The organism is Leclercia sp. LSNIH8 (assembly GCF_002920195.1).
Classification (GTDB): Bacteria; Pseudomonadota; Gammaproteobacteria; order Enterobacterales; family Enterobacteriaceae; genus Enterobacter.
In genome coordinates this window covers 57672-115069 of the sequence record NZ_PQJY01000004.1, presented here as the reverse complement: position 1 = coordinate 115069, position 57398 = coordinate 57672, and the positions used below count along the sequence as shown (strand labels likewise).

The following is a 57398-nucleotide window of genomic DNA, read 5'->3' as shown; positions in this document are numbered from 1 at the left end:
GGACGACTACTCGCTGGGCGAAGCGATTCAGGCCATTACCGATACGGAAAAACGTCTCAGCTTCCCGACCGATATCCAGACCCACTTCCAGGGCAGTACACTCGCCTTCCAGGCGGCGCTCGGGAGCACCATCTGGCTGATCGTGGCCGCGGTGGTGGCGATGTACATCGTGCTGGGGGTGCTGTATGAGAGCTTTATTCACCCCATCACCATCCTCTCGACCCTGCCCACCGCGGGCGTGGGTGCGTTGCTGGCGCTGATGCTGGCGGGCAGCGAGCTGGATGTGATTGCGATCATCGGCATTATCCTGTTGATCGGCATCGTCAAGAAGAACGCCATCATGATGATCGACTTTGCCCTCGCCGCCGAGCGCGAGCAGGGCATGCCGCCGCGGGAGGCAATCTATCAGGCCTGTCTGCTGCGTTTTCGTCCGATCCTGATGACCACCCTCGCCGCGCTGCTTGGTGCCCTGCCGCTGATGCTCAGCACCGGGGTCGGGGCCGAACTGCGCCGTCCGTTAGGGATTGGCATGGTGGGCGGTCTGCTGGTGAGCCAGGTGTTAACCCTGTTTACCACGCCGGTGATCTACCTGCTCTTTGACCGCCTGGCCCTGTGGAGCAAAAGCCGTTTCCCGAAACGTGAAGAAGAGGAGGCGTAAGTGAAGTTTTTCGCCCTCTTCATTTACCGCCCGGTGGCGACGATTTTAATCTCTATCGCCATCACCCTCTGCGGCGTGCTCGGCTTCCGGCTGCTGCCGGTGGCCCCGCTGCCGCAGGTGGATTTCCCGGTGATCATGGTCAGCGCCTCGCTCCCCGGTGCCTCCCCGGAGACGATGGCCTCGTCGGTGGCTACGCCACTGGAGCGCTCGCTGGGGCGCATTGCCGGGGTCAACGAGATGACCTCCAGCAGCTCCCTCGGCAGCACGCGCATCATTCTGGAATTTAACTTTAACCGCGACATCAACGGCGCGGCGCGCGACGTGCAGGCGGCGATCAACGCCGCGCAAAGCCTGCTCCCGAGCGGCATGCCGAGCCGTCCGACCTACCGCAAAGCCAACCCGTCCGATGCGCCGATTATGATCCTGACGCTCACCTCGGACACCTACTCCCAGGGGCAGCTGTACGACTTCGCCTCCACCCAGCTGGCGCAGACCATCGCCCAGATTGAGGGCGTGGGCGATGTGGACGTTGGCGGCAGCTCCCTTCCCGCGGTGCGCGTGGGGCTCAACCCGCAGGCGCTGTTTAACCAGGGCGTCTCGCTGGACGACGTACGCAGCGCCATCAGCAACGCCAACGTGCGCAGGCCGCAAGGGTCGGTGGAGGATGGCAGCCGTCGCTGGCAGATCCAGACCAACGACGAACTGAAGACCGCGGCGGAATATCAGCCCTTAATCATCCACTACAATAACGGCGCGGCGGTGCGCTTAAGCGACGTGGCGAGCATCACCGACTCGGTGCAGGACGTGCGCAACGCCGGGATGACCAACGCTAAGCCCGCCATTTTGCTGATGATCCGCAAACTACCGGAAGCCAACATCATCGAGACGGTGAACAGCATTCGCGCCCGTCTGCCGGAGCTGCAGGAGACCATTCCGGCGGCCATCGATCTGCAGATTGCCCAGGATCGCTCCCCCACCATTCGCGCCTCGCTGGAGGAAGTAGAGCAAACGCTGATTATCTCGGTGGCGCTGGTGATCCTGGTGGTATTTCTCTTCCTGCGCTCCGGGCGCGCCACGCTGATCCCGGCGGTGGCGGTCCCGGTGTCGCTGATTGGCACCTTCGCCGCCATGTACCTGTGCGGCTTTAGCCTCAACAATTTGTCCCTGATGGCCCTGACCATCGCCACCGGCTTTGTAGTGGATGACGCCATCGTGGTGCTGGAGAACATCTCCCGCCACCTCGAAGCGGGGATGAAGCCGCTGCAGGCGGCGTTGCAAGGCTCGCGTGAGGTGGGCTTTACGGTGCTCTCCATGAGCCTCTCCCTGGTGGCGGTATTCCTGCCCCTGCTGTTGATGGACGGACTGCCGGGGCGTCTGTTACGGGAGTTTGCGGTCACGCTGTCGGTGGCGATCGGTATATCGCTGCTGGTGTCGCTGACGCTCACGCCGATGATGTGCGGCTGGATGCTGAAACGCAGCCCACCGACGTCGCAGCCGCGCAAACGGGGCTTTGGCCGGATGCTGATGGCGTTGCAGTCGGGCTACGGTAAATCGCTGCAGTGGGTGCTGAACCACACCCGGATCGTCGGGCTGGTGCTGATCGGCACCATCGCCCTCAACGTCTGGATGTATATCACCATTCCGAAAACTTTCTTCCCGGAGCAGGACACCGGGGTGCTGATGGGCGGCATCCAGGCCGACCAAAGCATCTCCTTCCAGGCGATGCGTGGCAAGTTGCAGGATTTCATGAAGATCATCCGTGAAGACAAAGCCGTGGATAACGTCACCGGCTTTACCGGCGGCTCGCGGGTCAACAGCGGGATGATGTTTATTACCCTCAAGCCCCGCGAGGAGCGTAATGAAACCGCGCAGCAGGTGATCGACCGCCTCAGGGGCGCGCTTTCGAAAGAGCCGGGAGCGAATATGTTCCTGGTGGCGGTGCAGGATATCCGCGTGGGCGGGCGTCAGTCGAATGCCAGCTATCAGTACACCCTGCTGTCGGACGATCTGGCGGCCCTCAGAGAGTGGGAGCCGAAGATCCGCAAGGCGCTGGCGGCGCTGCCGGAGTTGGCGGACGTTAACTCCGACCAGCAGGACAACGGCGCGGAGATGGCCCTGACCTATGACCGCGAAACCATGTCGCGGCTGGGCATTGATGTTAGCGCCGCCAACAGCCTGCTGAATAACGCCTTCGGCCAACGGCAGATCTCGACCATCTATCAGCCGATGAACCAGTACAAGGTGGTGATGGAGGTCGATCCCCGCTATACCCAGGATATCAGCGCCCTGGGTAAGATGTTTGTGATTAATAACGACGGCAAGGCGATTCCGCTCTCCTACTTTGCCCGCTGGCAGCCTTCGAACGCGCCGCTGTCGGTCAACCATCAGGGGCTGTCGGCGGCCTCGACCGTGTCGTTTAACCTGCCAACCGGCAAATCCCTCTCGGAAGCCAGCGACGCCATCAACCGCGCCATGACCCAGCTTGGCGTGCCGTCCACCGTACGCGGCAGCTTTGCCGGCACCGCCCAGGTGTTCCAGGAGACCATGAACTCGCAGGTGATCCTGATTCTGGCGGCCATCGCCACGGTCTATATCGTGCTTGGGGTGCTCTATGAGAGCTACGTCCATCCGCTGACTATTCTCTCCACCCTCCCCTCGGCGGGCGTAGGCGCGTTGCTGGCGCTGGAGCTGTTTGGCGCCCCGTTCAGCCTGATTGCGTTGATCGGTATTATGCTGTTAATCGGCATCGTGAAGAAAAACGCCATCATGATGGTCGACTTTGCCCTGGAGGCGCAGCGCAACGGCAACATGACGCCGCAGGAGGCGATCTTCCAGGCCTGCCTGCTGCGTTTTCGCCCGATTATGATGACCACCCTGGCAGCGCTGTTCGGCGCTCTGCCGCTGGTGATCTCCAGCGGGGATGGCGCGGAGCTGCGCCAGCCGCTGGGGATCACCATTGTCGGCGGGCTGGTGATGAGCCAGCTGCTGACGCTCTATACCACCCCGGTGGTCTATCTGTTCTTTGATCGCTTACGGGTGCGTTTTTCACGTAAACAGAAAGAGACGGTAAACGGCTAATGACGGATCTCCCCGCTAACGTTCGCTGGCAGCTATGGATTGTCGCCTTCGGCTTCTTTATGCAGTCGCTGGATACGACGATCGTCAACACTGCCCTCCCCTCCATGGCGAAAAGCCTGGGGGAGAGCCCGCTGCATATGCATATGGTGATTGTCGCCTACGTGCTGACGGTGGCCGTGATGCTGCCCGCCAGCGGCTGGCTGGCGGACAAAGTGGGGGTGCGCAATATCTTCTTTACCGCCATCGTGCTCTTTACCGCAGGCTCCCTGTTCTGCGCCCGGGCGGAGACGCTCAACGAGCTGGTGATGGCCCGGGTGCTACAGGGCGTCGGCGGCGCGATGATGGTGCCGGTGGGCAGGCTGACGGTGATGAAGATCGTCCCGCGCGAGCAGTACATGGCGGCGATGACCTTCGTCACCCTCCCCGGCCAGGTGGGGCCGCTGCTGGGCCCGGCCCTTGGCGGGGTGCTGGTGGAGTATGCCTCCTGGCACTGGATCTTTCTCATCAACCTGCCGGTGGGCATTATCGGGGCGATTGCCACCCTGATGTTGATGCCGAACTACAAAATGCAGACCCGACGTTTCGATCTGGGGGGCTTTTTCCTGCTGGCGGCGGGGATGGCGACCCTGACCCTGGCGCTGGACGGGCAAAAGGGGCTGGGGATCTCCTCCCTGGCCCTCGCCGGGCTGGTGACCATCGGCGTGCTGTCGATTCTCTGGTATCTGTGGCACGCCCGGGGCAACGACCGGGCGTTATTCAGCCTGACGCTTTTTCAGAACACCACCTACCGGCTGGGGCTGCTCGGCAGCCTGGCCGGACGCATCGGCAGTGGGATGCTGCCATTTATGACTCCGGTCTTCTTACAGATCGGCCTCGGCTTTTCGCCGTTCCACGCCGGGCTGATGATGATCCCGATGGTGCTCGGCAGCATGGGGATGAAGCGCATTGTCGTGCAGGTGGTCAACTACTTCGGTTATCGCCGGGTACTGGTCGCCTCCACGCTGGGGCTGGCGCTGGTGAGCCTGCTGTTTATGGGCGTTGCGCTGCTGGGCTGGTACTACATTCTGCCGCTGGTGCTGTTCTGCCAGGGGATGATCAACTCTATCCGCTTCTCCTCCATGAACACCCTGACGCTGAAAGATCTGCCCGATGAGCAGGCGAGCAGCGGCAACAGCCTGCTGTCGATGATCATGCAGCTGTCGATGAGCGTGGGCGTGACGATTGCCGGGCTGCTGCTGGGCATGTACGGGCAGCATCAGCTCACCGCCGACAGCGCCGTCGTCCATCAGGTGTTCCTCTATACCTACCTGAGCATGGCGTTGATTATCGCCCTGCCGGCCTTTATTTTCGCCCGGGTTCCGGATGATACCAGCAAGAATGTCGTCATCAGGCGGCGCAAAAGGAGTGAACGATGAAGTTCTGGCGACCGGGTATCACCGGCAAGCTATTTCTGGCTATTTTCGCCACCTGTATGGTCCTGCTGATCACCATGCACTGGGCGGTGCGGGTCAGCTTTGAGCGCGGCTTTATTGACTACATCAAACACGGTAACGAGCAGCGTCTGCAGGGCCTGAGCGATGCCCTGGCCGAGCAGTACGCCCTGCACGGCAACTGGCGTTTTTTACGCAACAATGACCGCTTTGTCTTTCAGATCCTGCGCTCGCTGGAGCACGACACTGACGACGATCGCCCCGGTCCCGGCATGCCGCCCCACGGCTGGCGTACCCAGTTCTGGGTGATCGACCAGGAGATGCGGGTGCTGGTCGGCCCGCGGGCTCCGGTGCCGCCGGACGGCACGAAGCGGGCCATCACCGTCAACGGCGCGGCCGTCGGCTGGGTGATCGCCTCCCCGGTCGAGCGGCTGACGCGCAATACCGACATCAATTTTGATCGACAGCAGCGTCAGACCAGCTGGCTGATAGTGGCGCTTTCCACCCTGCTGGCGGCGCTGGCGACCTTCCCGCTGGCGCGCGGCCTGCTGGCCCCGGTTAAACGGCTGGTGGACGGTACCCACCAGCTGGCTGCGGGGAATTTTTCCACCCGCGTCGATACCCGCAGCCAGGACGAGCTGGGCAAGCTGGCTCAGGACTTTAACCAGCTCGCCAGTACGCTTGAGAAGAACCAGCAGATGCGCCGGGATTTTATGGCTGATATCTCCCACGAGCTGCGTACCCCGCTGGCGGTGCTGCGCGGCGAACTGGAGGCGATTCAGGATGGCGTACGCAAGTTCACGCCTGAGTCCGTCGCCTCTTTACAGGCGGAAGTGGGCACCCTCACTAAACTGGTAGAGGATCTGCATCAGCTGTCGATGTCCGACGAAGGAGCGCTGGCCTACCAGAAAGCGCCGGTGGATGTGATCAACATTCTGGAAGTCGCCAGCGGCGCCTTCCGGGAACGCTTTGCCAGCCGCGACCTGCGCATTGAGCTTTCGCTGCCGGAGAACGCGGTGGTGTTTGGCGATCGCGACCGGCTGATGCAACTGTTCAACAACCTGCTGGAAAACAGCCTGCGCTATACCGATGCGGGCGGCGCGCTGCGTATTTCCGGCAAATGTGAAGATCACCGCTTTGCGCTGACCTTCGCCGACACCGCGCCCGGCGTCTCTGACGACCAGCTCAACAAGCTGTTTGAACGTTTTTATCGCACCGAAGGTTCCCGCAACCGCGCCAGCGGCGGCTCCGGGCTGGGGCTGGCGATCTGCGTGAACATCGTTGAAGCCCACGGCGGCACCCTCCGCGCCGCCCATTCGCCTTTTGGCGGGGTTAGCATTACAGTAGAGCTACCGCTGGAACGCGATTTATCGAGAGAAGTATGACTGAATTACCCATTGACGAAAACACACTCCGCATCCTGATTGTGGAGGATGAGCCTAAACTTGGGCAGTTATTAATCGACTATCTGCGGGCGGCGAGCTATGCCCCGTCGCTTATCAGCCACGGCGATCAGGTCCTGCCATATGTACGCCAGACCCCACCGGATTTGATCCTGCTCGACCTGATGCTGCCAGGCACCGACGGCCTGACCCTGTGCCGCGAAATCCGCCGCTTCTCTGAAGTGCCGATTGTCATGGTGACCGCCAAAATCGAAGAGATTGACCGCCTGCTGGGGCTGGAGATTGGCGCGGATGATTACATCTGCAAGCCCTACAGCCCGCGCGAAGTGGTGGCCCGGGTGAAAACCATTCTGCGCCGCTGCAAACCGCAGCGCGAGCTGCAGGCGCTGGATGCCGAAAGCCCGTTAATCATCGACGAAGGCCGTTTCCAGGCCAGCTGGCGCAGCAAGCTGCTGGATCTGACGCCCGCCGAGTTTCGCCTGCTGAAAACCCTGTCGCACGAGCCGGGCAAAGTGTTCTCCCGCGAGCAGCTACTGAACCACCTGTACGATGACTACCGGGTGGTGACCGACCGCACCATCGACAGCCATATCAAAAATCTGCGCCGCAAGCTCGAAGCGCTGGATGCCGACCAGTCATTTATTCGCGCAGTGTATGGCGTGGGTTATCGCTGGGAAGCGGATGCGTGCCGGATTGGCGGATGAAGGGGAAAAATGTTACCCGCTGCGGCGGGTAATGGCATCAGACAGCCTCAGCTGCCCCATGTGCCGTAATGATATAACCCTGCTTTTGCCAGTGCTCCAGCTGCTGGCGCTGTGCGTCCGATAAGGTTTTACCCGCCCAGACGAGGATATGTTGTCCGGGGAAGAACTCCGGGTGAGGTAACTCAAGAGGTTCAGCAAAGACGTTGATGCGCCAACCCCGTTGCGAAAGGCGCCACGCCTCCAGCCACAAACGGGTACGATCCTCCACACCCCAGCCAATCAGTAACGCATCCCTGCCCGCTTTGGTGCGCGATTCGGTCAGGCTGCTCACCGCCTGCTCAATCAGGATACCGTCCAACAGGCTGCCCATGGCGCGCGCGGTGGCGTGATCAAGACTGAGCGTTTCCCGCACGGGGATAAACACATGATCGACCAACGCATCTACTGAGTGGTGCTGACAAAATACCGCGATCTGCGCGCGTGATTTTGCCGGGCTGACCTGGCGCAGCGTGCCAATCATCTCTTCCTGCAGAACACGCCAGTCTCCCGGCTCGGCGGGTTTATCCCCATCAAGGAGGGCTTTGACCTTACCAACCGGTACGCCACGTTCAATCCAGCGCTTGATCTCCTCAATGCGCTGTAGATCGTCATCATCAAATTGACGATGTCCGCCTTCACTGCGCTGCGGTTTGAGCAGGCCATACCGGCGCTGCCATGCCCGCAGGGTGACGGGGTTGATGCCGCAGCGTTCTGCGACATCGCCTATACTGTAAAAGGCCATCGCTTCCTCATACATGATCGATATATTCATTGTTCAAGGTAACGAATCTTACCGGGCTGTACAACTCGTTATATTGTACAACAGAATTGTATCATTGCCCGGTGAAGGCTAGCGCTAAATCTCCTCGCGCGGCTCAGGCCACGAAACTGGCGGGATGCCGGCCAGTTCAGGGTGAGCAAACAGATGCCCCTGGAACTGCGAAACGCCGGCAGATTCGAGCCACATCCACTCTTCTGGCAGCTCAACACCCACCGCGGAGATCAATATTTCCAAAGCTGTACAACATTTGATAATCGCGAGCACGATCGCCTGCCGTGGACCACTCTTGTGCACGTCGCGGATCAGGTCCCGGTTGATCTTAATCCGGTCTGGCTGAAACTGCGCCAGCAGCAACAGGCCGGCAAACCCTCCACCGAAGTGGTCGATCGCCACGCCGATGCCCGCCGCTTTTAATTCACGCACCGCACCGGTAAACGCATCCAGACGGGAGATGACTTCATGCTCGGTGAACTCCACCACAATCTGCTCGGGCACCAGCCCGTGAGCCTCTATCTCCTGAATGAGATAGCTGACAGCGTTGGGGATATTGACCAACGTCATCGGTAAAAGGTTCACTGACAGGCTCTGTTCCCCCAGCCCCAGTGCGCTTGCCATCGCAAAGGCGACGCTTTTGCTTTTAAGGTCAGCTTCGTAGATGGCATCTTCCTCCAGCCCCGCAAACCAGTGCTGGGCAGAGCCCCCTTCCGGGGTGCGGACCAGGGCTTCAAGGGAGACAATTTCACGAGCCAGCGGATCGATAATCGGCTGGAACGCGAAGTTGCACGAGTCACTGTAACGCCCCGACAGAGCACGTACGCTGGGCGCCACAGTGTCCGGGACAAAGACCCAGTGATCCCCTGACGGTAGCTCAAAGTAGTTCTCTTTCTCACTCTCTTCGACGAAGGTTCTGAAGAAGTGCAGCGCCCTGTCGTTATAGGTCATCTGGTACTTTGTGGTGCCCTTATCCAGGACGTTTTGCAGCACCTCGTGGCGGTCATAGTGCCGTAAATCAAACAGTTCCATGCCGTATTTACCGAAACGTCGGGCGGGGGAGTAATCGCACAACAGTTCCACCACGTTGTGGTGACGCGGATCCTCACAAATCGCGCCGTAAATAGCTCTTACATTCTCCTCAGGTCCTTCGAGCAGCTGAAAAAAGAGCTTGCCAGTAAACAGAAGAATCCCGCTAACGCCGGCTTCTCTGTTTTTTACATTTGCTGCAACAACCATGTCTTCCAGCATAGTAACCGGTACGTCGTCACGAAGGTGACTACGGTAAATGATGGTAGTGAGCATAGGGTTTCCAATAAGAGGAGGTGAATGAATGTCCACAGTATCAGATGGTTGGCTTTACGTCTTATAAGCCTGCCCGGACGGAGCGGTATCCGTCACCTGTACCCGCCATAACGCCGTTAATGGTCGGAAATGTACAACGTTTTAAGCTTATTTTACAAAATAAATTCTATGCAACGCATTGAATATTAATACTTAGCACATAATGATCAAAATATATTTGTTAACTTGTACAATTAGTATGTACAGTATTTACAACTTAACAAGATATTAACCTCTTTAATGCAGCGGATTTCAGGAGTGACATATGCGCGAGAACGGGTACACACCGAACACAGCCAATGCCATTGCCCATTATTTTAACAAAGCAAATCAACCTTCCCAGCAGGAGACGCTCGGACAGATTGTGGTGGAAATTTTACGGGAAGGAAAAATCCTTAATCGAAAAGCGATTTGCACCCGCCTGCTTTATCGAATGGAACAAGCATCGGATCGCGAAGAGGAGAGTCGCTATCAGACTCTGGTTGGCCTGCTGTTTGATCGTTAAGCGATACGTTACAGCGGCTAATTACCCTGTTTTTTGAGTCAGTTTTTTCTTTGAGACAGATTTTTTATACTGTCGCTACAGACTGACTTTATGCCGCATCTCTTCCTGCAGGAAGATGCGGCGACAGAGACGTAGTTATGAACAGAAGTGACCATGAACGACTGACTGATGAACTTATTGGTGAAGCCACCTTTTCTCTACTGAAAGATAACGGCCCCATCAGCATGAAGCTATTGCTGGAGAGGCTACAGCAGATGTTATCGGTAGAGCAGGACGGGCAGCGTCGGCACGTTCTTTCCCAAATCATTTTGGAAATTTCCAACGATGGGAAGGATAGTACCCGGCGTAATACCAAAAGTGAGCGGCAGGATTGGGATACGAATGGTCGACACAGCAGCAGCAATGTGTATCCCCTGTTTGGCAATAGCCCGCAAGCCAACAGGAATAAGCATTAACTGCACCACTTACTTATTAACTGAACCGGTGTGACACTATGAGCCAGGCTATGCTCCAGACAACTGACTTTTATGAAGAACTGCCCAATGCTGCATTGTCCAACTACTTTCGCAGCGCTGGCGCTATGCTGGCCGAAGAGTGGGCGTTGCTTCAGACTGTGACAGGCGCCATTCTGGATGCGAAGGAACCGCTGACTAACAAAGCGATTATTTTACGTTTGATCCGCGAAATCGAATCTACGCGCGATGTTGTCCGCGCCGATATCATTCGTAAGACCCTGGAAATTATTGTCGATCACACCCAGGACGACCTCTGATTACCCACGCCTGAGCCAAACACCGACGGTACTGTCCTGCCGTCGGCGTTTACTCACTCAATGGTTTACCTCCCCTTCCCGCAGCGCTACAATGCCCGCCCTTAATGTATGGGATCTCCTCCCGGCGCCCACCTGGTGTGCGCATCTGACCTGTCATCAGAACGAGAACTAACATGTTTAAACCGGAACTCCTCTCCCCGGCGGGAACGCTGAAAAATATGCGTTACGCCTTCGCCTACGGCGCCGATGCCGTTTATGCGGGCCAGCCGCGCTACTCCCTGCGCGTGCGTAATAATGAATTCAACCACGAGAACCTGCAGCTCGGCATCAACGAAGCCCACGCGCAGGGTAAAAAATTCTACGTGGTGGTTAACATCGCGCCGCATAACGCCAAGCTGAAAACCTTTATCCGTGACCTGAAACCGGTGGTGGAGATGGGGCCAGACGCGCTGATTATGTCGGACCCGGGTTTAATCATGCTGGTGCGGGAGCACTTCCCGGAGATGGACATTCATCTCTCTGTACAGGCCAACGCCGTGAACTGGGCGACGGTGAAATTCTGGAAGCAGATGGGGCTGACCCGCGTGATTTTGTCCCGCGAGCTGTCGCTGGAAGAGATTGAAGAGATCCGCACCCAGGTGCCGGACATGGAGCTGGAAATTTTCGTGCATGGCGCTCTGTGCATGGCCTACTCCGGCCGCTGCCTGCTCTCTGGTTATATCAACAAGCGCGACCCGAACCAGGGCACCTGCACCAACGCCTGCCGCTGGGAATATAAAGTCCAGGAAGGTAAGCAGGATGAGGTAGGCAATATTGTGCATAAGCATGAGCCTATTCCGGTACAGAATATTGAGCCGACGCTGGGTATCGGGGCGCCAACCGACAGCGTGTTTATGATCGAAGAGGCCCAGCGCCCGGGTGAATATATGACCGCGTTCGAAGACGAGCACGGTACTTACATCATGAACTCTAAAGATCTGCGTGCCATCGCCCACGTTGAGCGCCTGACCCAGATGGGAGTGCACTCCCTGAAAATCGAAGGCCGCACCAAGTCCTATTACTACTGTGCGCGTACCGCTCAGGTCTATCGCCAGGCGATCGACGACGCGGCTGCAGGCAAACCGTTCGACAGCACCCTGCTGCAAACGCTAGAAGGGCTGGCGCACCGTGGCTATACCGAAGGTTTTCTGCGTCGCCATACCCATGACGACTACCAGAACTATGAATATGGCCACTCGGTTTCCGAACGCCAGCAGTTTGTCGGCGAGTTCACCGGTGAGCGCAAGGGCAACCTCGCGGCGGTGGCGGTCAAAAATAAGTTTCTGGTGGGCAACAGCCTGGAGTTGATGACCCCGCAGGGCAATATTAACTTCACCCTGGAACATATGGTGAATGGCAAAGGCGAGTCGGTCTCCGTAGCGCCAGGAGACGGTCATACCGTCTGGCTGCCTGTTCCGGAAGAGATTGCCCTGGATTACGCGTTGCTGATGCGTAATTTTGACGGCGAGAATACTCAGGCGCCGCACGCGAAATAATGAAAACGGGTTATTTTTTGGTATGAGATGATTCTTAGAATTCGATCACATACCGCTGCGTTTGATGAGGGTATTATTACCAACGCTGAAAAACATAACCCATAAATGCTAGCTGTACCAGGAACCACCTCCTTAGCCTGAGTAATCTCCCTTACGCAGGCTAATTTTTTGTCTGAAATCCTCCTTCCCCTTTCCTGACGCCTCTTCGCCCTGCAAAAAACACTAATGTAAATTTATTTCAGTCTATAACCAAAAGTACGTGAATTTATAAATATATTAAAGTTAGGTTATATATTCACGCAGCCAATGCTATTCTTCTTTCGAATGAAATTTCACTTAAGGAGCAAGGAGGCAATATATGTACTGGGTGGTTGAAAACAGGATGGTTTGCCCTCGTACTGGAACAATTTTTATACACGTACTTACCGTTAAAAACCTCAGGCTGATAATTTGGTATAAAGGAGATTACTTTATCAGCATCGGATCCGTTCTTGTCACAAGTCCCTTCGGTATCGCCGTTGACGGCAAACTCAGAACACTACACATCCTTCGAACATTTCCCTATACACCTTCGTTCTGGTCATCATTTCTTGAGAATTCAGGCTGCCCTGGCAATGAAGAGGGGCTGATTACCCGCTGTGCACATCGTCAGAAATGTGTTTTTGCTTTATGCCCGTATGGTGCGATAACTGCCTGACCAGGCCTGCACGAGTGGCGTTCACTTTGGCTCGCCACTCATTTAATTTTCGCCTTTCGTCCTCTTCTTACCCGCTTTTCCCCGCGCTGCGATACACTTCTGGAAGATCAGCACAGGAGCAACGTGGATGGCGACCTATCCGGCAAGTTTATTAATTCTGAACGGCAAAGGGACAGGCAACGATCTGTTGCGCGAAGCCGTGACGCTTCTTCGTGAAGAAGGGGTGGTGATCCATGTTCGCGTAACATGGGAGAAAGGTGATGCAGCTCGTTATATCAAGGAAGCCTGCGACCTCGGTGTGGAGACCGTCATTGCAGGCGGCGGCGACGGCACCATAAACGAAGTGGCGACGGCGCTGATTGACCTGCCCGCCACGCAGCGTCCGGCGCTGGGCATTTTACCCCTCGGCACCGCCAACGATTTTGCCACCAGCGCCGGGATCCCGGAGGCGCTCGATAAGGCCCTGCAGTTGGCTATCGCCGGAAAAGCCACGGCGGTGGATATCGCCCGGGTCAACGACGAAACCTGCTTTATCAATATGGCGACGGGCGGTTTTGGCACTCGCATCACCAGCGAAACCCCGGAAAAACTCAAAGCTGCGCTGGGCGGTGTGTCGTACCTGCTCCACGGTCTGGCGCGGTTAGATACTTTGAAACCCGATCAATGTGAAATCCGCGGCGAAAACTTTCACTGGCAGGGTAACGCCCTGGTGATTGGCATCGGCAATGGCCGTCAGGCGGGCGGCGGCCAGCAGCTTTGCCCGGAGGCGCTAATCAACGACGGGCTGCTCGGGGTGCGTATCATTACCGGGGATGAACTGCTGCCTGCCCTGCTCACTACCCTGACCAAAGCGGAAGATAGCCCGCATCTGGTGGATGGCGAGTCGGCGTGGTTCGAAATCCAGGCGCCGCACGGCATGACCTTTAACCTGGATGGCGAACCGCTGAGCGGCGACCATTTCCACATCGCCCTTTTGCCTGGGGCGATCCAGTGCCGGTTGCCGCCGGATTGTCCGCTTCTGCGCTGATTTGCCCGGCGGCGCTGCGCTTGTGCGGGCCTACAGGTTTTGTAGGCCGGGTAAGGCGAAGCCGCCCCCCGGCAACAGCCCGCACTATACACACTAATAGACCGCCACCTCCCGGGCCATCTCGCGGGAGTACTGCTGGCTGGCGTTAACCAGCATCCGGGTGTAATCAGTTTTGGCCTGCCCCGCCACCAGGTCGTCCACCGTCAACGTTTCCAGGATTTTCCCGTACTGCATCACCGCCACCTTCTGGCAAAGATGGGCGATCACCCCCAGGTCGTGGGTCACCATCAGGTAGGTGAGCTTCGACTCGCGCTGCAGCTCCGCCAGCAGGTTTAAAATCTCCGCCTGCACCGAGACATCCAGCGCTGAGGTAGGTTCATCCAGCAACAGCACCTGCGGCTCCAGGATCAACGCCCGGGCGATGGCCACGCGCTGACGCTGGCCGCCGGAGAGCTGGTGCGGGTAGCGGTCACGGAAGGCGCGGTTGAGGCCAACTTTATCCAGCAAGCCGTGAATACGCCGGTCCCGGTCGTTGATGCCGTGGATTTGCAGCGGCTCCTCCAGAATATCGCCGATGGTATGCCGGGGATGCAGCGAACCGTACGGGTCCTGAAACACCATCTGTACCAGCCGACAGCGCTGGGGGCTGATGCGCCGCTCCAGCGCCTGGCCGTTAATCGCCAGCGCCCCCTCCCAGTGGGTGAACAATCCGGCCAGGCACTTCAGCACGGTGGTTTTTCCGGAGCCCGACTCCCCCACCAGGCCGTAAATCTCCCCTGGCTGCACGTTAATATTGACGTCATACAGTACCTGGTTGCGTTTCTCGCCTTCGCCGAACGCCAGATTCAGGTTTTTTACCTCGATCATCTTCGCTCCTTATTCGGTCAGCCAGCTGGCCTGGCGCTGCAACACCGGCAGCACCGGACGGCGGTGATTCATCTCCGGCAGGGCATTGATTAACCCCTGCGTATAGGGGTGCTGCGCGTTGTGCAGGTCGCAGGCGGCGATGGACTCCACCACCCGCCCGGCGTACATCACCAGCACCCGGTCGCAGAAGCTGCGCACCAGGTTGATGTCGTGACTGATAAAGATCAGCCCCAGCCCGCGGGACTGGACTAAATCGTCCAGCAGCCCCAGCACCTGCAGCCGCACCGAGACGTCCAGCGCCGAGGTCGGTTCATCGGCGATCACCAGCTCCGGGTCGGTGATCAGCATCATGGCGATCATGATGCGCTGCCCCTGCCCGCCGGAGAGCTCATGCGGATAGAGCTGATAGACCCGCTCCGGCTGGCGAATGCGCACCACGTCGAGCATCTCCAGCACTTTGGCTTTCGCCTCGGCCTTGCGTCCCGGATGGTGGGTCAGCCAGGCCTCGGCAATCTGATCCCCGACGCAGACCACCGGATTCAGGGAGTACTTCGGATCCTGCATGATCATCGAAATACGCTTGCCGCGAATACCGCGCATCTGCGCCTCGCTGACGCTGCGTAAATCGACATCGCCAAACTGCATCCGGGTGGCGGTGATCTGCGCCTTTGCCGGGTGCAGACGCAGCAGCGCCCGCCCGACGGTGGATTTCCCCGAGCCCGACTCACCGACAATCGCCAGCTTCTCGCGCCCGAGCTGAAAGGAGACGCCGCGCACCGCGTTGGTGACCGCGCGTCCGTTGATAAAGTCGACGTGCAGATCGCGCACATCGAGCAGCGGCACATCAGTTGCTGCGAGGATCGAGGATGTCACGTAAGCCATCTCCTAAGAAGTTGAACGCCAGGCTGTTAATCAGGATCGCCAGCCCCGGAATAGTCACCACCCACCAGCACTCCATCATGTAGGTACGGCCACTGGAGATCATCGCCCCCCACTCCGGCTCCGGCGGCTGTGCGCCAAGGCCGAGGAAGCCCAGCCCGGCGGCGGTCAGGATGATCCCGGCCATGTTCATGGTGATACGGATAATCACCGACGGCAGGCACAGCGGCACGATATGGCGCCACAGCACCCGCACCGGGGAGGCCCCCTGCAGACGCACGGCGGAGATAAAGTCGGCCTGGCGTAACGACAGGGTTTCAGCGCGGGCCAGACGGGCAATCGGCGGCCAGGCGGTGAGCGTAATGGCGATCACCACATGTTCCAGCCCCGGGCCGAGGGCTGCGACAAATGCCAGCGCCAGCACCAGGCTCGGGAAGGAGATAAAGATATCGGTGACGCGCATCAGCACTGCATCCACCTTGCCGCCAAAGTAACCGGCAGTAACCCCCAACAGCAGCCCCAGCGGGCCGACGGTGACCGACACCAGCAGTACGATATAGAGCGTGATCCGCGAGCCGTAGACCAGGCGGCTGAAGATATCCCGGCCAAACTCGTCGGTGCCGAACCAGTGCTGCGCGTTCGGCGCCACCAGGGCGTTATTGAGATCCTGCACCAGCGGGTTGTAAGGGGCGATCCAGGGCGCGAAGGCCGCGACGATCAACAGCAGCAGAATAATGCCGCCGCCAATGGCCGTCAGCGGGTTACGCGCCATCTGCCCGGCAAAGCCGAAGGTACGGCGGGCCATCCGCGCCAGGCGCTGGCGTCCTTCGCTGCGGGAAGCGCGCAGCGGTGTATCCAGAGAAACGGTCATGATTTCGTCCTCGGGTCAAAGAGTTGATACAGCATGTCGGAGAGCAGGTTGAGCATCACGAAGATCATCCCCACCAGCAGCACGCAGCCCATTACCGCATTCATATCCCCCAGCAGCAGGCTGCCGGTGAGATAGGAGCCAAAGCCCGGCCAGGAGAAGACGGTTTCGATCAGCACCGCTCCTTCCAGCAGCGAGCCGTAGGCCAGCGCCACCACCGTCAGCAGCTGCACCAGGATGTTGCGAAACGCGTGGTTCCAGATCACCTGCCGCTCGGTCAGGCCCTTCACCCGGGCGGTGATGATGAATTCCTGCGACAGCTGGGCCAGCATAAAGCTGCGGGTCATGCGGCTAATGTAAGCCAGGGAGTGGAAGCCCAGCAGCGAGGCAGGAAGCACCAGGTGGTTAATGGCGTTCCAGAAGACCGCGCTGTTACCCACCAGCAGGGCATCGATGGTCATCAGTCCGGTGCGACGTGGCACCAGGCCATCCAGCCCTAAATCCAGCCGTCCAGCGCCCCCTACCCAGCCAAGCCAGGCGTAGAACAGCAGCAGCCCCATCATCCCCACCCAGAAGATTGGCGTGGAGTACCCGGCCAGGCTGATGATGCGTACCACATAATCCGAAACGCTGTTACGGCGCGCGGCGGCCAGCACCCCCAGCGGGATCCCTAAACCGGCACCGACAATAATCGCCATCGTCGCCAGCTCCAGGGTGGCCGGGAAGACGCGCAGAATGTCATCCAGCACCGGTTTGCCGGTCAGCAGGGCATTGCCAAGATCGCCGTGAAGCAGGTTGTTCAGGTAGATCCCGAACTGGGTCAGCAGGGATTTATCAAAGCCCAGCTGCTGATAGACCTGCTGATAGGTGCTGTGGTCGGCATCCGGGCCGACAATCGCCAGCACCGGATCGACCGGCATGACGCGGCCAATGAAAAAGGTCAGCACCAGCAGGCCGAACAGGGTCACCAGCACCTGGGTCAGGCGTTTTGAGAAACGCCGGGTGCGGGAGCCTGGGGCGAGGATCGCAACACTCATTTGTCACCTCCGGTTTTGTAGACTTCCCGCAGGAAGGTGGTGGCGGAGGGATGCGACTGGAAGTTTTTCACCTCGTTACGCACCACCACCGAATCGACCATCTGGGAGAGCGGGATCAGCGCCGGGATCAGCTGGTCGTAACGCACCTGAATCTGCTGGTAGTCGGCGATCTGTTTTTGCGGATCGCGCTCCAGTAGCGCTTTATCGATCATCTCGTTCAGCGTTTTGTCGTAAAAACTGGTGCGCCAGCCCTGGAAGTTGGTTAACCGGGCTGCATCGCTGTTGTCCGGGTTATAGACCAGCGCGCGCAGGCTGGAGTGCGGATGCGGTTCCACGCCGCTGCCGCCACGCCCCACCAGCATGTCGAACTTACGCTCGCGCATCGCGCCGTAGATCTGATTCCCGGTGCCGGTAATGATTTTGGCGTTGATGCCCGCCTGCATCAGGGTGGACTGTACGGCGATGGCGATATTGAGGAACGGCTGATCCGCCAGCACCCGCAGGGTGGTGTCAAAACCTTCCGGATAGCCCGCCTCCGCCAGCAGCTTTTTGGCGCGCGGAATATCGAGTTTGTAGCCCGGATCCGGCAGCGTCGACGGCATTCCCGCTTTGATGGGCCGCTGGTGCAGCACGCCGTAGCCCGGCATCAGCGCCTTGTTAATACCTTGATAGTCAATGAGATAGCGCACCGCCTCGCGCACTTTCGGGTTAGCGAAGTGTTTCTCCTTCATGCTCATCGCCACGTAGTAGACCGTGCCCTTCTGCACGGCTTCGACGGTGAGCTGCGGATCCTTGCGCAGGGCGTTGATGTCAGCCACCGCCATGTTGCTGGCGATATCCAGATCGCCTTTCTCCACCATCAGGCGCAGGGTCTGCGACTCCTGGAAGTGGCGCAGCACCACGCGGTTCATCTTCGGCTCTTCACGCCAGTAGTGCGGATTGCGCTGCATGCGCAGCACATCTTTTGCCTGCCAGGTCTCCAGCATAAACGGCCCGGAACCGGCTTCGTTGGTGGTGAGCCAGCGGTTGCCCCAGTCGTTGTTCACCTCGTGGCTGAGCACCGTTTTACGATCCAGCACGCCAAGGTTGCCCAGCGCGCCGAGGGAGTAGATCACCAGCTGCGGGTCGTTGGCCTTCGGCAGGGTGAGCTGCACGGTGTAGTCATCCAGCGCTTTCACCTGCTGGTCGATGTTCTTCTTACTGAAACCGTAAGATTTCCATACCGAGGCCTGAGCAAGGTTGAGGTGCAGCAGGCGGCGCATGGACCACACCACGTCTTCGGCGGTCAGCGGGTTACCGGAGTGGAAGGTGACGTTATCGCGCAGGTGGAAGGTCAGGGTTTTGCCGTCCGGCGAGATATCCCAGGATTTCGCCAGCGCCGGTTTGACGTTGGTGAGCGTGTCAGGATCCAGTTCCACCAGCGAATCGTAGAGATTGACCACAATGCCGACCACTTCGTTACCGGTCATCGCGGCCGGATCGAGGGTCAGCAGGTTGTTCATGTTCATACCGATGATGAGCTGATCGGGCGGCGTTTTCGCGTACGCCGCACCGCTCCCCATCATCAGCGAGAGCGCGAGTAAACACGCCCTCGTGAGGGAGTTTTTGATCATCTGTGTATACCGTTTGTAGGGTAGAAGTTTTATTTATCAGTCGTGGCTGACGGTATTGGCTTCGATATACGCAAAATTAATCTCTTCGCCCAGTCCCGGGCGCGTCGGCAGGCTGACCATGCCGTTTTCATCCATTGGGTCGATCAGGCTGTGCAGGTACGCAGCTGGCTCATCGTAATCGAGGAACGGGTGCAGCAGTCCGCGCTCGTACCAGCGGCAGTTCTTGATCGCGCCAATCACCGCCAGGCTCGCCGCGCCGTTGCCATGCACTTCGCAGTCCATACCAAACGATTCGGCCAGGTTGGCCACTTTCAGGGTTGGCGAAATGCCACCGACCCCGTTGGCACCGGCGCGCAGGATGTCGCACGCCCCCGCCTTCACCCAGTCGGCGCGGCTGTGGTGCTTACCGCCCAGGCTTTCCGGCCCGATAATCGGAATGGAGAGGTTTTCCGCCAGCCAGGCATAGGAGGCCATGCTCTCCTCTTCCATCGGCTCTTCAAACCAGGCGAAATTCAGTTTTTCCAGCTCCTTACCGATCCACAGCGCTTCCGCGCGGCTGTACCAGTGGTAGCCGTCGATCATCAGGTCGATATCCGGCCCGACCGCTTCACGTACCGCGGCGCAGGCTTTGATATCCATTTTTGGATTAGGAGCGAAAGAGACTGGCGGCATCCAGGTGTGGAGCTTGATCGCCTTATAGCCGCGGGCGACCAGCTTTTCGGCAAAGCTGGCGTACTCTTCCGGGGTAGAGAGGCCGCCCGGCAGGTCATCGCCGCACATGGTGCTGCCGTAGGCAGGGACTTTGTCGCGGTAGCCGCCGAGGAGTTTCCACACCGGCATATTGAGTTTGCGGCCAATCAGATCCCACAGCGCCTGCTCAACAAAGCCCAGCGCGCGCTCGGTCAGCTGATGAGCGCTGCCGCGCTGCCAGTGCGCCAGCTCCTGCCAAATTTTTTCGCGATTAAACGCATCCTGGCCGACCAGCACTTTACGAAAGAAGGTGTTGACCACAAAGGGGCGCACCACTTCCGGCGGTGCAAAGGCGTACCCTTTGGTGCCATCGTCTGCGGTAATGGTCAGCATCGCCATTTTTGCCAGGCTTTCCGGTCCCGGATGGGAATGTCCGGCGCTGTCAGAGACCCGGCGGGTGGGATACTGAAAGACGGTGACGTTTACAGATTCGATTTTCATTTTTTATCCTTAAAACGGCGTAGGTTCAGCGTGTTCTTTCATTTTGAAAAGCTGTTTCGAAACTAACTTTAAGCGCAAAATTCATCCACTTCCTTAGACAAATTCCGCTAAGCGCTGACCATTTTTTGTGCATTTGCACGGGCAGAAGTGACACTTTTCACAAAAGAGAGGGGAAATGTGAAGTGGATCGGAAGGGTGATTTGAATGAAATGAAACAAGGTTTCGTTAGTAGCTCTCGTCGCTGTAGGCCGGGCAAACGAAGTGTTGCCCGGCATCTGCCCCGCTTCCAACGGAAGAGGGGCAGAATGGCTAGGCGATAGTGACTTTTTTATCGAGATAGACGTCCTGCACGGCGTTAATCAGCTTCACGCCGTCGGCCATCGATTTTTTAAACGCCTTACGGCCCAGGATCAGCCCCATGCCGCCCGCGCGTTTATTGATCACCGCCGTGCGCACCGCATCGGTGAGATCGGTCTCGCCGCCTGCAGCGCCACCGGAGTTGATCAGCCCCGCGCGGCCCATATAGCAGTTCGCCAGCTGGTAGCGTACCAGGTCGATGGGGTTATCGCTGGTCAGTTTGCTGTAGACCCGATCGTCGGTATAGCCAAACTTGACCGCCGTATAGCCGCCGTTGTTCTCGGCCATTTTCTGCTTAACGATATCCGCCCCGATGGTGGCTGCCAGATGGTTGGCCTGCCCGGTTAAATCGGCAGAGACGTGGTAATCCGTACCGTCTTTATTGAAGGCCGGGTTACGCAGATAGGCCCACAGCACCGTCACCATGCCCAGCTCATGGGCACGCTCAAAGGCGGCGGAGATCTCTTCTATCTGGCGGCGCGACTGCTCCGAGCCGAAATAGATGGTCGCCCCTACCGCTACCGCACCCATGTTGAACGCCTGCTCGACGCTGGCATACAGGGTCTGATCGTACTCGGTGGGGTAGCTCAGGGTTTCGTTGTGGTTAAGCTTGACGAGGAACGGGATGCGGTGGGCATAACGTCGCGCGACCGAGGCCAGCACGCCATAAGTGGAGGCCACGCAGTTACAGCCGGCCTCGATTGCCAGCTCGACAATATTCTTCGGATCGAAATAGAGCGGGTTAGCGGCAAACGACGCCCCGGCTGAGTGTTCTACCCCCTGGTCCACCGGCAGGATCGACAGATAGCCGGTTCCCCCCAGACGCCCGGTGTTATACAGGGTCTGCATATTTCGCAGTACCGCTGGCGGGCGGTTGTTGTCGACCATCACGCGGTCGACGTAGTCGTGGCCAGGCAGATAGAGCTGGTCGGCTGGAATGGTCATACAACGATGCTGTAACAGGCTTTCGGCATCTTTGCCAAGCAACTGCGCAATATCAGTCATAGGTTTGCTCCCCTTAGTGCCGACGGGCTGTCGGCATGTTTTCTCCAGGCTCACAGGATTGCGAGCTCCCTAAGCCTGGTCCGTGGGTGGCGATTTTTCCAGCGATAAGCGCTAACCTTCACCACCACGCATGGAAATGATGGACTGGGCCAATGCCCTGCCCCACTTCCAGCGTGTCCGCCTCTGCCAGCGCGCAGGAGAGCCAGGCTTTGGCCTCGCGCACCGTATCCGCCCAGCTATCGTGCCGCGGGCGTAGCGCCGCCAACGCGGCCGAGAGCGTGCAGCCGGTGCCGTGGGTGTTTTTGGTATTGATGCGCGGGGCGGTAAAACGCAGGGTTCCATCCCGGGTGAACAGCCAGTCGGGGCTTTCAGGATCGTCCAGATGCCCGCCCTTCATCAGCACCGCTTCACACCCCATCGCCAGCAGGGAATCGCCCTGGGCTTTCATCTCCTGCTCATTGCGGGCATGGGGCGCATCCAGCAACGCCGCGGCTTCGGGTAAGTTAGGGGTAATGAGCGCCACCTGCGGCAGCAGTTTCTTGCGCAGCGTATCGACGGCGGAAGGTGAAAGGAGCGGATCGCCGCTTTTCGCCAGCATCACCGTATCCAGCACCACGTTTTTAACCTGATGACGCAGGAGCTGCTCCGCGACGGCCTCGACAATATCGGCCTCCGCCAGCATGCCAATTTTGGTGGTGTCGATGCGCACATCGCTGAACACCGATTCCAGCTGCGCCGCCACGAAATCAGGCTCAATGCGATAGACCGACTGCACCCCGCGGGTGTTCTGGGCTACCAGGGCGGTGATCACCGAGCAGCCGTATGCGCCGAGCGCGGAGAAGGTTTTCAGGTCGGCCTGGATCCCGGCCCCGCCGCTGGGGTCTGTGCCGGCAATGGTCAGGGCATTAATGCGTTTCATCGTTGCGCCCCCAGTGTCCACAGGGCATCAAGGAACGCTGCCGCAAAACTGCCCGGCCCGCGGCTTTGGGCAGCCGCAAGGGTACCGGCCCGTTTCATCCAGCCGCAGGCCGCCGCGATGTTATCCAGCCGGTCGCCCGGCAGCGAACAGCTGGCCGCCACCACCGCCGACAGCGCGCAGCCGGTGCCCACCACCCGGGTCATCATCGGGTCGCCCCCCGTCAGGGTCTGGGTGCGCAGCCCGTCAGTGACGTAATCCACCTCCCCCGTTACCACCACAATCGCATTGGTTTGCCGCGCCAGCGCCTGGGCGGCGGGCAGCGCGCTGGCTGCCGTATCGGTGGTGTCCACGCCGCGTCCGCCCGCGCTCATCCCGGCGAGCGCGAGGATTTCCGAGGCATTGCCGCGAATGGCCGCCGGTTTCAGGGTGAGAATTTGCTGGCAAAAACGGGTCCGGTACGCCAGCGCGCCAACGGCTACCGGATCGAGCGTCCAGGACTTGTCCGCCGCCACCGCGCTTTCAATCGCCCGGCGCATCGCCTGGGCGCGCGGTGCGGTCAGGGTGCCGACATTGATCAGCAGCGCATCGGCCAGCGCGGAAAATTGTTCGGCCTCTTCGGCTTCAATCACCATCGCCGGTGATGCACCAAGAGCCAGCAGGACATTGGCGGTAAAGGTCTGCACCACGTCGTTGGTCATGCAGTGGGTCAGCGGAGAACGGGTTCGGAAATGGTGTAAGGCGTGTAGATTAAGCAGGTCAGGCTGCATGGTATCGCTCCTGCCTTGCGCGAAGAAGCGATAGCCCGGAGGGCATCTGACTTCCCTACGCTGGCATTATCCAGATCAGGTGGTACGGGTATTTCTCAGCCTTCACAAAGAAGGGCACCCCGAGTCAAATTACATACTGTAATGGAGGCAGCGTAGAGGATGCGTCTGGCAATAGCAAGATCCTTTCTGGCCCCCCCTTTATTACATTCGCGTCACCACCCGGCTTACATCTGCAAAACCATTTTCTGACCTCCGGATAACCGTCAGCCAGGATAACTCTCAAGTTTTTAGCTATTCGTGCTAAATGTGATCCTCATCAACCTGATAACGCACCTCTTCCGCGATAGTCACCGCGAGCCATCGCTGCGTTTCTACTATAGACGCACGCATAGAATGGCCAGACCACAATAATGAACTTATCAACCCCGGGGAATATCGATTCCTCAACTTATTTAAGGTTAATGTATGAAAAAGATTCTGTTAGTCGGGATGGTGGCTACGCTTCTTGCGGGCTGCGTCTCAGAAGAGCAGCGCTTAGCGCAGTGTCAGGCCAAAGGCGTAAGCCGCGACGCCTGCTACGTTGCCGATCAGAACCGTCAGGCCGCCATCAATGCCGCGGCGGAAAAACAGGCCCTTGAGAATGCGCACGAAGCCGTACAACACAGTCAGGCGGCACATGTTGCCGACCCGCTGCGTGAAGCGTCATTTAGTGCCAATGGCATCAAAGCCAGCATCAATAACGGCTTTACCCAGGCGACCATCAACGGCAAAAAAGCCACGGTGAAACGCTTTAACGCTAACTTCTACGAAGTCAGAAGCGCAGGCTACGTCCTGTCGATCTCGCTGGATGCGGACGGCGTGACCGATGCCTCGTGGAATAAAACCCATGGCCGCGACAACGGCATTCTGAACGTCGTTCAAAAGTAGTCCAAAAGTATTCTAAAACGCCCCTCTTTTTTACACGAAGCGCCCCCCACAAAACCTCAGCTACCATGCGGGGTTACGCCTTACGCGCGTTGATTCAACGCGCGTTACAAAACGATAAACAATTAACCATTGAGCCCCGGGCAAAAAGGCTCTATATTGGCCGCGTTTTTTGAGGCCCTTCTCATTTTTTTCATTAATTATTCAATCGGAGCCACGTGCTGAGCTGCGGTTGTAGGAGTGATATGATGACGGATAAAGTCCGTATTGATACTTTGAATGCTTCTTCTTTCAAAACCAACGAAACCTATCTGGCCCGTCAGGCCGAAATGGAATCCAATGTCAGGAGTTATCCGCGCAAACTGCCTTTAGCTATTACCAAGGCGGAAGGGGTGTGGATCACCGATGCGGATAATAAAGAGTATCTTGATTGCCTGGCCGGTGCGGGAACGCTGGCGCTGGGTCATAACCATCCTGATGTGCTGAAAAGCATTCAAAGTGTCATTACCAGCGGCTTGCCGTTACATACCCTGGATCTGACGACGCCGTTAAAAGATGCGTTCTCAGAATACCTGCTCTCCTTGCTGCCAGGTCAGGGTAAAGAGTACTGCCTGCAGTTTACCGGCCCATCCGGTGCAGACGCCGTTGAAGCCGCGCTGAAGCTGGCGAAAAAAGTGACTGGCCGTAGCGGCATTATCAGCTTCTCCGGTGCTTATCACGGCATGACCCACGGCGCACTGTCCGTGACCGGCAACCTCTCTCCGAAAGAAGCGGTTGACGGCATGATGCCTGAAGTTCAGTTCATGCCTTACCCACACCAGTACCGCTGCCCGCTGGGTATCGGTGGTGAAGCGGGCGTGAAAGCGCTGGCCTACTACTTCGAAAACCTGATCAACGACGTGGAAAGCGGCGTGCGTAAACCTGCTGCCGTGATCCTGGAAGCTGTCCAGGGCGAAGGCGGTGTGAACCCGGCGCCGGTTGAATGGCTGCAGCGCATCCGTAAAGTGACCGAAGAACACGGCATTCTGCTGATCCTCGACGAAGTTCAGGCTGGTTTTGCCCGTACCGGTAAATTCTTCGCCTTCGAACACGCAGGTATTCAGCCAGACATCGTGGTGATGTCGAAAGCTGTAGGCGGCGGTCTGCCGCTGGCCGTTCTGGGTATCAAAAAGCAGTTCGATGCCTGGTCTCCGGGTCACCATACCGGTACTTTCCGTGGCAACCAGCTGGCGATGGCTACCGGCCTCACCACCCTGCAGATCCTCAAAGAGCAGAACATCGCCGATAAAGTTGCCGCCCAGGGCGAGTGGCTGAAAGCGAAGCTGGTTGAGCTGCAGAAACGCTATCCGGTTATCGGTCACGTGCGCGGTCTGGGCATGATGATCGGTATTGAGATCGTCAAACCGCACGAAGCTGCCGACCATATGGGCTGCTTCCCGGGCGACGGCGAGCTCTCTGCGCTGATCCAGAAGAAGTGCTTCGAAGCGGGCCTGATTCTGGAGCGTGGCGGCCGTAACGGTAACGTTGTGCGTCTGCTGCCTTCCCTGCTGATCAGCGATCAGGAGCTGAATGTGTTCCTGGACAAATTTGAGCAGGCGCTGCTTGCTGCGGGCGTTCGCCCAGTTTAACCGGAGACAATGGATAGAATGTCAGATTTAAACCCGATTTTGTCGTCCTCGGCGCAAAGCATCGAAGCCTACCAGCAGGCGATCGAGCAGAGCACCCAGGCGGTCATGCAGTGGCTGAAACAGCCGGAAATGTACCAGGGTAAAACGGTCGCCGAGCTGCGCGAACGTATCAACCTGGAATTCAGTCCGGAAGGGCTGGGCAACGAAACCGCTATTGAGCGTGCCGTTGAATATTTCCTGAAAGACAGCCTGGCGGTGCATCATCCGCAGTGTGTAGCGCATCTCCACTGCCCGAGCCTGGTGGTAAGCCAGGCGGCGGAAGTGATGATCAACGCCACTAACCAGAGCATGGACTCCTGGGATCAGAGCCCGTCCGCGACCATTATCGAGATAAAACTGATCGAGTGGCTGCGTACCCGCCTGGGTTATCAGGCGGGCGACGCTGGGGTCTTCACCAGCGGCGGCACCCAGAGCAACATGATGGGTCTGATGCTGGCGCGCGATGCCTTCTTTGCGCGTCAGGGCCACTCCGTCCAGCAGGATGGTCTGGTGGGCGATCTGCGTAAGATCCGGGTGCTGTGCTCCGAGAGCGCGCACTTCTCCGTGCAGAAGAACATGGCGCTGATGGGCCTCGGCTACCAGTCCGTTATCCAGGTAAAAACTGACGAATGTTCGCGCATGGATCTGACCGATCTGGCCGCGAAAATTGAGCAGTGCAATGCCAACGGCGAACAGATTCTGGCGATCGTTGCCACCGCAGGCACCACCGATGCGGGCGCTATCGATCCGCTGCGTGCTATTGCAGAGCTGGCGGCGAAGCAGAATATCTGGGTTCACGTCGATGCGGCATGGGGCGGCGCGCTGCTGATGTCCGAGAAGTATCGCGATTACCTCGACGGCATCGAGCTGGTGGATTCCGTTACTCTGGACTTCCACAAGCAGTTCTTCCAGACCATCAGCTGCGGCGCGTTCCTGCTGAAAGAGGCGCGTCACTATGAGCTGATGCGCTATCAGGCGGCGTACCTGAACTCTGAGTTCGACGAAGAGGCTGGCGTACCAAACCTGGTGTCCAAATCCCTGCAGACCACCCGTCGTTTTGACGCGCTGAAGCTGTGGATGAGCCTGGAAGCGTTGGGCGAGAAGAAATACGCTGAGATCATCGATCACGGTGTCACCATGGCCCAACAGGTTGCGGCGTATGTCACTGAGCAGCCGCGACTGGAACTGGTCATGCCGCCGCAGCTGGCGAGCGTTCTGTTCCGTTTCCGTCCGGAGCATCAGCTGGATGACGCGGCCATCGCGCTGCTCAACCAGAAGATTGGCGATGCTCTGCTGGAATCAGGCCGCGCTAACGTGGGTGTTACCGAGCATAACGGTGTCACCTGCCTGAAGCTGACCCTGCTGAACCCAATTGTGACCCTGGAGGATGTTAAAGTCCTGCTGTCACTGGTGGAACGCACGGCGAACGAGCTGCTGGCTAAGTAAGTTGTCCCCCGGCAGCGCTCGCTGCCGGGTCTCTCTCTTTCGTTATCTCGCTTTACTCTTCTCGTTTCCGTGCTGCCCGGCAGAATAGCCATAAGCATCATAACCGGAAGCATAATAGCTGGCTGCCGATTTCACGACGTCGTTCAGAATCGCCCCTTTGATGTTGACCCCCATCTGCTGTAAACGATGCTGGCTGACCTCCATCTCGCGAACGCTGGTCACGTTAAACCGGGCCACCAGCAGGGTAGAGGCGGCGATCTGACCTACCAACGCAGCATCGGTGACCGCCAGAACCGGCGGCGCGTCGACAATCACTATGTCGTACCGTTCGCTGGCCCAGGCCATAAATTCACGAAGACGATCGTGCGATAGCAGCTCAGCGGGATTAGGCGGATACTGCCCGCAGGTCACAACATCAAACTGTCCGCTGGTGTAAGTCTGAATCGCCGCCTGGAAGGTCACTTTGCCTGACAGCACATCCGATAAACCGGCGTCATTGCGCAACCCAAAGATGTTATGCACGTAGCCTTTACGCATATCAGCATCGATAAACAGCACCCGTTTATCGACCTGCGTCACCAGCGCCGCCAGTGAGGTACTGACCAGTGTTTTACCGCAGTCCTGAGTCGGGCCGCTGAACATGAGAATATTATTTGCGGCATCCATCATCGCAAAGTGCAGGCTGGTGCGTAACCCGCGCACTGCTTCTACAAAATTATCCAGCGGCCTGTCGACGGGTAAGAATGGCACATCTTTGATTTTATGCCGCCTGGAGTAGTTGAAGAAATAGCGGCCGCCCGCCCGGGTTTTATTATGCAGCCAGACCGAATGGGGCAAGGTGGCATAAACATTAATGCCCTCTTTTTCAAGCTGTTCCGGAGCGTTTATGCCGCGTCGTAGCGCCGCTTTCGCCAGTACGCACCCTGACGAGAGGAAGAATCCGAACAGGGTCATGAACGCCACAATTGTCGCCTTGCGCGGCTTGATAGGCTCAGGGTGCGTGGCTGCCGAGTCGATAATGCGCGCATTGCCAATCGTGCTGGAACGGGAGATATTGAGCTCCTGCTGACGGGTCAGAAGCTGAAGATAAACCGCCCGATTGGTATCCACGTCGCGGCTCAGGCGCAAAACCTGCTGCTGCGTAGACGGCATCGTCTCCACACGCTTGTTCAGTCGTTCACGTTCGCTTTCTAAAGTCTGCCGCTTTTCACGCAGCGCCCGATAGGTTGGATGGTCCTTTTTAAAGTGCTGAGAAACCTCCGCCTCGCGGAAAGTGAGCTCGTTGAGCTGATTGTCAACGTTAACAATCTGTTCCAGCACTGACTTGGCTTCCAGGGTTAAATCCACCGAGTCACGCTGTTTACGATAGGCATTGAGACGCTCCTCGGCCTGCTCCAGCTCTTGCTGCACCAGCGGTAGCTGGCGTTGCAGAAAGTCGAGGCTCTGTGAGTCCTGGGCGGCCTGGCGGGCAATATTCTGCTGCAGATAGTTGTGCATAATATGATTGAGCGTGCTTTTGATCTGCACAGGATCGTGGCCAGTCAGACTCAGCATCAGGATCCCGCTCTCTTTACCCTGCTCGGTCACGCTAAACTGACGGCTCAGGGCATTGATCACCTCCAGTTGCCCACGTTGCCGAACCTTGAATTGTGTGCCAGGCGGTGCCGACAATTCGCGAACGGTAATGCTCACCCCGGCATGCTGCACGGGGGTACCTACCGTGCCGCGCGCACTGATGCCCTCTCCTTGCAGCAGAAAACGTCCGTTATCTTCGGCGGTCAGGGTCAGTATCATCGGCTTGCCTGGAATTTCAGGGATCGTCAAATTATCCAGAATCAGCGTAGCGGCGGGTTGACCGGTAAGCTTCGCCCATGCTTTGCCTATCAGCGGCAGGCGAACCTGGGTTATTTCATCGCGTAAGCGCAGCGCCTCCACCGTTTTACCCAGGATCATTCGCGATTTCAGTATCTGAATTTCGGCGCTGGAATCTGATGAAAGCGTCGGTGTCAGCTGATCTAAGGTTTTAAGAATGCTGTTCTGCTGCTTATCTTCTATTTGTACCATCGCATCGGCGAGATAGACCGGTGATGCAAAGAGTGCATAAAACGTTCCCAGAAGCACAAAAATTAGCGTAATGCCGAGAATAGCAACGCGATGATCGATTAACTCTCCCAGAAGACGCGCCAGATCAAGCTCATGATGACTGTCAGCATGACCCTGGGTATTTACAATGTTCGACGGCATGTACGTAATCCCTTAACGGTAAGTCGGTTGGCCCATTCCTGGCTTGCTTCGCCAAGCAGGCGAAAAACATATTCAAAAGCTTCCATGCTTTTGCCGTACGGATCGGGGATCTCTTGTTCCCTCAGCCATTGCCCAAACAGCAAGGCTTTGCCACGCGCCTCAGGCGCGATAAGCGAGATCCGGTTTATTTGCTGTGACTCCATGGCCAGGAGCAGATCGTATTCACGCATCATCGCTGCCGTCAGCGGGCGGGCCACATGATCCGCCAGGGACAGGCCATGCATGGCAGCGACTTTTTGCGCATAACGATCCGCCGGGTACCCGGCAAGACCGCGAATACCTGCTGATGCGATGGTTAACGAGGGTAACTGTTGCTGTAACAGACGCTCTCCAATCGGGGAACGGCAAACATTTCCCGTACAAATCACCAGAATGGATCGGATCATTATTCAGGCCACGATTTAATAAAGCGCACAGTTTCGGTCAGATCATGCACACCGCTGATCGTCGGCACCAGTTGCGTCAATACTCTGTTCCAGCGTGAAACAGGCGCGGTGGTGACATAGACGATATCGTAGGGCTGAAGCTGAAATTCAGTGCCAAGCACCATCGCAGACGCGTCGCGGGCATTGAGTTGGTAGATACGCGCGATTTTGCCGTCCTGGCTGTTCTTGCCGTTGGAGCGAATGACGAAGATGCCGGTGGCATCGGCCATGCTCTGGTTCAGGCCACCCGCGTTCGCCAGGGCTTCTGCCAGCGTCATGCCGCTGCGATCCATCTTGAGGGTGCTCTGTTTCACCACTTCACCCATGACAAAAACTTTCAGGGCATCATTGCGTGGTACGAACAGAATATCGCCCGGCCACAGCAGCCTGTTTTGCGTCAGGTCTCCGTGCTGCATCAGTGCATAGAGAGAAATCCGGGTATCCTTACCCTTATGCGTCAACACGACATTTCGCCAGTCTGCATCCGTCGAGAGGCCACCCGCCGCGTTGATCGCATCCATAATGGTCAGAGGGATATTGGTAATTGGCTGCTGCCCTGACTTCACCACTTCGCCAGTGACATAGGCTTTTTGCGAACGAAACGCCGCGATACTGACATCGACCTACGGGCTTTCAATCACCCTGTCCAGTCGGGCGGTGATCTCTTCGCGCACCTGGGCGAGCGTTTTTCCGGCAACGTGCAGCTTGCCGACGTAGGGATAAAAGAGCGTTCCGTCTGCGCCGACCCAGTTTCCGGTGTCGCTTGCGCTACGGTATTGCCCGGCAGGGGTAGTGAGCTCGGGGTGATCCCAGACGGTGATCATCAACACATCTCCGGGGCCTATACGGTACTCCCAGCGCTTTAATTGTTCATCCAGACTCGGATTTGCCTGAGATTTCACCTGGCTTGTTCGAAGCTGTTCAATCACTGAAGGCGTTAATGGCCAGACATCCATTTTCTTATTTAAATCATATGGATTGTCGCTAACTGCAATATTATTTTTCCCAGAAGTGTTTATATGTTGACCGGGCGTAATGGTGCAGCCTGTTAATAATAATGCGCAAAAAATACTTACACTGGAGCGGAGTGGTGTTGTCATTAATAAGAGATACTCTAATATATTCCGTTAAATGCCCATCAATTTCCCTGTAGCTCCCATTAAATTTGCCACATCACTTAACTTAAAATTTTACTTGCGATCAAAGAGTTACAAGGAAACAACCTAATAAAAAAACACTAGCTGTACTGGAGATTGTCTGGTGATATCTTTGAAAAGAGGAAAACCAAAACAACACAAATTAATTAAAAAGCATCATAAACACTTCACAAAAAAATTAACATAGTACATTAACGGCTATTATGTCCGAACGCGTCATTTTCGGAATTTATAAATACAAAAATAAATAATATAAATTTAAATTAGGAAATGAATTCACTATATAAATAATTAAGTCTGGCCAGAGCAACGTAAGGATGTGTTGATTTGTTACATTTTTAACGCACTTAGCCAACCGGCAAAACATAAAATAGACTATCTGTTGCTCAGCCACGAAACGGCAGAACAAGAGTAATGGCCACGGTAAATCTGGAGATAAAATGACTAAAGGTAAAATTCTACTTCTGGGCGTATTGATATCACTGGCGAGCACGGCATTTGCTGCGCCACAAGCCACAGCGGCCCCCTCTGGCATCCAGGCCTATGAGGAACAGGAATTTGTAGCCGATTTTACGAAATACAAGATTGGTGATTTCGCCCCGGCGCAGTACCTGACACCTGAGTACACCATCAAGCAGTATAAGCTGCGTAACCTGCCTGAACCGGATGCGGGGACCCACTGGACTTACATGGGCGAGAACTACGTGTTGGTAGGCGATACTGACGGTAAGATCTACAAAGCGTATAACGGCGATATCTTCTACCACCGTTAATCGCTTATTGCGCCGGGTGACGCTTCGCTTACCCGGCCTACCCTAACTTGTAGGCCCGCGCAAGCAAAGCGCCCCCGACAAAGCCTTACACCGCGCGGAACGCGATATCGCCCGGGATCACCTCACCCTGCCAGTAAAGCTGTGCGGCAACGCGGTTTGCCAGCTGACGATACATCTCAGCAAACTCACTTTCAGGACGGTTGACGACGGTCGGCTTGCCGCTATCCAGATCTTCACGCAGCGTAATGTGCAGCGGCATCTGCCCCAGCAGCTGGGTATGATACTGCGCAGCCAGTTTTTCTGCCCCGCCGGTACCGAAGATGGCTTCATGGTGACCGCAGTTGCTGCAGATATGCATGCTCATGTTTTCAACGATACCCAGCACCGGCACCTCTACCTTCTCGAACATCACAATGCCTTTTTTGGCATCAATCAGCGCGATGTCCTGTGGAGTGGTGACGACCACCGCACCGGTAACCGGGATGTTCTGCGCCAGGGTCAGCTGAATGTCACCGGTGCCCGGCGGCATATCCAGCACCAGATAATCGAGATCCGGCCACATGGTCTCCTGCAACATCTGCATCAGCGCTTTGCTGGCCATCGGCCCGCGCCACACCATGGCGTTATCGTCGGTGACCAGATAGCCAATGGAGTTGGTCGCCAGACCGTAAGCCATAATTGGCGCCATGTGGGTGCCATCCGGGGAGGTCGGACGCTGATTTTCCGCGCCCAGCATGTTCGGAATTGACGGACCATAGATATCGGCATCCAGGATACCGACCTTCGCCCCTTCGGCGGCCAGCGCCAGCGCCAGGTTCACGGCAGTAGAGGATTTACCCACCCCGCCCTTGCCGGAGCTGATCGCGATGATGTTTTTCACACCATTGATGCCCGGATGGTTCTTCACCCGTTTCAGGGTGGCGATGGTATGGGTCAATTTCCAGTCGATGGCCTTCGCCCCGGTGATGCGCAGCAGTTCGGCGCTGGTTTGCTCCTTCAGCGTCTCGAACGCATGGCTCCAGACGAACGGCATATGCAGTTCGACATGCAGGGTATCATCCAGCCACGCCACGTGATGTAACGCTTTCAGCGTGGTGAGATTGTGCTTCAGGGTGGGGTGCTGAAAATTAGCCAGCGTCCCGGCAACCATTGCGCGCAAGGCTTCCGGTGATTTGGCCTGGGATTGAGAACTCATCCCGACTCCTTTGTAGTTGTTCTGAAAAAGAGATGTAATTACCAAGTTTACCCCAGAGGTAACAATTATTCATTTATGGATTAATGCCCTTATCACTTGGCGTAGTTATTCCCTTTCGGGTAACATCAAAAACCCTTTTCACAGCTAAAAGAAGTAATACCTACTATGACTCAAGTCGCGAAAAAAATTCTGGTAACGTGCGCTCTGCCGTACGCTAACGGCTCCATCCACCTCGGCCACATGCTGGAGCATATCCAGGCTGATGTCTGGGTCCGTTACCAGCGAATGCGCGGCCACGAGGTAAACTTCATCTGTGCAGACGACGCTCACGGCACGCCAATCATGCTGAAAGCGCAGCAGCTGGGTATCTCCCCGGAGCAGATGATTGCCGAAATGAGTCAGGAGCATCAGACCGATTTTGCTGGCTTCGACATCAGCTATGACAACTATCACTCCACGCACAGCGACGAAAACCGTGAGCTGTCGGAGCTGATCTATACCCGTCTGAAAGAGAATGGTTTTATCAAAAACCGCACCATCTCTCAGCTCTACGATCCAGAAAAAGGCATGTTCCTGCCGGACCGTTTCGTGAAAGGCACCTGCCCGAAATGTAAGTCTCCGGACCAGTATGGCGATAACTGCGAAGTGTGCGGCGCAACCTACAGCCCAACCGAGCTGATTGAGCCGAAGTCCGTGGTTTCCGGCGCGACGCCAGAGATGCGTGATTCCGAACACTTCTTCTTCGACCTGCCGTCGTTCAGCGAAATGCTGCAGGCGTGGACCCGCAGCGGCGCGCTGCAGGAGCAGGTGGCGAACAAGATGCAGGAGTGGTTTGAATCCGGCCTGCAGCAGTGGGATATCTCCCGCGATGCGCCATACTTCGGCTTCGAAATCCCGAACGCACCGGGCAAATACTTCTACGTCTGGCTGGATGCGCCTATCGGCTACATGGGCTCCTTCAAGAACCTGTGCGACAAGCGCGGCGATACCACCAGCTTCGACGAATACTGGAAGAAAGATTCCACCGCCGAGCTCTATCACTTCATCGGCAAAGACATCGTTTACTTCCACAGCCTGTTCTGGCCTGCCATGCTGGAAGGCAGCGGTTTCCGCAAGCCAACCAACCTGTTCGTCCACGGCTATGTGACTGTAAACGGCGCGAAGATGTCCAAATCCCGCGGCACCTTCATTAAGGCCAGCACCTGGCTGAACCACTTTGATGCCGACAGCCTGCGCTACTACTACGCGGCGAAGCTCTCTTCCCGTATCGACGATATCGACCTGAACCTGGAAGATTTCGTCCAGCGTGTTAATGCTGACATCGTGAACAAAGTGGTCAACCTGGCTTCCCGTAACGCCGGCTTTATCGCCAAGCGTTTCGACGGCGTGATGGCGGCGGAACTGGCGGATCCTGAGCTGTACAAAACCTTCACCGACGCGGCTGCCGTAATTGGCGAAGCGTGGGAGAGCCGCGAGTTTGGTAAAGCGGTGCGTGAGATCATGGCCCTGGCCGACCTCGCTAACCGCTACGTTGACGAGCAGGCACCGTGGGTAGTTGCCAAACAGGAAGGCCGCGACGCTGACCTGCAGGCTATCTGCTCCATGGGGATCAACCTGTTCCGCGTGCTGATGTCTTACCTCAAGCCTGTTCTGCCGCAGCTGGCCGCGCGTACCGAAGCGTTCCTGAACACCGAACTGAGCTGGGACAGCATCAATCAGCCGCTGCTCGGCCATAAGCTGAACGCCTTCAAGGCGCTCTACAACCGCATCGAGATGAAGCAGGTTGAAGCCCTGGTTGAAGCGTCGAAAGAAGAGGTGAAAGCCGCAGCCGCGCCGGTTACCGGCCCGCTGGCAGACAATCCGATTCAGGAGACCATCAGTTTCGATGATTTCGCCAAAGTCGATATGCGCGTTGCGCTGATTGAAAACGCGGAATTTGTGGAAGGCTCCGACAAGCTGCTGCGCCTGACCCTCGATCTGGGCGGCGAGAAGCGCAACGTCTTCTCCGGCATTCGTTCCGCCTACCCGGATCCGCAGGTGCTGATTGGTCGCCACACGGTGATGGTGGCGAACCTCGCGCCGCGCAAAATGCGCTTCGGCATCTCTGAGGGGATGGTGATGGCCGCAGGTCCTGGCGGGAAAGATATCTTCCTGTTAAGCCCGGACAGCGGGGCGCTGCCTGGTCATCAGGTGAAATAAATAAAAAAGCCGGAGTTAATCTCCGGCTTTTTTTATACCCTTTTGCCGGGTGGCGGCTTCGCCTTACCCGGCCTACATAACCCGTAGGCCCGTGCAAGCACAGCGCCGTCGGGCAACATTACGGCTTCGCGGCATGCACCCGGTTGGTGAGCCCACGCAGGAAGTAGCGCAGGAACTGATCCCCACACTCGCGGTAATTTTTATGGTCCGGCGCGCGCATCATGGCGGTGATTTCCGGCATTGAGACGCGGAACTTTTGTTCGGTCATAATGGCCAGAATATCGTCGGTTTTCAGCGAAAAGGCGATGCGCAGTTTCTTCAGCACCGTGTTGTTGTTTACACGACGCTCCAGCGACAGCTCAGGCGCAGATTCATCTCTGCCACGCTTGTGGTAGATAAGGCCGTTCAGAAAACCGGAGAGGATGATGTCCGGGCAGCGAACAAACCCCTCCTCGTCCTCTTTGGTCATCCAGGTGTCGAACCCGGCCGAGGTGGATTCCATGTCGGCAAGCGCAAGAATGCGCACCATGTCGTTGTTATTGGCTTTCAGGGTGTAGCGCAGGCTACGAAGAATATCATTACTGAGCATAGAGCCTTCGAGTGTCGATGATGCAATGGCGCGCAGTGTAGCAGTTTTACAGCCCTATCGCCTCTTTCAAACTTTTCAGGTAGCGACGGCTGACCGGCACCGTCTGTCCGGCACGCAGCACCAGTTCCGCCTGGCCGTTCTCTTCAAGGCGGATCTCTTTCAGATGGGCCATATTCACCAGGTACTGGCGATGACAGCGCAGCAGCGGCGTACGGCTCTCCAGGGTGCGCAGCGTCAGCTCGGTAAAGCCCTCTTTGCCTTCGTGGCTGGTGACAAACACCCCGCTCATCCGGCTACTGACAAAGGCCACATCCTCCATCTGCAGCAGATAGATCCGGCTGTGGCCGGTACAGGGGATAAACTTCAGCGGCTGCTGGTGTTCCGCCAGCAGTGATACGTCCTGCACGTTGCGCTCCTGGCGCAGACGGTTGAGGGTTTTTTCCAGCCGCGGCTCTTCGATGGGTTTCAGCAGATAGTCAAAGGCGTGCTCTTCGAACGCTTTTACCGCGTACTCATCAAAGGCGGTGAGAAAGACAATGTAGGGACGATGTTCCGGGTCGAGCATGCCCACCATCTCCAGGCCGCTGATGCGCGGCATCTGGATATCCAGAAACAGCACATCGGGACGCAGCTTGTGCACGGCACTAATGGCTTCAATGGCGTTAGCGCACTCGCCGACAATCTCTATATCGCTGTGCTCCTGCAGCAAAAATCGCAGGTTTTCTCGCGCTAAAGGCTCGTCATCGACAATCAGCACATTCAACATGCGTGTTCCTCCAGAGGCAGTCGTAAGGTTATACGGGTAAAGCTATCGGGCTCACAGGTAACGGTAATGCCGCAGTTCTCGCCAAAATGGGCGCGCAGGCGTTTGTCCACCAGCCCCATTCCCAGGCCTCCCCCCTCTTTTGCACCGCTGTAGAGCCCGGCGTTGTCTTCTATATTCAGCACCAGATAGCGGTTAAAGCGGCTGGCAGTGATGGTTATCTCACCGATACCCAGCAGCTGGGAGGTGCCATGCTTGATGGCGTTTTCGACAATCGGCTGCAGGGTAAAGGCTGGCAGCTGCTGCCAGGCCAGCTCATCCGGCACCGACAGCGTCACCTGCAGACGCGACTGGAAGCGAGCCTGCTCGATTTGCAGATAGGCATTCACATGCTCTATTTCATCCGCGAGGGTGACAATTTCCGACGGCCGCTTCAGATTCTTACGGAAAAAGGTCGAGAGAAATTGCACCAGCTGCGTTGCCTGCTCGCTGTCCCGACGGATCACTGCCTTCAGGGTGTTGAGGGCGTTAAACAGAAAATGCGGGTTCACCTGCGCATGCAGGAGCTTGATCTCCGACTGGGTCAGCAACGCCTTCTGCCGCTCATACTGCCCGGCGAGGATCTGCGCCGAGAGCAGCTGGGCGATCCCCTCCCCCAATGTACGGTTGATGGAGCTGAACAGGCGGTTTTTCGCTTCATACAGTTTAATGGTGCCCATCACCCGCTGGTTTTCGCCGCGCAGCGGGATCACCAGCGTCGAGCCCAGCTTGCACTGCGGATGCAGTGAGCAGCGGTACGGCACTTCGTTTCCGTCGGCGTAGACTACCTCACCGGTCTCGATGGCGCGAAGCGTATATGCAGACGAAATCGGTCTGCCTGGCAGGTGGTGGTCGTCCCCGGTGCCGGTAAAGGCCAGCAGTTTTTCGCGATCGGTAATGGCGACCGCGCTGATATCCAGCGCCTGATGGAGCACCTGCGCCACCTTCATGCTGTTCTCTTCGTTAAAGCCCTGACGCAGGATCCCCTCCGTCGAGGCCGCGACATTGAGCGCCGTTGCCGAAAAGGCCGAGGTGTACTTTTCAAACATGGCCCGCTTATCGAGCAGAATGCGCATAAACAGCGCGGCGCCTACGGTGTTGGTGACCATCATCGGCGCGGCAATGCTGCCCACCAGATGCAGGGCATCTTCGAAGGGACGGGCAATGAGCAAAATGATCAGCATCTGCACCAGCTCGGCCACCAGGGTTATCGCGCCTGCGGTAAGGGGGCTGAAGACTTTATCCGGGCGACCGCGGCGGATCATCACACTGTGGACGAGGCCGCCAAGCAGCCCTTCGACAATGGTCGAGATCATACAGCTCAGCGCCGTCATGCCGCCCATTGAGTAGCGGTGCAGCCCCCCGGTCAGCCCCACCAGTCCGCCGACAACCGGGCCGCCGAGCAGGCCGCCCATCACCGCGCCAATCGCACGGGTGTTGGCAATGGAGTCTTCGATATGCAGGCCCAGATAGGTGCCGAGAATGCAGAAGATAGAGAAGGTAACGTAGCAGAGCAGCTTGTGCGGCAGACGAACGGTGACCTGCATCAGAGGGATGAACAGGCGTGTTTTACTCATCAACCACGCGATGACCAGAAACACACACATCTGCTGAAGCAGCAGCAACACCAGATTAAATTCGTACATACTCACAAACCGCAAATTCTGAAAGCGCGTAACATACACCGAAGCGCAATAACTTTCTTTGCAGTCAAAGGACGAAAATGTGTTTTCGTGTTAGCCATCACACCTTTAGCCGAACATAATCTGATATTCGCATTATTTGTGCAAAAAAAGAGCGAAACTTCCTGGTTCGGGATTCTCCGTCTACAGTTAATCTGGGCATCCGCAAGCCGGGGGAAAACATGGCGCTCTACACGATAGGAGAAGTGGCACTCCTGTGTGATATCAATCCTGTGACGTTACGGGCATGGCAACGACGATATGGATTACTGAAACCGCAGCGAACCGACGGCGGCCATCGGCTGTTTACGGATGCGGATATCGACCGCATCCGTGAGATCAAAGGCTGGATCGATAACGGCGTGCAGGTCGGGAAGGTCAAAACGCTATTGAGCCCGGAAGGTCAGGAGGTGCAGGATATCTGGCGCGAACAGCAGGAGGTGCTGCTGCGTTATCTGCAGTGCGGCCATTTGCACCGCCTGCGTATCTGGATCAAGGAGCAAGGCTGTGAATACCCTGCGCAAACCTTAATTAACCAACTGTTCATCCCGTTACGCAGGCGTCTGCAATCCCAGCAGCCTACGCTCCAGGCGCTGCTGAGCGCGCTGGACGGGGTGCTTATCAACTACATTTGCATTTGTCTGGCTACGGCGCGAAAGAAGAACAGCAAGGATGCGCTGGTAGTGGGCTGGAACGTGCACGATACCACACGCCTGTGGCTGGAGGCGTGGATTGCGGCGCAGCAGGGCTGGCGCGTCGATGTGCTGGCGCATTCGCTGCCACAGCTGCGCCCGGAGCTGTTTGACGGACAGACCCTGCTGGTCTGGTGCGGAGAGTCACCGACGGCGGCACAGGAGCAGCAGCTGACCCAGTGGCAGGCGCACGGCTATCCCGTCTTCCCGCTGAAAGGCAATTAATGGTTCATTAACACCCGCGCTTCACCGTATAATCGCCCTGTTAACATCAGGAGCACATTATGAAGGCAACCAAAGTCGCGGTTATCACCCTCTTCTTTCTCATGGCCGTCAGCGGTATTGGGGGCGTGATGCTGGCAGGTTATTCGTTTATTGTCCGTGGTGGTGTCGGCTGAGGCTTCGCGCCAGCCGTTCAAAGGCGCGATCGACCACAATCGCCGCCAGTGCCACCAGCAGCGCACCCTGGATAATATAGGCGGTATTAAAGCCGCTTAAGCCGATAATAATCGGCGTCCCCAGCGTATTTGCCCCCACCGTTGAGGCGATGGCCGCGGTACCGATATTCACAATCACCGAGGTGCGGATCCCCGCCAGCATTACCGGCGCGGCCAGCGGCAGCTCGACGTTGCGCAGGCGCTGCCAGCCACTCATCCCCATTCCTTCGGCTACGCTGATGGCCGCCGCGGGCACTGCCGCCAGCCCCGCCAGCGTCGCCTGTAAAATCGGCAGCACCCCATAGAGGATCAGCGCGATAATCGCCGGCTGCTGACCAAAGCCCATCACCGGTACCGCAATAGCCAGCACCGCCACGGGCGGGAAGGTCTGCCCGACGGCGGCGATGGTCTCCACCAGCGGGCGAAACTCCCGGCCCGCCGGTCGCGTTACGGCAATCCCGGCGCCTGCACCCACCACGATGGCAAAAATACTGGAGATGCCGACCAGCCAGAAGTGGGCGAGCGTCAGGCTAACGAAGCTCTCCTGCTGGTAGACCGGGCGCGGCAGCTCCGGGAACAGCGCGCTGAAGAGCGGCGCGCTGTAGGGCATCAGGAACAGGAGCGCCACAAACAGCGCCACCAGCCACAGAAGTGGATCGCGTAATAGCCTCACGACGCCTCCCGTGCCAGCAGATCGCGAAACCAGAGCGTGCCGCACGGCTTTTCCTGGTCGTCCACCACCGGCAGACGTTCACAGCCCTGACTGACAAACGCCGAGAGCGCATCCCTCAGGCTCATGGAGGCCCGCAGCGGGCTGGACTCGCCCGAGGTGATTTCCGGGCGCATCGACTCGCCGACCGTGCGCAGCGACAGCAGGCGTACGCCCAGTTCGCTGCGGCCAAAAAACTCGCGCACAAATCCATTCGCCGGTCGGGTCAGCAGCGCCAGCGGCGTCCCCTGCTGCACCACTCTGCCGCTGTCCATCAGCACCAGGTGGTCTGCCAGCCGGAGCGCCTCGTCGATATCGTGAGTTACCAGAACTATGGTCCGCCCCAGAATGCGATGGATGTGGGTCATCTCCAGCTGCAACGCGCTACGGGTGACCGGGTCAAGGGCGCCAAAAGGTTCATCCATCAGCAGCACCTCCGGGTTCGCGGCCAGCGCCCGCGCCACACCGACCCGCTGCTGCTGCCCGCCTGAGAGCTGGTGCGGATAGCGCTCACGCAGGGCGGGATCCAGCCCCAGCAGCGCCATCAGCTCATCCACCCGATCGTCAATCTGTTGCCGCGGCCATTTTTGCAGCTGCGGCACGGTGGCGATATTGCGCGCCACCGTCCAGTGCGGGAAGAGACCGATGGACTGAATGGCATACCCCATCCGCCGACGCAGCTCCAGCACCGGCAGGCTGCGGATCTCCTGCCCGGCAAAGCGGATCAGACCGCTGTCGTGCTCCACCAGTCGGTTGATCATCTTCAGGGTGGTCGATTTGCCCGAACCCGAAGTACCCACCAGCACCGTGAAGGCCCCTTCGGCAAAGGTCAGATCCAGATTGCTGACCGCGGGCTCGCCGGCAAAGGTTTTACTTACATCATCAAATTCAATCATCGGTTCTCCTTTGCAGCAGGGCGATCCACAGCGCAAACAGCGCATCAACCACCACCGCCAGCACGATGGTGGGTATAACGCCCAGCAGCACCAGATCCAGGGCGCTGCTCAGCAGCCCCTGGAACACCAGCGCGCCGAATCCTCCGGCGCCAATTAAGGCCGCTATCACCGCCATCCCCACGGTCTGCACCGCCACTACGCGCAGGCCGCGCAGCAGCACCGGCAGGGCCAGCGGGAGCTGGATCTGCCAGAAGCGCTGGCGGCTGTTCATCCCCATCGCGTCGGCGCTCTCCAGCACCTCGGCGGGCACCTGGCTGAGCCCCGCCAGCACCCCGCGCGCCAGCGGCAACAGGGCATAGAGCACCAGGGCGATCAGCGCGGGCGTCATGCCGGTTCCGGCAATGCCCAGCGACGACAGCCACGGCCAGGCGCGGGTCAGCCCGGCAAGGGGGGCAATCAGCAGACCGAACAATGCGACTGAGGGGATAGTCTGAATGATATTGAGCACCGCAAACACCGGCCCCTGGGAGGCCGGACGGCGATAACAAAGCAGCCCCAGCGGCACGCCAATGAGCAGGGCCGGGATGAGAGTGCCCAGCAGCAGCGTGAGGTGCTGCTGCCCGGCATCGTTAAAGACATCCTGCCGGTTGGCGTACTCTTTCATCAGCGAGAGGGCGTTGAGTTCGCCGCTGAACAGCAGCAGCAACGGCAGGATCCAGATTTGCGCCTGTAGCAGCCAGCGCCAGAGCGGCGACAGACTAAGCCGACGAATGGCATCGCTGCAGGCGAGCAGGCAGAGCGCCAGCCAGAGCCACAGGCCGCTGCCCACGGCAGTGCGCGCCAGCGGACTTTCGCTGCTGGCAAGATGCGTGGCGGCAAGCCCCGCGCTCCAGACCAGCGCGGCGAACAGCAGCTCGCACACCACAAGCGTCGCCACCACTGCCCAGCGCCCACGCATCAGCGAGAGTCCCAGCAATAGGCCCGGCACAATAAGCAGCAGCGCAGGCGAGAACGCCCACACCTGCCAGACGGCGCGCCCTTCCCCGGACACCAGCCGGTTCGGGGCGAAATTCACAAAGGGTAGCGCTCCTGCTGCGAGGGCAATGAGAGCCATCAGCAGCAGCACGCGGTTATGACATCTTATCGGCACAGCACAGTCCTGCGGCGGGTTATTTCACCAGCCCTTTTTGCTTCAGGTAATCTGCCGCCACTTTTTTGGCATCCAGCCCTTCGACTGCAATGCTGGCGTTCAGCTGTTGCAGGGTTTTCTCATCCAGCGTTTCAAATACCGGCTTCAGCCAGGCGTCCAGCTCCGGGTAGGCCTTCAGCACCGCTTCGCGCACCACCGGCGTCGGGGCATAGATCGGCTGAACGCCTTTCGGATCGGTCAGGGTTTGCAGGCCCAGCGCCGCTACCGGGCCGTCGGTACCATAGGCCATCGCCGCATTCACGCCCGAGGTTTGCTGGGCAGCCGCTTTGATGGTGACAGCAGTATCACCACCCGCCAGCGACAGCAGCTGGCTCTGATCGAGCTTGAAGTCATAGGCTTTTTCAAAGGCAGGCAGGGCATCCGGGCGTTCGATAAACTCGGCTGAGGCGGCAAGTTTAAAATCACCCTTCTCTTTCAAATAGCGGCTGAGATCCTCAAGGGAAGTGAGTTTGCCTTTCTCCGCCACATCCTTGCGTACCGCGATGGTCCAGGTGTTATTCGCCGGAGCCGGGGTCAGCCAGATTAGCTTGTTCTGTTCGGCATCGAGTTTTTTCACTTTCTCGTAGCCATCCTTTGCATTTTTCCACGCCGGGTCGTTTTCGTCTTTAAAGAAGAAGGCCCCGTTGCCGGTGTATTCCGGGTAGATATCCAGTTCGCCGGAGGTGATGGCGCCACGCACTACCGGGGTAGTGCCAAGCTGCACTTTATTGACGGTTTTGACGCCGTGGCTCTCCAGCACCTGCAAAATAATGTTGCCCAGCAGCGCCCCTTCCGTATCAATTTTCGACCCGACCTTTACCGGCTCCGCCGCCTGTAATGGCAGGCTCAACGCCGCCATCAGCGCCGTTGAGCTAACAATCCCCTTTAAAATAGTCATTCCGCTTTCCTCATGATTTTGCCGCCTTTTTCAGAGGCTTGAGAGAAAAGCGTAGTCGATAAGTGGCGTTTTAGCGCGTCTCAGGCAGTTTTAACGGCAGGGTAAGCACGCTGGCGGCAAAGTAGAGTATGGCGATCACCCACAGCGTCCCCTCCACGCCTAGCGGGGCCACGCAGAGGGTGACAATCAACGGCCCGACAAAGTTACTCAGGCCGGAACCCAGATTGAGGCAGGAGATCGCCGCGCCTTTGTTATCAGGAAGCAGGGAGGGGATCAGCGCGCTGAGCGGCCCAAATGCCCCGAGCCCAATGGCATAGAGCGCTAAGGCGCAGAATAGCGCGAGCTCGCTGTCACCAAACAGCACCGGCGCGTAGCATACCGCCACCATCGCCAGTCCGCACAGGGTGCCGGAGAACCAGACCACCGTGTTGCGCCAGCCGATGGTGTCCCCCAGCCAGCCAAAGAAGTAGCTGGCAAAAATATTAACCACGTTCACCAGCCCCCAGATGGTGAGCCACGCCGCGATGCTGAAGCCAAAGCGCGGCAGGTAGACCGGCATCAGGATCACCAGCGAAAATTTACCGATGTCGTTGATGGTTTTGACGATCACCGCGAGACGCATTTTTGGCTCCCGCACCAGCACCATGATCCCTTCAGTGAGTGCCGCCCCCAGGCTGCCGCCCTGGGCCGTCTGCGGCCGATCGCGGTTGAGCACCAGCGCGCAGAACGCCCCCAGCACCACAAAGATAAAGCCGCTCAGCAGGGTCGCGGTTTCGCCGATCCGCGGCAGCATCAGGCTGGCGTACCACGGCCCGACGATCGTCATCCCCACGCCAAAGGCGATCCAGAACCAGGAAACCGCCCGCCCCAGGATACGCGGCTCGCAGCGCTGGTTGATCCAGACCAGAAACGAGTAGGCAAACAGCGGGTAAGCCACGCCGCGCAGAGCGTAGCTGGCGACCATCAGGGGATAATTCCCCTGCGGCAGGGCATAGCCGATAAACGGGATCGAACCGAGAAAATAGACCGCCGTGGCACCCCACATCAGGCGACGCAGACCCAGTACCCCCGCGCCAATCCCCGAGAACCAGGAGATCACTGCCACGCACAGGCCGAACACCGATGAGAGCAGGCTGATGTGAAACGCGTCATAGCCGCGGTTTTGCAGCATCGAGGCCAGCCAGCTTTGCTCGATGGTGGCGCCAGTAATAAACAGGAAAAGGCCGATAAAGCCCCAGCTCAGTTCCCGGGGCAGACCCAGTCTGGCCCAGATCCCTTGCTGAATATATACGCTGTGTTCTGTCATGTGCTTCGTCCTGAAAGACCAGGCGCACAGGCCCGGTCAGAATAGGAGGATCAGGCGTTGTTAAATTGCGGGGAGGTCTGTCGCGCCATCATTCGTTTGCGATTGAGATAGCCAACACTATTCTCGCCCCAGCAGTGCTCATACGGCATACCGGTCAGGCTTTCGATAACCGCACGGTTTTCCGCGCTGACGGTCGCCTTGCTGCCCCCCTGCTTCAGTCGTGCCACCTCTTCGTTCAGAATGGCGTGCGTGCGGCTGTTAACGCGGAACTGGAAGGCCGACCAGATCCCCCATACGGTGAGGATCACCGGCAGGACAATCATGATCACCATAATCATATGGATGGCCGACTGCGGCTGTGCGGATTGCCCGGAGACAAAGCCCGACATCTGCAATGCCACGCCGACGAGGAAAATTGACATCGCCTGAGAGGCCTTACGCAGCAGGCTCATAAAGCCGGCAAAGATCCCCTCCCGACGCTGACAGGTGAGGATCTCGTCCACATCCGCCACGAAGGTGTAATTATTCCATGGAATGGCGTAGATCCCGCCGCGCGCCAGGCCGGCAATCGCCGCCCCGGCATACAGCAGCACCATCCCGCCAGTCTGATGGAAGTATGCTGACACCAGCAGGGCAAAGGCCACCAGCGCCATTGAGGCTTGGGTGGCAAAGGCCCGGGACGGGGAGTAACGCAGGGTCAGCCAGGTGGCGATCCCGACGCCAAAGAACTGCAGAGCGTTGATCACGCCGAGCAGGTTAGAGGCCATCACCGACGAGGTCATCAGGGCGAAGACCACGAAGTAGGTGAAGACGGAGTTGAAGATATCCTGCGCCACTGAACCGCCCAGATACATCCCAAGGTGCGATCTGAACGTCTTGATTTTCAGCGTAGAGACAAAATCGTAATAGATTTGGTACGCCCGGGTCGCCAGCGGCGCTTTCTCCTCCTCGTCGGCGTGGGCTTCGCTCTGCTGGATCTCCTCCAGCGAACGTTCCCAGGTGCCGAAGTAGACAAAGAAGAGCACAATCATAAAGGAGACGGTAAAGATGGCACCGGTGTAGAAAAACGACGCCGAGGTTTCCGGGCCGAAGTACGCCACCAGCCGTCCCGGCAGGAAGGCGGCAGCAAAACCGGCCAGCTGGGCGATGTACATGCGGGCGCTGGTGAGTTTAGAGCGCTTTTTGAAGTCGGAGGTCATCTCTGCCGACAGGGTGTCGTAAGGGATGATGATCATGGTGTAGACAATCTCAAACAGGATGTAGAACAGCAGGTACATCCAGTAGTTAAAGCCCTCCACCCACAGCAGGCTGTAGACCGACACCAGCGGAATGCTGGCCAGCAGGAAGAAGCGGCGACGGCCAAAGCGGCGGCCCAGCGCCGTCTTGTGGAAATTATCGGAAATGTAGCCGATGACCGGACACATGATCACATCGACAATACACGCCACCGCAAACAGCGAGCCCGCCTGAATCGGTGTCAATCCGCAGAAGGTGGTTAAGAAAAACAGCAGCCAGGCGCTGACAAGCGTGAAGGCGCCGGAGCCAATCACATCTGCCAGCCCGTAACAGACATAGTTACGCAGTTTTATTTCTCGCACTTTTTTTATCATTTTCTATTCCCTGTATTCGCCGGGTAAGTTCGGATGCTCTCTTCATCCCAGCCCGCAGGTAACGGCAGCGGACGGGTAATCTGGATGGCGTGCAGCTGTAATCCCTCAACGCCTGCGGCATAGAGCGCGGGCAGTCCGTGCGGATAGCGTTCTACACCGTGGGCGCGCCCCGTTTGCGGATTGACGAGATAGGCGTTATCCAGTCCCATCCCTGTCGGGCGCGCGGGGTTGCAGGGAGGGCGCACGTCATAGCAGCCCTGCTCGTCGCTGGCGCTCAGGCGCTGAGAGAAGCTCAGCCCGTTAAAGGTGATGTTGTGAATGGCGCCTGGCACGTCGCTGTGCAGGTTGATAGCCCCTTCCCCGCTTCCGCTGAGGCTTAGAAAGGTGACCTGGCTTATCTCGCCCGGCGTGACGTCGGGCGCGCGGTGGCGGACGGAGACAAAGACCGGATCGGCTTTTCCCCAGTGGCAGGGATCGCCGTGCCGGCAATCAAAGACGATATTGCTGAACAGCATCTGGCTGAACCGTCCGCCGTCGCGGGAGACCAGGCCGATGGCGCGGTTGGATTCGAAAATGACGCAGTTGCTGACCACCAGGTTGCGGATATCGGCAAAGGTCTCGGTGCCCACTTTGATGGCGCAACTTTTGGAGCGAATGATGCAGTTATTGACCGTGACGTTCTCCATCGGCTGCTGCAACGCTGCGCTTTTGGCGGTGGTCTTCAGGCAGATGCCGTCGTCGGCGGCGCTGAAATAGCTGTCGCTGAGGTGAACGTGCTGGCAGCTGTCGAGATCCAGCGCATCGGTATTGGAGAGCGCCAGGTCGTTATCAATGGTGATCTGTTTGATGAAAACATGCCTGCAGCTGACCAGGTGCGCGGTCCACATGGGCGCGTCATACAGCGTGATATCGGCGATCCGCACCTGCTCGCACCCTTCCAGCACCAGCAGGCGCGGACGATGGGTTTTCGGCTGACGGTAGCCCTGGGCGTCTGGCGTTGGCGCAAACCAGGCGCTCGCATTACCGTCGATACAGCCTGAACCGCTCAGGGTCAGATGATGGGCATCACGTCCATAGAGGAGCGCCATCCTTGAAAGCTCGGCCATGCTTTGGGTTTCGCAGGCCTGGTAGTCCGCCTCATGGGGGCTCGCCAGCAGACGCGCACCGGCTTCCAGATGCAGGGTGAAGTTTGACGGTAATACCAGCGTGCCCGTCAGGTAGGTACCCGGCGTGATCACCAGCGTCCCGCCACCGGCCTGAGCGAGGGTCGTAATCAGCCCCTGGAGGAGATCGGTGACGGGAGTCAGGCCGTTGCGGTCGAGAACGACATTTTCTAACGAGAGCTTCATGTTGATACCTGTCAGCTGTTAAGTGACAGGCATTTAACGCCGTTTTATCCCCCCGCTCGCGGGCCGTATTTGGGGATTTTGAGCGAAGAGTGAAGATCGTCACGCCAGAATAAGGTGGTAGAAAGCGCTTTTGATGGGGTTCACGTTTTCTCAGGGGCGGCAAAAATGAAGTGTGAAAATCATCACAAATCACCTGCCAGGAAGGGATAAAAAAGAGGGATTCAGGTCGGTTTCAGGCGGGACTGGAAAAAAATTGCGGGGCCGATCACGAATCAGGTGAGGCGGCCCCGTCTGGATATTGCCCGGCACCGCCGGGCTTTTTTACAGCAGCTCGAACTCACCCTTGTTTACGCGGGCAGAATCCGTACCGATGAAGACGTTGAATTTGCCTGGCTCAGCGTCATATTTCATCTGCTGATTCCAGAACTTCAGCGCATCCACGTCGATTGGGAAGCTGATGGTCTTCGTTTCACCCGGTTTCAGGTTGACCTTCTCAAAGCCACGCAGCTGTTTTACCGGGCGGCTCATGGAGGCAGTAATATCCTGAACGTACATCTGAACCACCGTCTCCCCTTCACGTTTACCGGTGTTGGTGACATCCACGCTGGCGGTCACCGTGCCATCCGCCTTCATGGTCGGGGCCGACATTTTCACCTCAGAAACCTTAAAGGTGGTGTAGCTCAGGCCATAACCAAACGGATAGAGCGGACCATTGGCTTCGTCAAAGTAGCGCGAGGTGTACTTGTTCGGCTTGTCGGCGTTGTAAGGTCGGCCAGTATTCAGGTGGCTGTAATAGACCGGGATCTGCCCCACCGAGCGCGGGAAGGACATCGGCAGTTTACCCGACGGGTTGTAGTCCCCAAACAGCACGTCGGCAATGGCGTTACCGCCCTCGGTACCGGCGAACCAGGTTTCCAGAATCGCGTCAGCCTGCTGATCTTCTTTCACCAGCGCCAGCGGACGGCCATTCATCAGCACCAGCACCAATGGTTTGCCGGTGGCTTTCAGCGCGGTAATCAGATCGCGCTGGCTTTGCGGCAGGGTGATATCGGTACGGCTCGAGGCTTCATGCGCCATCCCCTGGGCTTCACCCACCACGGCCACTACCACATCAGACTGCTTCGCAGCATTCACCGCTTCGTCAATCATCTCCTGGGCGGAGCGTGGATCGACTTTCACCGCCTCTTCATACTGGTTGAGGAAGGTGACGATATCTTTATCGTTGGTGACGTTGGCCCCTTTGGCGTAAATCACTTTGCCCTTGTCGCCCAGCGCGTCTTTAATGCCGGTCAGCACGGTGACCGACTGATCCGCCACGCCTGCCGCAGACCAGCTGCCCATCACGTCGCGTTTGCTGTCGGCCAGCGGGCCCACCACCGCCACGGTGCCGGATTTCTTCAGCGGTAGGGTCTCGAGACGGTTTTTCAGCAGCACCAGGCTCTCACGCGCCACTTCACGCGCCTCTTTACGATGCAGGCGGCTTTCGGCGTTGGTGTCTACCGGGTCAGACTCTTTTGGCCCCAGGTGGCTGTACGGATCGTTAAACAGCCCCATATCATATTTGACGTTCAGAACGTGGCGCGTGGCGTCGTCCAGCTCCGCCATGGTGACCTTACCGCTCTTCACCAGACCCGGCAGGTACTTGCTGTAGTACTCGTCGCTCATGCTCATGTTGATGCCGGACTTCAGCGCCACCCGCACCGCATCTTCCGGATCGGCGGCCGTGCCGTGCTTGATCAGCTCTTTGATCGCCCCATGATCGGAGACAGTGATGCCCTTAAAGCCCCACTGGTCACGCAGAACTTCTTTCAGCAGCCAGCTGTCAGAGGTGGCCGGCGTCCCATTCAGCGAGTTCAGGGCTACCATCACCGCGCCGCTGCCAGCATCCAGGCCCGCTTTGTACGGCGGCATATAATCGTTGAACAGGCGCTGCGGGCTCATGTCGACGGTGTTGTACTCTTTGCCGCCCTCCACGGCGCCATAGGCGGCGAAGTGTTTGACGCTGGTCATCACCGAGTAGCGATCCGCCGGGCTTTTGCCCTGCATCGCTTCGACCATGGTTTTACCCATCGTCGCGGTGAGATAAGTATCCTCCCCGAAGCCTTCCGAGGCGCGGCCCCAGCGCGGATCGCGGGAGACGTCCACCATCGGCGCCCAGGTCATGTTGAGGCCGTCGTCCGCTGCTTCGTATGCCGACACGCGGCCCACGGTTTTCACCGCCTCAAGGTTAAAGGAGGAGGCAAGGCCGAGGGTAATCGGGAAGACGGTACGCTGGCCGTGAAGCACGTCAAAGGCGAAGAAGAGTGGGATTTTCAGGTGGCTGAGCTCCATCACCTGATCCTGCATTTTGCGGATATCCTGGCGGGTGACGGTGTTGAAAATCGCCCCCACCTGCCCGTTTTTAATCATTTCGCGAATGGCTTCTTTCGGATTATCCGGTCCGACGCTGATGAGGCGCAGCTGGCCGATTTTCTCATCAACCGACATCTTCGCGAGCAGGTCGGTTACAAATGCGTCCCGGGCTTCCGGCGTTAGCGGATGATTGCCAAACAGGTCGTCAGCCAGCGCGGGTTGCAGCGCCAGACTTACAGCCACACCTACAGAACAGAGCCATTTCATCTCGTTTACTCTCTCATCAATAACCGCCGGATAGTCGCGGCCAGACCGTACGAAAAGCGCAGTGTGCCATAAACCCTCTGAACGTTGCAGGGTTTATTCTCTGATTTTTCTGGTGAATACTGGTTCGCTTAAACATTAATCGCGCTATGATTTTTGACGACGCATTTGAATAACCACAAGGGGTGGACGATGTCTTCTGAACGACTGCACGATAACACCAGTTTCATTAACGAGCTATCACGCCTGGTAGGCCAGGCGCACCTGCTTACTGACGCCGCGAAAACCGCCCGCTACCGCAAGGGCTTTCGCTCCGGACAAGGGGACGCGCTGGCGGTGGTGTTCCCGGGCACGCTGCTGGAGCTGTGGCGGGTGCTCAATGCCTGCGTCGCAGCAGACAAAATTATTCTGATGCAGGCGGCCAATACCGGCCTGACCGAAGGCTCCACGCCGAACGGCAATGATTACGATCGCGACATTGTGATTATCAGCACCCTGCGCCTCGACAAGCTGCATCTGCTGGATAAAGGTGAGCAGGTGCTGGCCTATCCGGGCACCACGCTCTACTCCCTGGAAAAGGCGCTCAAGCCGCTGGGCCGTGAGCCGCACTCGGTGATTGGTTCCTCCTGTATCGGCGCCTCGGTGATCGGCGGGATCTGCAATAACTCTGGCGGATCGCTGGTACAGCGCGGCCCGGCCTATACCGAAATGTCACTCTTTGCCCGCATCGATGAGCAGGGCAAGCTGACGCTGGTGAACCATCTGGGTATCGATTTAGGGGTCACGCCGGAGCAGATCCTCAGCAAGCTGGATGATGACCGCGTGAAAGACAGCGATGTACTGCATGACGGACGCCACGCTCACGACCATGATTACATCAGCCGGGTGCGTGAAATTGATGCTGACACCCCGGCGCGCTATAACGCCGACCCGGATCGTCTGTTTGAATCCTCTGGCTGTGCCGGTAAGCTGGCGGTCTTTGCCGTACGCCTGGACACCTTCCCGGCCGAGAAACGCCAGCAGGTGTTCTATATCGGCACCAACCAGCCGGAGGTGCTGACCACTATCCGTCGCCACATTCTCGGGGAATTTACCCATCTGCCGGTGGCCGGTGAGTATATGCACCGGGATATTTACGACATCGCCGAACGCTACGGCAAAGACACCTTCCTGATGATCGACAAGCTCGGCACCGACAAGATGCCCTTCTTCTTCACCATGAAGGGGCGCACCGATGCGATGCTGGAGAAGGTGTCACTGTTTAAACCGCACTTTACTGACCGCTTTATGCAAAAGCTGGGCAACGCCTTCCCGGCGCACCTGCCGCCGCGGATGAAAAGCTGGCGGGATAAGTACGAGCATCACCTGCTGTTGAAGATGGCGGGCGACGGCATTGCCGAAGCGCAGAGCTGGCTGAGCGAATTCTTCAAAACCGCGGAGGGGGATTTCTTTGCCTGCACCCCTGAAGAGGGCAGTAAGGCCTTTTTACACCGCTTTGCCGCCGCTGGCGCCGCGATCCGCTATCAGGCGGTTCACGCAGACGAGGTGGAGGATATTCTGGCGCTGGATATCGCCCTGCGCCGCAACGATACCGAATGGTTCGAAAAACTGCCGCCGGAGATCGACAGCCAGCTGGTGCATAAGCTCTATTACGGCCACTTTATGTGTTACGTCTTCCACCAGGATTACATCGTTAAAAAAGGGGTCGATGCTCACGCCCTGAAGGCGCAAATGCTGGCTCTGCTGAAGGCGCGCGGCGCGCAATATCCGGCGGAACACAATGTCGGTCACATTTACGAAGCACCGGACTCATTAAAACAGTTTTATCGGGCTAATGACCCAACTAACAGTATGAATCCGGGGATTGGTAAAACAACCAAGCATAAAAACTGGCAAGAGCAGCCTGAAACAGCGATTCATAGCCCGCAAGCCACTGATCAAACCAGTTAGCCAGAATGGGCCCGCTGTTAAGCCTGTACAAATCGTACTAGAGTAGCCTCGGGTCGCCAGAGAAACGTTTCTCTGGCTTTTTTTGATGAGGAGCGGACATATTATGTCGGCTGTTGAAACTTTCTCCGAAACTGACGTTCAGGTTCGCGATGCAGAGGCGGAGGACGCTCATGCCATCGCCGCCATCTATGCCTGGCACGTCCTTAACGGGCGTGCATCTTTTGAAGAAGTTCCCCCTACCGTAGACGAGATGCGCGAGCGTATACACGCGGTGACCAGCCAGGGGCTGCCGTGGCTGGTGGCGCTCTATCGTGGGATTGTGGTGGGCTTCTGTTACGCCACCCATTATCGCGCGCGCCCCGCCTACCGTTACACCCTTGAAGAGTCGATTTACGTCGAGGCCAGCACGCCCGGACGCGGCTTTGGCAGCGCGCTGCTGAGCGCCCTGATTGCCCGCAGCGAAGAGGGTCCGTGGCGCCAGATGATCGCCGTGGTGGGCGATGGGCCGAACAACGCCGGGTCGTTACGCCTGCATAAAAAGCACGGTTTTGAAGTGGCAGGACAGCTGAGAAGCGTGGGATACAAGAAAGGCGACTGGCGCGATACGCTGATTTTGCAGCGCCCCCTCAACGACGGTGACTGGACGCTGCCGGAGTAATCTATTTCAACGCGGTATTGCCGGGTGGCGCTTCGCTTACCCGGCCTACACAACCCGTAGGCCCGTGCAAGCGAAGCGCCGCCGGGCATTAAACGCGATTCAATCGTTCTGCGCCGTCGCCATCTGGGCGGCTTTTTGCTTTTTGTAGCTCAGGGCTGCGGCGGGAACCGGGGTGACTTTTCCGGTTTCAATCCAGGTCCGCAGACGGCTGGCGTCGGCAAAGTGGGTATATTTGCCAAAGGCGTCCATCACCACCAGCGCCACCGGCTTGCCATTAAAGACCGTACGCATCACCAGACAGTGGCCCGCGGCGTTGGTAAAGCCGGTTTTGGTCAGCTGGATATTCCAGTTATCGCGGTAGACCAGATGGTTGGTGTTACGAAACGGCAGGGTATACGCCGGATGCGAGAAGGTGGCCATCTCTTCCCGGGTGGTGCTGAGCTGGCCGAGCAGCGGATACTGCTTAGTGGCGATCAGCAGCCTCGTCAGATCCTGCGCCGTCGAGACGTTATGAATCGACAGACCGGTTGGCTCCACAAAGCGCGTCTGAACCATCCCCAGCGCCTTCGCTTTCGCATTCATCGCCCGGATAAAGGCGTCATAGCCGCCGGGATAGTGGTGCGCCAGGCTTGCCGCAGCGCGGTTTTCCGAGGACATCAGCGCCAGCAGCAGCATATTTTTACGGCTGATTTCGCTGTTCAGACGCACGCGGGAGTAGATCCCTTTCATCTCTGGCGTATGGCTGATGTCGACGCGCAGTTTTTCATCCAGCGGCAGTCGTGCATCCAGCACCACCATCGCGGTCATTAATTTGGTAATCGACGCGATCGGGCGCACCAGATTCGGGTGGCTGGAATAGATCACTTTGTTGGTATTCAGATCGACGATCATAGCGCTGCCAGAAGCAATCTCCGGCTGTGTCGCCGTAGCCACAGCGGCAGTTTTGGCGATTGCGGGGGTCGCCACTGGCACGGCCAGCAACAGTGCAAGACTCAGTAAAGAAACGCGGAATTTCAGCATGGTGAGATTTCGGATAATTATTCACGCACGTAATAACGTACGCCGCCCGGGCCGAAGCGAGAACACGGGCTGGCTAAGGCATCATAGCCGTCCGGATGCCTTGCTACCAGTAGTTAATCGTGAACAGATGCTGCATTGCTGGCAATTACGCCAGCAATGCCGTGTCGTCAGAAGAGACGATATCCATAACCCCAAAGAATAACCGTCAGCGCCAGTAGCACTTCCAGCAACAGCACGCCAATGGCGAGAGTCGAACCGGAAAAGCTGCGGCCCTCTTCTTTGTTGATATTCAGGAAGGTAGGAATACCGATATAGAGCAGATAACCGGTATAAAAGAGCGCCAGCGTCCCCACCAGCGCGCAGAGCCAGACAATAGGATAGAGCGCCACGATCCCGCTTAAAAACAGCGGGGTTGCCACGTAACCGGCAAACACCATGCAGTGCGCCAGGGAAGGACGCTGCGGATAGCGACGCGCCATCCAGTAAATCACCCGCCCCATTACCGCTACCCCTGCCAGCATCAGGGCGTAAAAGACTGCGGCCAGCGCCAGGCCGGTTGTCCACGAAAGTTTTACAATGTTGCCGTCGTCAAAATCCCAGCCAATTTGCGTGGTACCGATGAACGCGCAAATCACCGGTACGGCAGCCATCAGCAACACATGGTGGGTATAGTGATGACTGACCGTTTCGTTTTCGCTTCTGATCACGTGCATTTCACGATCGGGATGGGAAAAGAGTCCCCAGACATGGTTCATAACGCCCCCTTGTTGTCGGCCCGCTAGCGATAACTCAAGTATAATGCAGGCCTGAGATTATTTTTTGTACAGTATAAAAATGCAGCGGCAGGTTTGGGCGTCTGGTATATTACTCCCTGCTAAACAGCAGTTTACGGGAGAGATCTCTGATGGCGGAATTCATTTTTTTCCAGAAAGGAAAGCAAATCGCTGCGCTGGATAAGTCCGACCTGCAGGGTGCAAAAATGCTGGTTGAACAGGGGCATAAAAAGCAGTTTGAAGAGGTGACTGCCCCTGACGGCCCGCAGGCGCTGGCGCGCTTTGCCGATATCAAAAAAGAAGAAGAGGTAGCGCCGTTTGCCTGGGCGACAGGTGCCCTGTTTTTTGGTCTGATCGTTCCTGTTTTAGGTTTCATCAGCTGGTTGTTCATGCGTTAACGTTTCCTGCGCTACGCTTAGCGTATGGATATTAATACTTTGATTGCACAGTATGGCTATGCCGCGCTGGTCGTTGGCAGCATAGCGGAAGGGGAAACTATCACTCTGCTGGGGGGCGTGGCGGCGCATCAGGGGCTGCTGCGTTTTCCGCTGGTCGTGGCCGCGGTAGCGCTAGGAGGCATGATCGGCGATCAGCTGCTCTATCTGCTTGGCGTCCGGTTTGGTCCGGCGATCCTGCGGCGCTTTTCCCGCCATCAGAAGAAAATCAACCGCGCCCAGCAGCTGATCCAGCGCCACCCTTACCTTTTCGTGATCGGCACCCGCTTTATGTACGGTTTTCGCATCATCGGCCCGCTACTGATCGGGGCCAGTCGCCTGCCGCCAAAAATTTTCCTGCCGCTGAACATTGTGGGCGCCATCATCTGGGCGCTGATTTTCACCACCTTAGGCTACGTGGGCGGTGAAGTGCTGGAGCCCTGGCTGCACGCGCTGGACCAGCACCTGCGCCACTGGATCTGGCTGATTGTGGTGCTGGTGCTGGTTTTCGTGGTGCGCTGGTGGCTGAAACGCCGGGATCGCAGCTAAGGATTACTGCTCCGGTTTAAACTGCGGATTGCCCAGCATAAAGCCGCCATCGACGATAAACGACTGTCCGGTGGCGTAGCTGGCGTCGGTGTCACATAGCCAGGCGACCAGGCTGGCGATCTCTTTGGTATGCCCCGGCCTTGCCAGTGGAATGTTGGGCATCGAGCCGGGCTTCACTTCGCTGTCATCCATGTCATTCATCGGCGTGGCAATGGCGCCCGGCGCCACGGCGTTCACCAGAATGTTATGGTGAACCAGCTCCATCGCCATCGACTTGGTCAGGCCGCCGAGGGCGTGTTTGGCTGAGGTGTAAGCGCTGGCCTCCGGCAGCGGCGTATGTTCATGCACCGAGGTGATATTGACGATACGTCCCCCCTCCCCCTGCTTCACCATCTGCCGGGCGGCGATCTGCGAACAGAGAAATGCCCCATCCACATCGACGCTAAAAATAGATCGCCACTGGTCATATTCCATCTCAAGAAACGGCGCTTTGGTCATCGCCCCGGCGTTATTGACCAGCACGTCAAGTCGGCCGAAACGTTCAATCAGCGTCTCGATGGCTTTCGCCCCGTCCGGCAACTGGCTGAGATCGAGATGGATGGCCTCTGCCCGCTGTCCACGCGCCTCGATCTCGCGGCAGGTTTTCATCGCCCCTTCTTCATCCGAGTGCCAGGTCACGCCAATATCAAACCCACGCTCCGCCAGCATCAGCGCTGTGGTTTTGCCGATCCCCGAATCTGATGCCGTTACAATAGCCACACGATTGGTTGAACCCATACTCACCTCCAGAAAAGAAGACAAAGAAGTAAGTATAGTGACTTCTCACTTTTCACCCGTGCTTATAGCCGCCACCCAGCGCGGAGGTGAGTTGCAGGGTGGCATCGATGTACTGTCCCTGCAGCGTCAGCCCGGCCAGTTGTTCCTGCAGAGCGGGGATCCGAGCCTCGCTGACCCGTGAGCCTGCGACAATCCCGGCATTAAAGCGCGCCTGTGCCAGCGCGACTACCCGTGCGGCATCGGCTTCAACGCGTTGCTGATGCTTATTTTTCGTCATTAACGTTTCGACTTCGCTTGCCGTCCGGGCGACCTGGTTGACAGCCTCCACTACCGCTTTGTTGTAGTTCGCGATCGACAGATTATTTTGCGCCTGGGCGATATCAAGGTTGGCATTCAGGCGCCCACTGTCGAAAATCGGCAGGGTCAGCCCGGCGGTAACGCCCATCTGCTGCGCCGAGGAGCGGAACAGATCGCTTAAGTGCAGCGCATCCTGTTGCAGGAAGGCCATCAGGTTCACGTCAGGATAGAAGGCCGCTTTCGCCGCATCCACCTCATGCAGGGAGGCTTCGATATACCAGTGCGCCTCCTGCAAATCAGGGCGGCGGGCGAGTAATTCATAGCCCAGAGTGGAAGGCATTTTGCTCTCGACAGCGGGCAAGGCGTGCGGGGTCAGCGTCACCGTTGGGGAGTTGGTAAGCGCCGCCAGACGCGCCTCAATGGCTTTCATTTTTCCCTTCACCTCCGCCAGGTGCTCATCCGTTTTACTGGCGTTAATGTCGGTTTCCACCCCTTCCACAGAAGAGGTGATACCATGCTGGTACAGCTCCCGGTCGGTACCGATAATATTGAGCTGCTCCTGTTTGATGGCGGCTAAGAGATGCCCAATGGCCGCCTGGGTTTGCCAG

Annotated in this window: 51 protein-coding genes, 1 pseudogene and 1 riboswitch (2 of these 53 cut by a window edge); of the genes and pseudogenes, 21 read left to right on the top strand and 31 right to left on the bottom strand. The window is 57.8% G+C overall.

Annotation, left to right across the window (positions count from 1 at the left end; genetic code table 11):
• The 5 genes in view from C3406_RS12540 to baeR are tightly spaced (each overlapping or abutting the next) and all read left to right on the top strand, a layout consistent with a single transcriptional unit that may run on beyond the window.
• A protein-coding gene (locus C3406_RS12540; protein ID WP_103825068.1) for an MdtB/MuxB family multidrug efflux RND transporter permease subunit crosses the window boundary here: on the top strand, positions 1-658 show its 3' end. It extends 2468 nt beyond the left edge of the window; 658 of the gene's 3126 nt are visible here — the last part of the coding sequence; the start codon falls outside the window, past its left edge; its stop codon occupies positions 656-658.
• Entirely contained in the window at positions 659-3736 is a 3078-nt protein-coding gene (mdtC, locus tag C3406_RS12535; RefSeq protein WP_103825067.1) for a multidrug efflux RND transporter permease subunit MdtC, read from the top strand.
• Positions 3736-5151, top strand: a complete 1416-nt coding sequence (gene mdtD / locus C3406_RS12530) for an MFS transporter (RefSeq protein WP_103825066.1) — start codon at positions 3736-3738, stop codon at positions 5149-5151. The genes mdtC and mdtD overlap by 1 nt, the downstream gene beginning before the upstream one ends.
• Positions 5148-6551: an envelope stress sensor histidine kinase BaeS gene (gene baeS / locus C3406_RS12525; protein ID WP_103825065.1), complete on the top strand. Its 1404-nt coding sequence runs from the start codon at positions 5148-5150 to the stop codon at positions 6549-6551. The genes mdtD and baeS overlap by 4 nt, the downstream gene beginning before the upstream one ends.
• Positions 6548-7273: an envelope stress response regulator BaeR gene (gene baeR / locus C3406_RS12520; protein ID WP_103825064.1), complete on the top strand. Its 726-nt coding sequence runs from the start codon at positions 6548-6550 to the stop codon at positions 7271-7273. The genes baeS and baeR overlap by 4 nt, the downstream gene beginning before the upstream one ends.
• Before the next feature lie 37 nt (positions 7274-7310).
• Here the strand turns inward: baeR and C3406_RS12515 are convergent, their stop codons facing one another.
• A complete protein-coding gene (locus C3406_RS12515) occupies positions 7311-8054 on the bottom strand; it encodes a MerR family transcriptional regulator (RefSeq protein ID WP_103825100.1) in 744 nt (247 codons plus the stop codon).
• Between the two features lie 114 nt (positions 8055-8168).
• Positions 8169-9389, bottom strand: a complete 1221-nt coding sequence (locus tag C3406_RS12510) for a diguanylate phosphodiesterase (protein ID WP_103825063.1) — start codon at positions 9387-9389, stop codon at positions 8169-8171.
• 304 nt (positions 9390-9693) lie between these two features.
• Between C3406_RS12510 and ycgZ the strand changes: the two genes are divergently transcribed.
• Positions 9694-9933, top strand: a complete 240-nt coding sequence (gene ycgZ, locus C3406_RS12505; RefSeq protein ID WP_103825062.1) for a regulatory protein YcgZ — start codon at positions 9694-9696, stop codon at positions 9931-9933.
• A gap of 257 nt (positions 9934-10190) precedes the next feature.
• On the opposite strand, the gene C3406_RS26170 is transcribed toward ycgZ, so the two are convergent.
• Positions 10191-10385, bottom strand: coding sequence for a hypothetical protein (locus C3406_RS26170; RefSeq protein ID WP_158250760.1), 195 nt, complete (start codon positions 10383-10385; stop codon positions 10191-10193).
• Between the two features lie 41 nt (positions 10386-10426).
• Here C3406_RS26170 and C3406_RS12495 point away from each other — a divergent pair, with 41 nt between their 5' ends.
• From C3406_RS12495 to yegS, 4 genes are all read left to right on the top strand, one after another.
• Entirely contained in the window at positions 10427-10705 is a 279-nt protein-coding gene (locus tag C3406_RS12495) for a biofilm development regulator YmgB/AriR family protein (RefSeq protein WP_103825060.1), read from the top strand.
• Between the two features lie 173 nt (positions 10706-10878).
• Entirely contained in the window at positions 10879-12240 is a 1362-nt protein-coding gene (gene trhP / locus C3406_RS12490; protein WP_103825059.1) for a prephenate-dependent tRNA uridine(34) hydroxylase TrhP, read from the top strand.
• A 358-nt stretch (positions 12241-12598) separates the two neighbouring features.
• Positions 12599-12937 carry an anti-adapter protein iraM gene (locus C3406_RS26855; protein ID WP_327059859.1) on the top strand — a complete coding sequence of 113 codons (339 nt, stop codon included), beginning with the start codon at positions 12599-12601 and terminating at the stop codon, positions 12935-12937.
• Positions 12938-13064: 127 nt separating this feature from the next.
• Positions 13065-13964: a lipid kinase YegS gene (gene yegS, locus C3406_RS12485; protein ID WP_103825058.1), complete on the top strand. Its 900-nt coding sequence runs from the start codon at positions 13065-13067 to the stop codon at positions 13962-13964.
• 93 nt (positions 13965-14057) lie between these two features.
• On the opposite strand, the gene C3406_RS12480 is transcribed toward yegS, so the two are convergent.
• From C3406_RS12480 to thiM, 9 genes are all read right to left on the bottom strand, one after another.
• On the bottom strand, positions 14058-14831 hold the full coding sequence (locus tag C3406_RS12480) for an ABC transporter ATP-binding protein (RefSeq protein ID WP_103825057.1): 774 nt from the start codon (positions 14829-14831) through the stop codon (positions 14058-14060).
• Positions 14832-14840: 9 nt separating this feature from the next.
• On the bottom strand, positions 14841-15704 hold the full coding sequence (locus C3406_RS12475; RefSeq protein WP_103825099.1) for an ABC transporter ATP-binding protein: 864 nt from the start codon (positions 15702-15704) through the stop codon (positions 14841-14843).
• The gene (locus tag C3406_RS12470) at positions 15676-16581 is read right to left on the bottom strand and encodes an ABC transporter permease (RefSeq protein ID WP_103825056.1); all 906 of its coding nucleotides are present in this window, start codon (positions 16579-16581) and stop codon (positions 15676-15678) included. Before C3406_RS12470 ends, C3406_RS12475 begins: the two co-directional genes overlap by 29 nt.
• Complete coding sequence (locus C3406_RS12465; protein ID WP_103825055.1) at positions 16578-17615, bottom strand: ABC transporter permease; 1038 nt, start codon at positions 17613-17615, stop codon at positions 16578-16580. Before C3406_RS12465 ends, C3406_RS12470 begins: the two co-directional genes overlap by 4 nt.
• Positions 17612-19228 (bottom strand): ABC transporter substrate-binding protein, encoded by a 1617-nt coding sequence (locus tag C3406_RS12460; protein WP_103825054.1) that lies wholly within the window; start codon positions 19226-19228, stop codon positions 17612-17614. Before C3406_RS12460 ends, C3406_RS12465 begins: the two co-directional genes overlap by 4 nt.
• Before the next feature lie 36 nt (positions 19229-19264).
• Positions 19265-20419 carry a mandelate racemase family protein gene (locus C3406_RS12455; RefSeq protein ID WP_103825053.1) on the bottom strand — a complete coding sequence of 385 codons (1155 nt, stop codon included), beginning with the start codon at positions 20417-20419 and terminating at the stop codon, positions 19265-19267.
• Positions 20420-20728: 309 nt separating this feature from the next.
• The gene (gene fbaB, locus C3406_RS12450; protein WP_103825052.1) at positions 20729-21781 is read right to left on the bottom strand and encodes a class I fructose-bisphosphate aldolase; all 1053 of its coding nucleotides are present in this window, start codon (positions 21779-21781) and stop codon (positions 20729-20731) included.
• Between the two features lie 118 nt (positions 21782-21899).
• Positions 21900-22700, bottom strand: a complete 801-nt coding sequence (gene thiD / locus C3406_RS12445) for a bifunctional hydroxymethylpyrimidine kinase/phosphomethylpyrimidine kinase (protein WP_103825051.1) — start codon at positions 22698-22700, stop codon at positions 21900-21902.
• Complete coding sequence (thiM, locus tag C3406_RS12440) at positions 22697-23467, bottom strand: hydroxyethylthiazole kinase (protein ID WP_103825050.1); 771 nt, start codon at positions 23465-23467, stop codon at positions 22697-22699. Before thiM ends, thiD begins: the two co-directional genes overlap by 4 nt.
• Before the next feature lie 35 nt (positions 23468-23502).
• A riboswitch (TPP riboswitch) is annotated at positions 23503-23599 on the bottom strand.
• Positions 23600-23932: 333 nt separating this feature from the next.
• Here thiM and C3406_RS12435 point away from each other — a divergent pair.
• The 3 genes from C3406_RS12435 (at position 23933) to C3406_RS12425 (ending at position 27504) form a co-directional block, all read left to right on the top strand.
• Positions 23933-24394: a hypothetical protein gene (locus C3406_RS12435; protein ID WP_103825049.1), complete on the top strand. Its 462-nt coding sequence runs from the start codon at positions 23933-23935 to the stop codon at positions 24392-24394.
• Positions 24395-24636: 242 nt separating this feature from the next.
• Positions 24637-26019 (top strand): diaminobutyrate--2-oxoglutarate transaminase, encoded by a 1383-nt coding sequence (locus C3406_RS12430; protein ID WP_103825048.1) that lies wholly within the window; start codon positions 24637-24639, stop codon positions 26017-26019.
• 18 nt (positions 26020-26037) lie between these two features.
• Positions 26038-27504 carry a pyridoxal phosphate-dependent decarboxylase family protein gene (locus tag C3406_RS12425; protein WP_103825047.1) on the top strand — a complete coding sequence of 489 codons (1467 nt, stop codon included), beginning with the start codon at positions 26038-26040 and terminating at the stop codon, positions 27502-27504.
• Positions 27505-27546: 42 nt separating this feature from the next.
• On the opposite strand, the gene C3406_RS12420 is transcribed toward C3406_RS12425, so the two are convergent.
• From C3406_RS12420 to C3406_RS12410, 3 genes and pseudogenes are all read right to left on the bottom strand, one after another.
• Complete coding sequence (locus tag C3406_RS12420) at positions 27547-29748, bottom strand: polysaccharide biosynthesis tyrosine autokinase (RefSeq protein ID WP_103825046.1); 2202 nt, start codon at positions 29746-29748, stop codon at positions 27547-27549.
• On the bottom strand, positions 29730-30194 hold the full coding sequence (locus C3406_RS12415) for an arsenate reductase/protein-tyrosine-phosphatase family protein (RefSeq protein ID WP_103825045.1): 465 nt from the start codon (positions 30192-30194) through the stop codon (positions 29730-29732). The genes C3406_RS12420 and C3406_RS12415 overlap by 19 nt, the downstream gene beginning before the upstream one ends.
• A pseudogene (locus tag C3406_RS12410) lies at positions 30194-31333 on the bottom strand (polysaccharide export protein). Before C3406_RS12410 ends, C3406_RS12415 begins: the two are co-directional and overlap by 1 nt.
• A 497-nt stretch (positions 31334-31830) precedes the next feature.
• On the opposite strand from C3406_RS12410, the gene C3406_RS12405 reads away from it, so the two are divergent.
• On the top strand, positions 31831-32163 hold the full coding sequence (locus tag C3406_RS12405) for an RcnB family protein (RefSeq protein WP_103825044.1): 333 nt from the start codon (positions 31831-31833) through the stop codon (positions 32161-32163).
• Positions 32164-32248: 85 nt separating this feature from the next.
• Here the strand turns inward: C3406_RS12405 and apbC are convergent, their stop codons facing one another.
• Positions 32249-33358 (bottom strand): iron-sulfur cluster carrier protein ApbC, encoded by a 1110-nt coding sequence (apbC, locus tag C3406_RS12400; protein WP_103825043.1) that lies wholly within the window; start codon positions 33356-33358, stop codon positions 32249-32251.
• 165 nt (positions 33359-33523) lie between these two features.
• Between apbC and metG the strand changes: the two genes are divergently transcribed.
• The gene (metG, locus tag C3406_RS12395) at positions 33524-35557 is read left to right on the top strand and encodes a methionine--tRNA ligase (RefSeq protein ID WP_103825042.1); all 2034 of its coding nucleotides are present in this window, start codon (positions 33524-33526) and stop codon (positions 35555-35557) included.
• Positions 35558-35675: 118 nt separating this feature from the next.
• Here metG and C3406_RS12390 read toward each other — a convergent pair whose 3' ends face one another.
• From C3406_RS12390 to C3406_RS12380, 3 genes are read right to left on the bottom strand one after another with little or no spacing between them, the layout of a single operon-like run.
• Positions 35676-36146, bottom strand: coding sequence for a YehS family protein (locus C3406_RS12390; protein ID WP_103825041.1), 471 nt, complete (start codon positions 36144-36146; stop codon positions 35676-35678).
• 46 nt (positions 36147-36192) lie between these two features.
• A complete protein-coding gene (gene btsR / locus C3406_RS12385) occupies positions 36193-36912 on the bottom strand; it encodes a two-component system response regulator BtsR (protein WP_103180279.1) in 720 nt (239 codons plus the stop codon).
• Positions 36906-38594, bottom strand: coding sequence for a sensor histidine kinase (locus C3406_RS12380; RefSeq protein WP_103825040.1), 1689 nt, complete (start codon positions 38592-38594; stop codon positions 36906-36908). Before C3406_RS12380 ends, btsR begins: the two co-directional genes overlap by 7 nt.
• A gap of 218 nt (positions 38595-38812) precedes the next feature.
• On the opposite strand from C3406_RS12380, the gene mlrA reads away from it, so the two are divergent.
• The gene (gene mlrA / locus C3406_RS12375) at positions 38813-39547 is read left to right on the top strand and encodes an HTH-type transcriptional regulator MlrA (RefSeq protein ID WP_103825039.1); all 735 of its coding nucleotides are present in this window, start codon (positions 38813-38815) and stop codon (positions 39545-39547) included.
• 59 nt (positions 39548-39606) lie between these two features.
• The gene (locus C3406_RS12370) at positions 39607-39720 is read left to right on the top strand and encodes a protein YohO (RefSeq protein WP_072036698.1); all 114 of its coding nucleotides are present in this window, start codon (positions 39607-39609) and stop codon (positions 39718-39720) included.
• Here C3406_RS12370 and C3406_RS12365 read toward each other — a convergent pair.
• The 8 genes from C3406_RS12365 to bglX all read right to left on the bottom strand — a co-directional run bounded on the left by C3406_RS12365 (position 39695) and on the right by bglX (position 50335).
• Positions 39695-40432, bottom strand: a complete 738-nt coding sequence (locus C3406_RS12365; RefSeq protein WP_103825038.1) for an ABC transporter permease — start codon at positions 40430-40432, stop codon at positions 39695-39697. The genes C3406_RS12370 and C3406_RS12365 overlap by 26 nt on opposite strands.
• A complete protein-coding gene (locus C3406_RS12360) occupies positions 40429-41364 on the bottom strand; it encodes an ABC transporter ATP-binding protein (protein ID WP_103825037.1) in 936 nt (311 codons plus the stop codon). Before C3406_RS12360 ends, C3406_RS12365 begins: the two co-directional genes overlap by 4 nt.
• A complete protein-coding gene (locus tag C3406_RS12355) occupies positions 41357-42514 on the bottom strand; it encodes an ABC transporter permease (RefSeq protein WP_103825036.1) in 1158 nt (385 codons plus the stop codon). The genes C3406_RS12360 and C3406_RS12355 overlap by 8 nt, the downstream gene beginning before the upstream one ends.
• A gap of 19 nt (positions 42515-42533) precedes the next feature.
• On the bottom strand, positions 42534-43451 hold the full coding sequence (gene osmF / locus C3406_RS12350) for a glycine betaine ABC transporter substrate-binding protein OsmF (protein WP_103825035.1): 918 nt from the start codon (positions 43449-43451) through the stop codon (positions 42534-42536).
• 70 nt (positions 43452-43521) lie between these two features.
• On the bottom strand, positions 43522-44757 hold the full coding sequence (locus C3406_RS12345; protein WP_103825034.1) for an MFS transporter: 1236 nt from the start codon (positions 44755-44757) through the stop codon (positions 43522-43524).
• Between the two features lie 50 nt (positions 44758-44807).
• On the bottom strand, positions 44808-46367 hold the full coding sequence (locus C3406_RS12340) for an MFS transporter (protein WP_103825033.1): 1560 nt from the start codon (positions 46365-46367) through the stop codon (positions 44808-44810).
• On the bottom strand, positions 46364-47716 hold the full coding sequence (locus tag C3406_RS12335) for a glycoside hydrolase family 28 protein (RefSeq protein WP_103825032.1): 1353 nt from the start codon (positions 47714-47716) through the stop codon (positions 46364-46366). Before C3406_RS12335 ends, C3406_RS12340 begins: the two co-directional genes overlap by 4 nt.
• A gap of 321 nt (positions 47717-48037) precedes the next feature.
• Positions 48038-50335 (bottom strand): beta-glucosidase BglX, encoded by a 2298-nt coding sequence (gene bglX / locus C3406_RS12330; RefSeq protein ID WP_103825031.1) that lies wholly within the window; start codon positions 50333-50335, stop codon positions 48038-48040.
• Between the two features lie 189 nt (positions 50336-50524).
• Here bglX and dld point away from each other — a divergent pair, with 189 nt between their 5' ends.
• Positions 50525-52282: a D-lactate dehydrogenase gene (gene dld, locus C3406_RS12325; protein WP_103825030.1), complete on the top strand. Its 1758-nt coding sequence runs from the start codon at positions 50525-50527 to the stop codon at positions 52280-52282.
• A gap of 103 nt (positions 52283-52385) precedes the next feature.
• A complete protein-coding gene (locus tag C3406_RS12320) occupies positions 52386-52940 on the top strand; it encodes a GNAT family N-acetyltransferase (protein ID WP_103825029.1) in 555 nt (184 codons plus the stop codon).
• Positions 52941-53039: 99 nt separating this feature from the next.
• On the opposite strand, the gene pbpG is transcribed toward C3406_RS12320, so the two are convergent.
• Both pbpG and C3406_RS12310 read right to left on the bottom strand, forming a co-directional pair.
• The gene (pbpG, locus tag C3406_RS12315) at positions 53040-53960 is read right to left on the bottom strand and encodes a D-alanyl-D-alanine endopeptidase (protein ID WP_103825028.1); all 921 of its coding nucleotides are present in this window, start codon (positions 53958-53960) and stop codon (positions 53040-53042) included.
• A gap of 167 nt (positions 53961-54127) precedes the next feature.
• The gene (locus C3406_RS12310; protein WP_103180303.1) at positions 54128-54715 is read right to left on the bottom strand and encodes a Yip1 family protein; all 588 of its coding nucleotides are present in this window, start codon (positions 54713-54715) and stop codon (positions 54128-54130) included.
• 149 nt (positions 54716-54864) lie between these two features.
• Here C3406_RS12310 and C3406_RS12305 point away from each other — a divergent pair, with 149 nt between their 5' ends.
• Both C3406_RS12305 and C3406_RS12300 read left to right on the top strand, forming a co-directional pair.
• Positions 54865-55131, top strand: coding sequence for a hypothetical protein (locus tag C3406_RS12305; RefSeq protein ID WP_103825027.1), 267 nt, complete (start codon positions 54865-54867; stop codon positions 55129-55131).
• A gap of 24 nt (positions 55132-55155) precedes the next feature.
• Positions 55156-55716, top strand: a complete 561-nt coding sequence (locus C3406_RS12300; RefSeq protein ID WP_103825026.1) for a DedA family protein — start codon at positions 55156-55158, stop codon at positions 55714-55716.
• Between the two features lie 3 nt (positions 55717-55719).
• On the opposite strand, the gene C3406_RS12295 is transcribed toward C3406_RS12300, so the two are convergent.
• Both C3406_RS12295 and mdtQ read right to left on the bottom strand, forming a co-directional pair.
• Positions 55720-56493 (bottom strand): SDR family oxidoreductase, encoded by a 774-nt coding sequence (locus tag C3406_RS12295; protein WP_103180306.1) that lies wholly within the window; start codon positions 56491-56493, stop codon positions 55720-55722.
• A 52-nt stretch (positions 56494-56545) separates the two neighbouring features.
• Positions 56546-57398 carry the 3' portion of a multidrug resistance outer membrane protein MdtQ gene (gene mdtQ, locus C3406_RS12290; protein ID WP_103825098.1) on the bottom strand. Its footprint extends 566 nt past the window's final position, so the window shows 853 of its 1419 coding nt (coding positions 567-1419); its start codon lies beyond the right edge, outside the window; it ends in the stop codon at positions 56546-56548.

What these genes read in the sequence shown, in the direction of transcription:
- mdtD (WP_103825066.1), top strand. Translation starts at nt 3,736, where the DNA reads ATGACGGATCTCCCCGCTAACGTTCGCTGGCAGCTATGGATTGTCGCC.
- baeS (WP_103825065.1), top strand. Translation starts at nt 5,148, where the DNA reads ATGAAGTTCTGGCGACCGGGTATCACCGGCAAGCTATTTCTGGCTATT.
- baeR (WP_103825064.1), top strand. Translation starts at nt 6,548, where the DNA reads ATGACTGAATTACCCATTGACGAAAACACACTCCGCATCCTGATTGTG.
- C3406_RS12515 (WP_103825100.1), bottom strand. Translation starts at nt 8,054, where the DNA reads ATGGCCTTTTACAGTATAGGCGATGTCGCAGAACGCTGCGGCATCAAC.
- C3406_RS12510 (WP_103825063.1), bottom strand. Translation starts at nt 9,389, where the DNA reads ATGCTCACTACCATCATTTACCGTAGTCACCTTCGTGACGACGTACCG.
- ycgZ (WP_103825062.1), top strand. Translation starts at nt 9,694, where the DNA reads ATGCGCGAGAACGGGTACACACCGAACACAGCCAATGCCATTGCCCAT.
- C3406_RS26170 (WP_158250760.1), bottom strand. Translation starts at nt 10,385, where the DNA reads ATGCTTATTCCTGTTGGCTTGCGGGCTATTGCCAAACAGGGGATACAC.
- C3406_RS12495 (WP_103825060.1), top strand. Translation starts at nt 10,427, where the DNA reads ATGAGCCAGGCTATGCTCCAGACAACTGACTTTTATGAAGAACTGCCC.
- trhP (WP_103825059.1), top strand. Translation starts at nt 10,879, where the DNA reads ATGTTTAAACCGGAACTCCTCTCCCCGGCGGGAACGCTGAAAAATATG.
- C3406_RS26855 (WP_327059859.1), top strand. Translation starts at nt 12,599, where the DNA reads ATGTACTGGGTGGTTGAAAACAGGATGGTTTGCCCTCGTACTGGAACA.
- yegS (WP_103825058.1), top strand. Translation starts at nt 13,065, where the DNA reads ATGGCGACCTATCCGGCAAGTTTATTAATTCTGAACGGCAAAGGGACA.
- C3406_RS12480 (WP_103825057.1), bottom strand. Translation starts at nt 14,831, where the DNA reads ATGATCGAGGTAAAAAACCTGAATCTGGCGTTCGGCGAAGGCGAGAAA.
- C3406_RS12470 (WP_103825056.1), bottom strand. Translation starts at nt 16,581, where the DNA reads ATGACCGTTTCTCTGGATACACCGCTGCGCGCTTCCCGCAGCGAAGGA.
- C3406_RS12465 (WP_103825055.1), bottom strand. Translation starts at nt 17,615, where the DNA reads ATGAGTGTTGCGATCCTCGCCCCAGGCTCCCGCACCCGGCGTTTCTCA.
- C3406_RS12460 (WP_103825054.1), bottom strand. Translation starts at nt 19,228, where the DNA reads ATGATCAAAAACTCCCTCACGAGGGCGTGTTTACTCGCGCTCTCGCTG.
- C3406_RS12455 (WP_103825053.1), bottom strand. Translation starts at nt 20,419, where the DNA reads ATGAAAATCGAATCTGTAAACGTCACCGTCTTTCAGTATCCCACCCGC.
- fbaB (WP_103825052.1), bottom strand. Translation starts at nt 21,781, where the DNA reads ATGACTGATATTGCGCAGTTGCTTGGCAAAGATGCCGAAAGCCTGTTA.
- thiD (WP_103825051.1), bottom strand. Translation starts at nt 22,700, where the DNA reads ATGAAACGCATTAATGCCCTGACCATTGCCGGCACAGACCCCAGCGGC.
- thiM (WP_103825050.1), bottom strand. Translation starts at nt 23,467, where the DNA reads ATGCAGCCTGACCTGCTTAATCTACACGCCTTACACCATTTCCGAACC.
- C3406_RS12435 (WP_103825049.1), top strand. Translation starts at nt 23,933, where the DNA reads ATGAAAAAGATTCTGTTAGTCGGGATGGTGGCTACGCTTCTTGCGGGC.
- C3406_RS12430 (WP_103825048.1), top strand. Translation starts at nt 24,637, where the DNA reads ATGATGACGGATAAAGTCCGTATTGATACTTTGAATGCTTCTTCTTTC.
- C3406_RS12425 (WP_103825047.1), top strand. Translation starts at nt 26,038, where the DNA reads ATGTCAGATTTAAACCCGATTTTGTCGTCCTCGGCGCAAAGCATCGAA.
- C3406_RS12420 (WP_103825046.1), bottom strand. Translation starts at nt 29,748, where the DNA reads ATGCCGTCGAACATTGTAAATACCCAGGGTCATGCTGACAGTCATCAT.
- C3406_RS12415 (WP_103825045.1), bottom strand. Translation starts at nt 30,194, where the DNA reads ATGATCCGATCCATTCTGGTGATTTGTACGGGAAATGTTTGCCGTTCC.
- C3406_RS12405 (WP_103825044.1), top strand. Translation starts at nt 31,831, where the DNA reads ATGACTAAAGGTAAAATTCTACTTCTGGGCGTATTGATATCACTGGCG.
- apbC (WP_103825043.1), bottom strand. Translation starts at nt 33,358, where the DNA reads ATGAGTTCTCAATCCCAGGCCAAATCACCGGAAGCCTTGCGCGCAATG.
- metG (WP_103825042.1), top strand. Translation starts at nt 33,524, where the DNA reads ATGACTCAAGTCGCGAAAAAAATTCTGGTAACGTGCGCTCTGCCGTAC.
- C3406_RS12390 (WP_103825041.1), bottom strand. Translation starts at nt 36,146, where the DNA reads ATGCTCAGTAATGATATTCTTCGTAGCCTGCGCTACACCCTGAAAGCC.
- btsR (WP_103180279.1), bottom strand. Translation starts at nt 36,912, where the DNA reads ATGTTGAATGTGCTGATTGTCGATGACGAGCCTTTAGCGCGAGAAAAC.
- C3406_RS12380 (WP_103825040.1), bottom strand. Translation starts at nt 38,594, where the DNA reads ATGTACGAATTTAATCTGGTGTTGCTGCTGCTTCAGCAGATGTGTGTG.
- mlrA (WP_103825039.1), top strand. Translation starts at nt 38,813, where the DNA reads ATGGCGCTCTACACGATAGGAGAAGTGGCACTCCTGTGTGATATCAAT.
- C3406_RS12370 (WP_072036698.1), top strand. Translation starts at nt 39,607, where the DNA reads ATGAAGGCAACCAAAGTCGCGGTTATCACCCTCTTCTTTCTCATGGCC.
- C3406_RS12360 (WP_103825037.1), bottom strand. Translation starts at nt 41,364, where the DNA reads ATGATTGAATTTGATGATGTAAGTAAAACCTTTGCCGGCGAGCCCGCG.
- osmF (WP_103825035.1), bottom strand. Translation starts at nt 43,451, where the DNA reads ATGACTATTTTAAAGGGGATTGTTAGCTCAACGGCGCTGATGGCGGCG.
- C3406_RS12345 (WP_103825034.1), bottom strand. Translation starts at nt 44,757, where the DNA reads ATGACAGAACACAGCGTATATATTCAGCAAGGGATCTGGGCCAGACTG.
- C3406_RS12340 (WP_103825033.1), bottom strand. Translation starts at nt 46,367, where the DNA reads ATGATAAAAAAAGTGCGAGAAATAAAACTGCGTAACTATGTCTGTTAC.
- C3406_RS12335 (WP_103825032.1), bottom strand. Translation starts at nt 47,716, where the DNA reads ATGAAGCTCTCGTTAGAAAATGTCGTTCTCGACCGCAACGGCCTGACT.
- bglX (WP_103825031.1), bottom strand. Translation starts at nt 50,335, where the DNA reads ATGAAATGGCTCTGTTCTGTAGGTGTGGCTGTAAGTCTGGCGCTGCAA.
- dld (WP_103825030.1), top strand. Translation starts at nt 50,525, where the DNA reads ATGTCTTCTGAACGACTGCACGATAACACCAGTTTCATTAACGAGCTA.
- C3406_RS12320 (WP_103825029.1), top strand. Translation starts at nt 52,386, where the DNA reads ATGTCGGCTGTTGAAACTTTCTCCGAAACTGACGTTCAGGTTCGCGAT.
- pbpG (WP_103825028.1), bottom strand. Translation starts at nt 53,960, where the DNA reads ATGCTGAAATTCCGCGTTTCTTTACTGAGTCTTGCACTGTTGCTGGCC.
- C3406_RS12310 (WP_103180303.1), bottom strand. Translation starts at nt 54,715, where the DNA reads ATGAACCATGTCTGGGGACTCTTTTCCCATCCCGATCGTGAAATGCAC.
- C3406_RS12305 (WP_103825027.1), top strand. Translation starts at nt 54,865, where the DNA reads ATGGCGGAATTCATTTTTTTCCAGAAAGGAAAGCAAATCGCTGCGCTG.
- C3406_RS12300 (WP_103825026.1), top strand. Translation starts at nt 55,156, where the DNA reads ATGGATATTAATACTTTGATTGCACAGTATGGCTATGCCGCGCTGGTC.
- C3406_RS12295 (WP_103180306.1), bottom strand. Translation starts at nt 56,493, where the DNA reads ATGGGTTCAACCAATCGTGTGGCTATTGTAACGGCATCAGATTCGGGG.